This window comes from Mycobacterium cajalii (genome assembly GCF_045809005.2).
Lineage (GTDB): Bacteria > Actinomycetota > Actinomycetes > Mycobacteriales > Mycobacteriaceae > Mycobacterium.
Window position 1 is genome coordinate 4,398,739 of sequence record NZ_CM141436.1, and the last position, 57,671, is coordinate 4,456,409.

The window sequence follows — 57,671 nt, forward strand, 5'->3', positions numbered from 1 at the left end:
GGGCAGGCAGCGTCAACGTGATCGACCTGCACGGCACCTACGCGCGGGTGGTCTGCCTGGGCTGCGGCCACACCATGAGCCGCGCCGCGCTGGCCGACGCACTCGAGGCACTCAACCCCGGCTTCCTGGCGCGCGCCGGGGCGCTCGGCGGCCTGGCGGTGGCTCCCGACGCCGACGCCGTCGTCGCCGACACGACGACGTTCCGGTACCTGGACTGCCCGCGCTGCGCCGGCATGCTCAAACCCGACATCGTCTACTTCGGCGAGAGCGTGCCCAAACACGTCGTTTCCCAAGCCTTTTCACTGGTTGAGCGGGCCGATGCCCTGCTCGTCGCCGGTTCGTCGCTGACCGTGTTCTCCGGCTACCGGTTCGTGCGGCGCGCCGCCGCGCTCGGCATTCCGGTCGCCATCGTCAACCGGGGCCGCACCCGCGGTGACGACCTGGCCGACGTCAAGGTCGAGGGCGGATGCTCGGAGTTGCTGACCCTGCTGGCGTGCGAACTGGGCGGGGCGGTGGCGCCACTGCCGAACTCCTAGAAGTCGCAGGGCATGCTGCGGATGGCGTGGATGAAATTGCCCGGCACGTACGAGGGCTCCCCCGCCTGGATGTCGGGCAGCTGACGCAGCAGTTCCCCGAAGATGGCGCGCAGCTGCGCCCGGGCCACATGGGCGCCCAGGCAGAAATGCACACCGCCGCCACCGAAACCGACGTGCGGATTGGGGTCGCGGCCGAGGTCGAAACGGTCCGGACGGTCGAACACGTCGGTGTCCCAGTTGCCCGACGGGTAGAACATCACCACCTTCTCCCCCGCCTCGATCTGCTGGCCGGCCAGTTCGAAATCCGTTGCGGCCGTGCGGCGGAAGCTCATCACCGGGGACGCCCAGCGGATGAACTCCTCGACCGCGGTGCCGATGCGGTCCTCGAACGCCACGCGCAGCCATTCGCGCTGGGCGGGAAAGTCGGTGAGCGCCTTCATCGCGTGGCTGGTGGTCTGGCGGGTGGTGTCGTTGGCGGCCACCGAGAGCAGTACGAAAAACGCCGAGACGTCCGCGTCGGTCAGCCGGTCGCCGTCGACCTCGGCGTTCACCAGCGCGCTGAACAGGTCGTCGCCGGGCCGGGCGCGGCGCTCGGCGGCCAGTGCGCCGGCGACCTGGTGCAGGTACACCTGGTTCTCGACCAGCACCTGCATCGGGTCACGGCCGTCGAGGTAGACGGGGTCGGCCCACGACACCAGCGCGTCGGCGGCCTGCGCGACCCGCTCGCGCTCCGACTCCGGGATACCCACCATGTCCGACAGCGTGCGGATGGGCAGTTGCTTGGCGCAGTGCTCGACGAAATCGACGCCACCCCCGGCGGCGCGCAGCTCGCCGACGATGGCGTGGGCGTTCGTCCGGATCGAGTCCTCGATACGACGAACCTGCCGCGGGGTGAACGCGGCGCTGACCAGTTTGCGCAGCTTGGTGTGCCGCGGCGGGTCCATCGCCAGGAAGGACTGCGAGGCCTCGAGCAGGTCCACGGGGATGTTCTCGAACATCACCCCCTTGCCGGACAGGAACACCTCGTTGCCGCGGCTGACCGTGACGATGTCGGCGCGCCGGGTGACCGCCCAATAGCCCCGGTCGTCGGGGTCGTGCATCAGCGCGTCCTGGACCGGGGGATGCCAGCTCACCGGGCGTTCGGCGCGCAGCACGGCGAACGAGCGTTCCCGCTCGGCGGCGGTCTTCGACCAGAACGCGCGCGAGGACAGATCGATCGGGTCGTAGGCGCGGTTCGTGCCGGGCTTCCCTGCCATCACCGTCATCGTCGAGACCCTTCCCATGACGCCAGTCACACCGTAACGCCGACACTATGCCTAGACACTATGTCTAGTCAAGGTGTCGATCGGGTGGCTATGCTGGGCGAATGCCGTCGGTGACCCGCAAGCCGCAGGGCCGCCGCGAGGAGGGCCGCGAGCAGCGGCGGGAGCGGATGGAGCGCCGCCTGCTCGACGCCACCGACCGGCTGATGCGCGCCGGCGCCAGCTTCACCGAACTCAGCGTCGACCGGCTGTCGACCGAGGCCGGCATCTCGCGCGCGAGTTTCTACGTCTACTTCGAGGACAAGGGCCACCTGCTTCGCCGCCTCGCCGGCCAGGTGTTCGCCGACCTGGCCACCGGCGCCGAACGCTGGTGGGACGTGGCCTGGCGGCACAATCCGGAGGACGTGCGCGCCGGAATGGCCGGCATCATCGACGCCTATCGGCGCCACCAGCCGGTGCTGGTCGCGCTCAACGAGATGGCCGGCTACGACCCGTTGACGGCCCAGACCTACCGCGAATTGCTGACGGCCGTCTCACAGCGACTCACCGGTGTCATCGAGGAGGGACAGGCCGACGGCTCGATCCGCCGGGAACTTCCCGCGGCCACCACCGCCAACGCGCTCACCTGGATGGTCGAGCGGGCCTGCCAGCAGAACCTGCCCGACCAGCCCCCGGACTACGACGCGGAGCTGGCCAGCACGCTCGCCGAAATAGTCTGGGGAGCTTTGTATCTCAAGCCGACTGGGGCGCCATGACCGGCCCCGTGTGACCAGCGCAACTTGGTTAGCACACTAACTATTAGCGTACGATGTGTATGTGGCCCAGCCCGCGCCGGAAATCGACCCGCTCGCCCTCGAACAGCAGGTCTGCTTCGCGCTGAGCATCACCAACCGGGCCGTCCTGGCCGTCTACCGGCCCCTGCTGGAGCCGTTGGGGCTCACCCACCCGCAGTACCTGGTGATGCTCGCACTCTGGGATCATCGCAAGGCATCGCCGGGCCAGCGGAAACCGTTGGCGGTCAAGGAGATCGCCGCCATGTTGCAGATGGACTCGGCCACGCTGTCGCCGATGCTCAAACGCCTGGACGCGCTCGGCCTGATCACCCGCAGCCGCAACCCGGCCGACGAGCGTTCCACCGCGGTGCACCTCACCGACCGCGGCGTGGCCCTGCGTCGACGCGCGCAGGACGTCCCGTCCGCCGTCGTCGCGCGCCTGGGCGTCGACCTGGCCGAACTTCAGCACCTGCACCAGGTGCTGACCCGGATCAACTCCGCGGCCCTGGCCGCCGGCGCTCTGCAGTCCTCAAACCCCCGCCCCTAGGAGCCACGATGGCCAGCGACAAACCCAACCTGTTCCAATACATCGCCTACTCGTACGGCCGGTGCCTTCCGGATTCGATGCGCGCCTGGGTCGCCGACGACCTGGCGGGTCCGGGCGCCGTGCGCAGGCACATGATCCGGTGGTCGATACCACCGCTTTTCGTCCTCGCCCCGTTCTGGCTGCTGCCCGCGTCGCTGTACGTGCACACCGAGATGACCGTGCCGGTCTACATCTGGGCGCTGCTGGTGTCGCTGGCCCTGAACAAGGTCTGGCGGCGGCACCGGCTGGCGCAGCACGGGCTCGACCCGAACCTGGTCGATGCGCTCAAGCACGAGAAACAAGCGCAGATGCACGAGGACTACGCGCGCCGTTACGGGCCGCGACCCGAATCGGCGGCCTGGCAGGCCAACAGCAACCCCTTCAACTGACCAGTCCCACGGGGCCGTTCACCGCGACGAGGTCGTCGGCGTGCACCGGTGGGCGGCGCAGTTCGTCGGGCAGCGCCGAGGTCGAGCGGCCCATCATCGTGGCCAGTTCGGAGGCGTCGTAGGCGACGACACCGCGGGCCACCATCACCGCGTCGGGGCCCCGCAGTTCGACCACGTCGCCGGCGTAGAACCGGCCCGACACCGCGATGACACCGGCGGCCAGCAGAGATCGGCGCTGGCCCACCACCGCCCGCACCGCGCCCTCGTCGAGGGTCAGCGCGCCGGCGGCCTCGGCGGCGTAGCGCACCCAGAACCGGCGGGCCGACATGCGATTGGGCCGGGCGGCGAACACCGTGCCGGCCGAGGCGTCGGTGAGCGCGGTCGCGGCGTCGGACGCGGCGGCCAGCAGCACCGGGACCCCGGCATCGGCGGCCAGCAGCGCCGACGACATCTTCGACACCATTCCGCCGGTGCCCAGGTGGCTGCCCGGGCCGGCGACCACGCCGTCCAGGTCCGCCGCGCCGGATACCTCCGGGATGAACCGTGCGCCCTCGGTCGTGCGGGGGTCGGCGTCGTAGAGGCCGTCGATGTCGGACAGCAGCACCAGCGCCTCGGCGCCGACCAGGTGGGCCACCAGGGCCGACAGCCGGTCGTTGTCGCCGAACCGGATCTCGTTGGTGGCCACCGTGTCGTTCTCGTTGACGATGGCCACCGCGTGCAAGGCCCGCAGCCGGTCCAGGGTGCGCTGGGCGTTGGTGTGCTGGGCCCGCATCGAGATGTCGTGCGCGCTCAGCAGCACCTGCCCGACCGTGCGGCCGTACCGGGCGAACGCCGCGCTCCACGAACTCACCAACGCGACCTGCCCCACGCTGGCCGCCGCCTGCCTCGTCGCCAAATCCTTTGGGCGCCTAGACAGGCCGAGCGGATCGATGCCCGCGGCGATGGCTCCCGAAGACACGATGACGACGTCGGTGCCGGCCTTCATGCGCGCCTCGATGGCATCGGCCAGTCCGGCCAGCCGGCCGGCGTCGAACACACCGGACGACGTGGTCAAAGCGTTGGTCCCGATCTTGACCACCAGGCTGCGGGCGGACCGGATGGCCTCGCGGTGCTCGCTCACGAGTCGTCACCGCGTTCGCGCCTGCGGCGCCGGGCGGCCTTGCGCTCGTCGGCGCCGATGCGCTCGGTGCGCTCCAGCCGCGCGTCGGTCCCTCTCCCGGACATGGGAACTTGGCGCCCGGCGGGCGTTTGCGGCTCCCAGTCGAACGTCATCTCGCCGATCGTCACCGCGCACCCCGGCCGGGCGCCCAGCCGCAGCAGTTCGTCTTCGACGCCCAAGCGCGCCAGGCGGTCGGCGAGATAACCCACGGCCTCGTCGTTGTCGAAGTTGGTCTGGCCGATCCAGCGCTCGGGCCGCGCGCCGGTGACGACGAAACCGCCCTGTCCGTCGGGTTCGACGGTGAAGCCGCCGTCGTCGACGGGGACCGGCCGGATCACCGGCCGGCGCGTCACGGCGGGCGGCTGGGCGGCGCGGTAGGCCGAGATCATCTGCCACAGCCCGAAGATCAACGGCTGCAGGCCTTCGCGGGTGACCGTGGACACCGGGAACACCGGCCAGCCCCGCTCGGCGATCTCGTCGCGGACGAACTCGGCCAGCTCACGGGCCTCCGGGACGTCGATCTTGTTGAGCACCACCGCGCGGGGTCGTTCGGCGAGGTCACCCAGCGCAGCGTCGCCCTGCAACGTCGGCGTGTAGGCGGCGAGTTCGGCTTCCAGCGCGTCGATGTCGGAGATGGGGTCGCGACCCGGTTCGGCGGTGGCGCAGTCCACCACGTGCACCAGCACCGCGCACCGCTCGATGTGGCGCAGGAAGTCCAGGCCCAGACCGCGGCCCTGGGACGCGCCGGGGATCAGGCCGGGCACGTCGGCGACGGTGAACGCATGCTCACCGGCCGAGACCACACCGAGGTTGGGGACCAGGGTGGTGAACGGATAGTCGGCGACCTTCGGTTTGGCCGCCGAGATCACCGACACCAGCGAGGACTTCCCCGCCGACGGGAACCCGACCAACCCGGCGTCGGCGACGGTCTTGAGCTCCAGTGTCAGGTCGCGGGATTGGCCGGGCTCACCGAGCAGCGCGAAGCCGGGTGCCTTACGGGCGCGCGATGCCAGCGCGGCATTGCCCAGACCGCCGCGGCCGCCGGCGGCCGCCTCGAAGCGGGTGCCGACGCCGACCAAATCGGCCAGCAGCCGGCCGTTCTCGTCCAGCACGACGGTGCCGTCGGGAACCTTGACCTCCAGATCCTGGCCCGCGGCGCCATCGCGGTTGTTGCCCATCCCCTGCTTGCCGGACGGCGCGGTGATGTGCGGCCGGAAATGAAAGTCCAGCAGCGTGTGCACCTGGGGATCGACGACGAACACGACGCTGCCGCCGCGGCCGCCGTTACCGCCGTCGGGACCGCCCAGCGGCTTGAATTTCTCGCGGTGGACCGACGCGCAGCCGTTACCGCCGGAGCCGGCCCGCGTGTGGACGACGACGCGATCGACGAACCGGGGCATCGAAGATCCTCTCACCTACCCCGGCAACCAGTTGACCCGAGATCGACGTTTCGCGGCTGCAGGCTGCCCGGGAAAGCCAGGCGTCCGCCCGTCAGGCCTCCGCGACGATGCTGACCGTCTTGCGGCCCCGCTTGATCCCGAACTCGACCGCGCCGGCCTCCTTGGCGAACAGCGTGTCGTCGCCGCCACGCCCGACGTTGACGCCGGGGTGGAACTTGGTGCCGCGCTGACGGACCAGGATCTCGCCGGCCTGGACGACCTGGCCGCCGAACCGCTTGACGCCCAGCCGCTGAGCATTTGAGTCGCGGCCGTTGCGCGAGCTCGAAGCACCCTTCTTGTGTGCCATGTCTGCCGCCTTCGCTACTTGATTCCGGTGACCTTGAGGACCGTCAGCTGCTGACGGTGGCCCTGGCGCTTGTGGTAGCCGGTCTTGTTCTTGAACTTGTGGATACGGATCTTGGGGCCCTTGGTGTGTTCGAGCACCTCGCCGGTCACCGCGACCTTGGCCAGCGCCGCGGCGTCGGTGGTGACGGTGGCGCCGTCGACCACGAGCGCGACCGGCAGCGACACCTGGGCGCCGGGCTCGGACTCGAGTTTCTCGACTTTGACCACATCCCCGACGGCGACCTTGTACTGCTTGCCGCCCGTCTTGACGATTGCGTAGGTCGCCATCGTTGCTCCTGCCTCTTTCTCGCCTCTGTTTTGCCGCGCTTCGCGCGCATGCCACCGGCGGTGTGCGTGGTGGGTCTGGGTGCGGGTCCGTGCCGATCGCCCGGAAATCCCGCTCTAGCCGGGCCGGTCTGCTCGCCCCGCCCGGCGACAACTGACCAAGGGTACGTGACCAGCGGCTACAGGGTCAAACCGGACGCACTCCCCGATCAGTCCAGCTGGATCGGCGGGCCGGCCGGCCGGCCGGCCGCGCGTCGCCGCCGCGGACGACGGGCAGCCCACGCGGTGTCGTCGTCGCCGTCCTCGTCGTCGGAGTCGTCCTCGTCGTCGTCGGAGTCGTCGGAGTCGTCCTCGTCGGAGTCGTCCAGATCCTCGTCTTCGTCCTCCATGTCGAGGTCCTCGTCGTCGCCGAGGTCTTCCTCCTCGTCGTCGAGGTCCTCCTCGTCGTCGCCCTCGTCGAAGTCCTCGCGGTCCACGTCGTCCGCGCCGGCCGCGCGCCGCTCCTCCGTCGGGCCGCCGCCCTCGCCGTTGAGCTCCTCGCCCGACTCGTCGGATTCGTCGTCGTCGCGCCCGGCGCCGGCCGACGACCCCGCCGCCATCGCCTTGAACATCGGATGCTCACCGGGAGCGTGCACGGGCACCTTGGCCACCGCGGGCTGGCCGGCGGGCTCCTCGGACCGGTTCTTCCTCGATCGCTTGCCTCGCCGACCGCCGGATTCGGATTTGCGCCCGTTGGCCGGCGCCGAGTCCACCGGGTCGGCGTGCAGCACGATCCCGCGGCCACCGCAGTGCGGGCACGAGCTGGAGAACGCCTCGACGAGGCCCGTTCCCAACCGCTTGCGGGTCAACTGCACCAGCCCCAAAGAGGTCACCTCGGACACCTGGTGGCGGGTGCGGTCGCGGGCCAGCGCCTCGGTCAGCCGGCGCAGCACCAGGTCACGGTTGGACTCCAGCACCATGTCGATGAAGTCGATCACCACGATGCCGCCGACGTCGCGCAGCCGCAGCTGGCGAACGATCTCCTCGGCCGCCTCCAGGTTGTTCTTGGTGACCGTCTGCTCGAGGTTGCCCCCGGACCCGGTGAACTTCCCGGTGTTGACATCGATGACCGTCATCGCCTCGGTGCGGTCGATCACCAGGGTGCCGCCCGAGGGCAGCCACACCTTCCGGTCCATCGCCTTGGCCAGCTGTTCGTCGATGCGGTGCACCGCGAACAAGTCCGGACCCTCGGCGCTGGCGGGCTCGTATTTGGTCAGCTTCGAAACCAGCTCGGGCGCAACGGAATCGACGTAATCGTTAATCGTCTTCCACGCCTCGTCGCCGGAGACGACGAGGCCGGAGAAGTCCTCGTTGAACAGGTCGCGGATGACCTTGACCAACACGTCGGGCTCTTCGTAGAGCGCGATCGCGGCGCCGGCGGCCTTCTGCTTGGTCTCGGCCGCCTTGGCTTCGATCTGCTTCCAGCGCTCCTGAAGACGCGTGACGTCCTTGCGGATCTCCTCCTCTTTGACGCCCTCGGACGCGGTGCGGATGATCACCCCGGCGTCCGACGGCACCACCTCGCGCAGGATGTCCTTGAGTCGCTGACGCTCGGTGTCGGGCAGTTTGCGGCTGATCCCGGTCGACGACGCGCCCGGCACGTAGACCAGGAAGCGACCCGCCAGCGACACCTGCGTGGTCAGCCGCGCGCCCTTGTGCCCGACCGGGTCCTTGCTGACCTGGACCATGACGTAGTCGCCGGGCTTGAGGGCCTGTTCGATCCTGCGGTCCGACCCGCCGAGTCCGGCCGCCTCCCAGTTGACCTCACCGGCGTAGAGCACGCCGTTGCGACCGCGACCGATGTCGACGAAGGCCGCCTCCATCGACGGCAGCACGTTCTGCACGATCCCGAGGTAGATGTTGCCCACCAGCGACGCCGAGGCGGCCGACGTCACGAAATGCTCGACGACGATGCCGTCTTCGAGCACCGCGATCTGGGTGTAACGCGCACCGGGGTGCGGTGGTTCGGTGCGGACCCGGTCGCGCACCACCATGACGCGCTCGACGGCCTCACGGCGCGCCAGGAACTCGGCCTCGGTCAGCACCGGTGGGCGGCGCCGCCCCGCGTCGCGTCCGTCACGGCGCCGTTGCCGTTTGGCCTCCAGCCGGGTCGAGCCGTCGATACCCTTGATCTCGGCCCCGCCACTGCTGTTACCGGAACCGTCGGAGCCCTTGCCGCCGCGCGAGGCACGCTCGTGCACAACCGTGTTCGGCGGGTCGTCGGGCGAGGCGGACTCGTCGTTGTCGTCGCCGGAACCCGATTTGCGGCGGCGCCGCCGGCGCCGCCGGCGGCTGCCACCCTCCGACGAACCGTTCTCGTCGTCTCCGGAGTCGCCGTCGTCGGAGTCGTCCGAGTCGTCGGAGTCGTCGGAATCCGGGGAACCGTCGGTGTCGCCGTCGTCACCGGTGTCGCCCTGGCCGTCGGGTCCGCCCTGCTCACCGCGGCCGCGGCCCCGGCCGCGGCGGCCACGACGACGGCGGCGGTTGGCCGGTCGATCGCCCTGCTCGTCGTCGTTGTCGTCGGAGTCGGAGTCGGAGTCGTCGGTGTCGTCGGAGTCGTCGTCCTCGCCGACGGCTCGCTGCCCGGTCTCCACCGGTTGCGGCGCGACGAACAGCGGCATGTAATGCGGACGGTCAGCGGCGGTTTCGGCGCTCTCGGTGCCTTGTGCGGGCTCGGCCTCCCCCGACGGCGGTTCGTCGACGACGTCCACCGCGGGCTTGGCGAACAGCAGGTCGCGCACCCGCAGCGCGTCCTCGCGGTCCACGCCGGACTGGACGTTGCGCATCTGCCCGTCGAGGGTGACGAGCGCCTCCAGCACCTCTTTGTTGGTGCTGCCCAGCGCTCGCGCCAGCTGATGAACCCTCAGGCGGTTCGGCAGGTCCTCCGGCGGCGTCGGCTCGCGAGATGTGTCTGAAGTTGGGGCACCGTCTACCACGTAATCTCCTCAAGCCCCCGGGCGCGTCGTTGCGACGCGGCCACGCGAGGGCTGCGCTATGTGCCCGGGTCACTTCTCCCGGACTTGTCAATGGCCTCGCCCCGAGCGGCTCGTGTCGAACCCACTCGGCGCCGTGCTGAATGACGGCCTGACATGCTGCGCCATATCACGTGACGGCGATTGTCGCGCTTGTCCAAGTCTTCATCCGAGTGTCCGACGCCGGTCCGGCGACGTTCACCCGCTGCCAGTATCCCACATCACGCCGCGGACCCGACGACCCCCGAGCTTTGGGACCGCTACGCGTCGGGAAACCACAGCGCGATCTCGCGCTTGGCCGAATCGGCCGAATCCGAGCCGTGCACCAGATTGAACTGCGTCTCCAGCCCGAAATCGCCCCGGATCGTGCCGGGCGTGGCCTTGTCCACCGGGTCCGTGCCCCCGGCGAGCTGCCGAAACGCGGCGACGGCCCGCGGTCCCTCCACGATCGCGGCCACCACCGGGCCCGAGGTGATGAATTCCAGCAGGGACCCGAAGAACGGCTTGTCTTCGTGTTCGGCGTAGTGCCGGGCGGCCAGTTCCTGGTCGACGGAGCGGAGTTCGAGCGCCGCGATGGCGAGGCCCTTACGCTCGATGCGGTTGACGATCTCGCCCACCAACCGGCGCTCGACGCCGTCGGGCTTGATCAGTACGAGAGTCCGTTCGGTCACTTTCCAGAGCGTACAGAACGAGGCACCGCTCACTCCGGCGGCGGTCGCCGCGGCAGATCCTGAGCCTGCCGCCGCCGCACCTCGGCGCGAAAGTAGGCGATCAGCGCCCACACTCCGGCGAACACCACCCCGATGAACCCGATCCCCGGATAGACGAAGACACCCGCGAGCAGCACCACCTGCACGCCGAGATTGAGCCAGATCGCCCAGGGCCGGCGCTGTAGCCCGGCCAGCAGGATCAACAGCGTCGCCAGCCCGACCAGGTATCCCAGCGACACCGCGGTGAAGCCGGCGCCGACCATGCCGACGACCGGTATCGCCAGCAGCACCACGATCGCCTCCAGGATCAGCGTGGCGGCCATCACCGCGCTGAAGCCCTTCCACGGGTCGGGCTGTGCGTTCTGGGGAGCCTGCCCGGTCATTCGGGATCACGCCCGAACAGGGTCCGCGCGGCCCCGGCCGTCACCACCGAGCCGGTGACGACGATCCCCGTGCCGGAGAACGCCTCGCTTTCGCCCTGCGCTTCTCCGCGCAATGAGGCCTCGTCGACCAGCGCGGTCGCGACGTCGATGGCGTCGCGCAGGTTCTCGGCGGTCGTCACCCGATCCGGCCCGAACAGCTGGCGCGCCGCCAGCGCCAGCGACTCGACATCGAGCGCGCGCGGCGACCCGTTGTGGGTCACGACGACGGAGTCGAACGCCGGCTCCAGCGCGGCCAGGATGCCGTCGACGTCCTTGTCGGCCAGCACGCTGAGCACACCGACCAGGTAGCGGAAGTCGAACTCGCCGGACAGCGTCTGCGCCAGCGCGGCGGCACCGGCCGGATTGTGCGCGGCGTCGACGAACACCGTCGGCGCGCTGCGCAGGCGTTCCAGCCGGCCCGGGCTGGCGACGGCGGCAAAACCGGCGCGGACGGCGTCGACGTCGAGTTGGCGCTGCGCGCCCGCCCCGAAGAAGGCCTCCACCGCCGCGAGGGCCACCGCGGCGTTGTGCGCCTGGTGCTCACCGTGCAGGGGCAGGTAGATGTCGGAATACACCCCGCCCAGACCCTGCAGCTGCAGCATCTGCCCCCCGATGGCGACCTGGCGGCCCAGCACCGCGAACTCGGAGTCCTCGCGGGCCACGGCGGCGTCGGCCCGTACGGTCTCGGCCAGCAGCACCTCCATCGCCTCGGGGGCCTGGCGGGCGATGATCGCGACGGTGTCCGGCGCGCCCTCGGGGGCTTTCGTGATGATGCCGGCCTTCTCCCCGGCGATCGCGGCGATGTCGTCGCCGAGGTATTCGACGTGGTCGATGCCGATCGGGGTGATGACGGCGACCGGCGCGTTGATCACGTTGGTGGCGTCCCATCGACCCCCCATGCCGACCTCGATGACCGCGACCTCGACCGGCGCGTCCGCGAACGCGGCGAACGCCATGGCGGTGAGGACCTCGAACTTGCTCATGGCCGGCCCGCCGGCGGCCTGGGACTGCGCGTCGACCATCTGGACGTACGGCTCGATCTCCCGGTAGGTCGACACGTATTGCGCCGGGCTGATCGGCTTGCCGTCGATGGCGATGCGCTCGACCGCCGACTGCAGGTGGGGACTTGTGGTCCGGCCGGTGCGACCGTGCAGCGCGGTCAGCAGGGCGTCGACCATCCGCGCCACCGAGGTCTTGCCGTTGGTCCCCGTGATATGGATCGACGGGTAGCTCTTCTGGGGTGAGCCCAGCAGGTCCAGCAGCGCGTTGATCCGGGTCAGGCTCGGCTCGATCTTCGTCTCGGGCCAGCGCTGGTCGAGCAGGTGCTCGACCTGCCACAGGGACGCTATTTCGTCCGGGGTGGGTGCCGCGTCGCCCCCCGACCCCCACTCGGGCTGCTCGCTCATCGCAGCCCGGCCAGCCTCGCGGTGATCCGCTCGGTTTCCTCGCGGGCCACCCGCTGGCGGTCCCGGATCTTGTCGACCACATGCTGGGGGGCCTTGGCCAGAAAATCGGCGTTGTCGAGTTTCGCGGCGGTCGAGGCGAGCTCCTTTTGCGCTACGGCCAAATCCTTTTCGAGGCGCCGGCGCTCGGCGGCCACATCGATGGTGCCGGAGGTGTCCAGTTCGACGACGTGGACGTCTCCCATGCCCGGACCCAGAGAAACCTCCAGTGACGCCGAGGGGCTGAACCCGGGACCGGGTGCGGTCAGCGAGGTCAAGGCCCGCACTTCCGCGCTCAGCTCTCCGCCACCGGCCAAACGGGCCGGCACCTTCTGCCGATCCGCCAGACCCTGATCGCTGCGGAACCGCCGGATTTCGGTGACGAGCTTCTGCCTGTCGCTGATACGTTGCGCCGCAACCGGATCCAGGGCGATACCCGAGGGTTGCGGCCACTCGGCGATCACCAGTGACTCCCGGTGGGTCAGGGCCTGCCACAGCGCCTCGGTGACGAACGGGATCACCGGATGCAGCAGTCGCAGCAGCGTATCGAGCACCGCGGCCAGCACGGCGGTGGTGTGCGTGAGGCCGTTGGCAAGCTGCACCTTGGCCCATTCGACGTACCAGTCGCAGAATTCGTCCCACGTGAAGTGGTAGAGCGCCTCGCATGCCCGCCCGAACTCGTAGCCGTCGAACGCCGAATCCACCTCGGCGCGAACCTCCTCCAGCCGTCCCAGGATCCAGCGGTCGGTGTCGGTGAGGTCGGCCGGGTCCGGCAGCGGGGCCGGACTGGCGCCGTTGAGCAGCGCGAAGCGGGTGGCGTTGAACAGTTTGGTGACGAAGCTGCGCGACGCCCGTACGGCGTCTTCCCCGACGGCCAGGTCGCTGCCGGGACTGGCGCCGCGGGCCAGCGTGAACCGCAGCGCGTCGGCCCCGAACTCCTCCACCCAGTCCAGCGGGTCGATCACGTTGCCCTTGGACTTGCTCATCTTGCGCCCGGATTCGTCGCGGATCAGGCCGTGCAGGAAGACGTCGGTGAACGGCACCTGCGGACCGCGGCGGCCGCCGAGGGTGAGGACGTCGTCGCCGCCGACGAAGGTGCCGAACATCATCATCCGGGCCACCCAGAAGAACAGGATGTCGTAGCCGGTCACCAGAACGCTTGTCGGATAGAACTTTTCCAGCTCCGGGGTCCTCTCCGGCCAGCCCAGCGTGGAGAACGGCCACAGCGCCGACGAGAACCAGGTATCCAGCACGTCGGGATCCTGTTGCCAGCCCTCCGGGGGCGTCTCGTCCGGGCCGACGCACACCTGCTCGCCGTCGGGCCCGTACCAGATCGGGATGCGGTGACCCCACCACAGCTGCCGCGAGATGCACCAGTCGTGCATGTCGTCGACCCAGGCGAACCAGCGCGGCTCGAGGCTGGCCGGATGAATCACCGTGTCGCCGTTTCGGACCGCATCCCCGGCGGCCTTGGCCAGCGATTCGACCCGGACCCACCACTGCAGCGACAGCCGCGGTTCGATCGGCTCGCCGCTGCGCTCGGAATGCCCGACGCTGTGCAGGTAGGGACGCTTTTCCTCGACGACCCGGCCCTGGGCCGCCAGCGCTTCGCGCACCGCGACACGCGCTTCGAAGCGGTCCATGCCGTCGAATTGTGTTCCGGTGCCGGTGATCCGGCCGCTGGTGTCCAGGATGGAGATCATCGGCAACTCGTGCCGCAGCCCGATCTCGAAGTCGTTTGGGTCGTGTGCGGGCGTGACTTTGACCGCGCCGGTGCCGAATTCGGGGTCGACATGTTCGTCGGCGACGACGATGAGCCGGCGGTCCACGAAGGGGTGCGGCAGGTGGGTGCCGACCAGGTGCCGGTAGCGCTCGTCGTCGGGATGGACCGCGATCGCGGTGTCACCCAGCATCGTCTCGACCCGGGTGGTGGCGACCACGATGTGGGGCTGCGAGTCGTCGAGCGAGCCGTACCGGAACGACACCAGCTCGCCCTCGACGTCGAGATAGTTGACCTCGAGGTCCGAGATCGCGGTCTGCAGCACCGGCGACCAGTTGACCAGCCGTTCGGCCCGGTAGATCAGCCCCGCGTCGTAGAGCCGCTTGAAGATGGTCCGCACCGCGCGCGAAAGGACCTCGTCCATGGTGAACCGGTCGCGGCTCCAGTCCACGCCGTCGCCGAGGCGACGCATCTGGGTGCCGATGGCGCCGCCAGATTCGCGCTTCCAGTCCCAGACCTTCTCGACGAACAGTTCGCGGCCGAGGTCCTCCTTGGTCTTGCCGTCGACCGCGAGCTGCCTTTCCACCACGCTCTGGGTCGCGATGCCCGCGTGGTCCATGCCCGGCTGCCACAGCACCTCATACCCCTGCATGCGCTTGCGGCGGGTCAAGGCGTCCATCATGGTGTGTTCCAGGGCATGGCCCATGTGCAGGCTGCCGGTCACGTTCGGCGGGGGCAACACGATCGAGTACCCGGGCCGGCCGCTGGTCGGGTCCGCCACGAAGTAGCCGGCATCCAGCCACTTCTGGTAGATCAGGCTCTCCGCCGCACCGGGATCCCACGATTTGGGCAGGTCGGTGTCGGAGCTGGGGCTGGCGGTCACCCGTCAATTCTAGGAAGCGCCGCGCGCCGGCCTGTAAGCGCCCGAATCGGGGGTCCGGCCCGCCGGGCCGTGGATCTACCCGAGTCGATCGGTCTGCAGCGACACCCCGGCGGCCGGGAAGCGCGCCAGCAGTGCCTCACCCATCGCGGCCGCGGGCGTCAGGACGCCGCGCAGCTCGGAGAGCTTGTCGCGGTCCATCGCCAGGGCGAGACCGCACTCGCCCAGCAACACCGAGGTCGCCTTGTAACCCGGATCGCCGTGCTGCTCCATGCGTGCCACATATCTGGCTCCGGTGCTGGTGGTGGTGTACGTCTCGATGCGGTAGTAGCCGCGCTCACGCGCGGCGGGGCTGGGCCCGGTGCCGGGTTTGGGCGCGATGCGCTCCAGCAGCGGGCGAGGCAGTAGCCGGAAGTAGCGGCCGCCCAATCCGAACGTCGCGCCGGCGATCCCGGTGACGACGCCGGACGCCAGGGGTGCGACGACCGGGGCCGATCCCACGCTCATGCTTTCGGTGTAGCGGAACCGGTGGCCGTATCCCCAGTCCAGGAGCGCGTTGCTACGGCGGACGATCCGCGTGTTGTAGGGCGCCATGACAAAGCCAGCGGTCCACAAACCGGCCAGTTCCGGCGCGATCTGGCGACCACGGCGCCAGGGCAGGTCGGGCTGCGGACCGAGCTCCGGTTCGGCGCCGCGGTCGGGGGTCAGCGTGTAGGGGTCGGCGAGCTGGCGGCGTGCCTCGGGGTCGCGGGAGGCGGTGTCGAGCAACTCCATCATCGAGGCGATCGTGCCACCCGAGAATCCCCCGGAGAACGACTTCACCACCAGATCGGTGTCGGTGAGCTCGCCCGCGCCCGCGTCACGAACCGCCCGGTACAGCGCGTACACGGTCAGGTCGGAGGGTACGGAATCGAACCCGCAGGCGTGCACGATGCGGGCGCCGGTGTCGGCGGCCTGCTTGTGGTGGAGGTCGATGCTGTCGCGGACGAACATCGCCTCCCCGGTGAGGTCGGCGTAGTCGGTGCCCGCCGCGGCGCAGGCGGCCACGAGCGGCAACCCGTAGCGGGTGTAAGGCCCGACCGTGGTGACGACCACCTGAGTGCGCGCGGCCATCTCGTCGAGCGTCGACGGCGCGGAGGCATCGGCGGCCAGCAGCGCCCAGGACTGCGCGGATTCACCCAGGGTGTCGCGCACCGCGCGCAGGCGCTCGGTTGACCTGCCGGCGAGCGCTATGCGGGCCTGCCCGCCCGCCCGCGCCAGGTATTCGGCGGTCAGCTTCCCGACGAAGCCGGTCGCCCCATATAAGACGATGTCGAATTCGCGCGGCGATGCGGTCACGGATCCCGACGCTACCCGACCGGCGACCGCTGCGGCGGCCCCGCCGACAAGGAATGCCGGGCCGTGCGGCCCGGCATTCCTTGTCACGGTTGCGACGGCTATCCAGACTCGGGCCGCCGCCGGCCGCGGCCCTCGTCAGCCGCGCCGCCCGCAGACCGGCCAGGCTCTGATGCCCTGCGAGTGCAGCACGTTCTCGGCGACGCGGATCTGCTCCTCGCGGCTGGCGCTGGCCGCGGAGCCACTGCCGCCGTTGGCGTGCCAGGTACCCGGGGTGAACTGCAAGCCGCCGGAGTAGCCGTTACCGGTGTTGATCGCCCAGTTTCCGCCGGACTCACACTGCGCGATGGCGTCCCAGTCCACGCTGTACGCCCGCTGCGGAGGCGGCGGCGGGGCGTCGGGGCCCGGAGGGGCGTCCGGCGGCGGTGGGGCGTCGGGGCCCGGAGGGGCGTCCGGCGGCGGCGGCAGGTTCGGGTCGAAGTCGGCGGGCGGCGGGGCGTCCGGAGCCGGCGGCGCGTCCGGAGCCGGCGGCGCGTCCGGAGCCGGCGGCGCGTCCGGCGGCGGGGGAACGTTCGGGTCGAAGCCCACGGGAGCGGGGGGAGACCCGTTCGAGTCCAGGCCGGCCGGTTCCGCGGTGGCGGTGGCGGCGGACGGCATGCTCGCGAGCGTCCCGCTGATCGCGGCAGCGATGAGCGTCTTGCGGACGTTCTTCAAAAGGTGTTCCTTTCGCGATTTGCGCGCGCCAAAGCAAGCCCATCGGTGTGGGCTTGGGTGCCATGTCTGTGCGGAAGTGGCTCTCTGGGGCGTGCCGTCTCGTTTCGGCCCGACAGCGGGGGTTCGCAACTGCCAGGCGGACTGTCAGCCGCCGGCCGGGGCGGCTCGCGCCGCTCCCACCCCCCGCTCACACGCGGGGCCGTGGATTCAGTTTTCGTTTGCCCGTCTCGGGCCAACAGGGACGCTACGAGAACCGCCCATGTTTTTCATCTTCAGGAAATGGATATCTCATTCCTATAACGAACCGATCACAGAGCGGTCGGAGAAATATTTCCGCAGGTCAAGCTTGGATTTCGCGCTCCCGTCATCCGCCGTACACTGCGGGGCGAGAGTGACCCTAATCACGCGTAAATTGTGACTCAGGCCACGGTGTCGGACGTTTGGCACCGCACGTTACGGCGGCGGGACCGCGATCCGGCACTGCAGTCACCCCCAGCCGGACCACATCGCGCGACCGGATCGACGCAGCATCAGCAAATCGCCTCCACAACTGAATCTTTCGCTGCGACGTATTGCCAAAGGCTGAAACCACATCCGAATCGGGCAGCCGAATTATGTTCCTGGGCAACGCTTTCAGAGCAGATTTTTTCGGGCTCGCTGCGCGATCGCCCGACCACGCGGCGTTCCCGACGAGGGCGAGTCGCGAAAAACAGCGCCGCGCTGCCGGTGGCCCCCGTTTTGCCGTAAATCCGTGGACCGCTTGCGGGAGCCGCACGTAACGGCCCCGCCAGACCAATCAAGCTCTCCCCCAATCGCCGTCGCGCCAACGGACTACGATATGGGCGCGGCCCGGCAGGTTATTGTCGTTCCAATGGATTTCCGAAGATAATGGCACCCACCGCAGCCCGAACGGATTGCTGCCGGAATGATAATGCGAATTCGCTGGACGCCAATAAACCGGGAAAGATGCGAAGTGCCGGCGAGCGATGATCGAAGCGCCGCGGGTGAATGGGCCCCGGCCCGCGGCCGACCGCGCGGCCGAGGGGGTCCCCGATGTGGCAGAAGACGGTCCATAACGACCAATTGCGCCGCCGCCGAGACGAGTCGCTCAGCGCGAGGTGCGGGCCGGGCGGGGGTTGAGCAGCCTGCCGTGGGCCACCAGCGATCCGTGTTGCTTGAGGCGCTGAGTGCGGATGTTGACCTCGTAGCCGAGGATCGCCTCGATCTGCCCGAGTTGCTCGCTGAGGTATCGGTACAGATCGTCGGTGTCTCGACAGATGGCGATCGCCATCAGGTTCTTGGTCCCGCTGACGGCGCCGGCGAAGGCGATGCGGTCGTGTGCCGCGATCAGCTCGCCGACGCGGTGTAGGTCGCGGGGGGCCACCGTCAGCCAGAGCATGGCGCTGAGCTGGTGGCCGAGCCGCTCGGGCAGCACGTCGACGTCGTAGATCAGCGCGCCGCAGGCTTCCAGCGCCGCGATCCGCCTGCCCACTCGCGAGACCGACCAACCAGTGCGTGCGGCAAGCCGCGACTGCGGTGTGCGGCCGTCTTCGGCAAGCGCCTCGAGGATGTGGCGGTCGTCTGCGGTGGGCGAGAACCGCTGAACGCAGGACACCGGGCCGGTCCGCTCGGCCAGGATCTCTTCGGCTTGCCGGTCGGACAGCGTGTGCCCATAGCCGGTCCACGGCGCGGTTGCGGGGTGGCCGAACGAATGCAGCAGCAGATCGATGGTGATGTCGGTGACCGAAGTTGTTCGTGGCAGTAGCCGGGGCAGGAGGTCCTCGCGCGTATCGCCCAGCGGCGCCCGGACGACGCAGACCAGGTCGGTCCATCCGGCCAGCACGTTGGCGTGAGACACGTCTCGGCGGCGCACCAGCGCGTCGGCCAGCTGCGATATACGGTCGGGTGCGGCGCGCATGCGGCACACCCAGCTCGCTTCGCCGTCCGCCCACCGGTTCTCCAATCCGACAACGCGCACCACGCCGTCGCGGCGCAGCCGGTGATAGCGCCGGGCGACCGTTTGCTCAGTGGCCTCGACCACGGCGGCGATCCGGCGGAACGAAACCCGGGGGGCCAACTGAAGAGCATGCAGGATCTGCGCGTCCAGATCGTCGATCACGAGGAAAAGTATCCATCCCGATTGGCTCAGACGAGGACTTCTGCATGATTCGACCGCAGCGGTCGTGGTTTCGGCGCTACCGCTGTCAGCCTGGACTTCATGAACCTGACGGGCAACACCATCCTGATCACCGGCGGCGGCAGCGGAATCGGCCGCGGCCTGGCCGAAGCGTTGCATCGAGCGGGCAACCGGGTGGTGATCGCCGGGCGCCGTCGCGAGGCGCTGCGGGCCGTCGCCGAGGCGAACCCGGGTATCGAATACCTCCGGCTGGACCTGGCGGAGCCGGATGGCATCGGCCGGTTGGCCGCCGAACTGCCCGGCCGCCACCCCGGCCTGAATGTCCTGGTCAACAACGCAGGCATCATGCAGACCGAGGACCTGGTGGCCGGCGATCCCGCCCTGGCCGAGATCGCCGACATGACTGTGGCTGTCAACCTGCTGGGGCCGATGCGGCTCACCGCGGCACTACTACCGACCCTGCTCGGGCAGCCGCACGCCGCGATCGTCAACGTCACCTCCGCTCTGGCGTTCGTGCCCAAAGCGGTCGCGCCGACCTACTCGGCGACCAAGGCGGGCCTGCACGCCTACACCCAGTCGCTGCGTCGCCAACTGCGCCACACCCCGGTCCAGGTGATCGAGATCATCCCGCCGCAGGTCGAAACCGACATGCTCGCCGGCCACCCGAGCGGTCCCCACGCGATGTCGCTGGATGCCTTTGTCGTCGAGGCGATGTCGCTGCTGCGCAGCCAACCCGACGCCGGCGAGATCGTGGTGGAAGCCGCCAGACGGGTGCGATTCGCCGCCCGCGACGGCCACTACGACGACGTCTTCGATGCGGTGAACCCCTGAAAGGAACGATCCCCATGCACATCGGAATAGGACTGCCCAGCCATGTAGCGCACGTGCCCGGCCCGCTGACCGCCCGGTGGGCCCGCCGAGCCGAGCAGCGCGGCTTCGCCCACTTGGCCGCGATCGACCGGCTGGTCTATGAAAGCCTCGACTCGATCGTCGCGCTGTCGGTGGCCGCTGGCGCGACCACCGAGATCGGCTTGATGACCAACGTGCTGCTGGCGCCGCTGTACCCCGCGGTACTGCTCGCCAAGCACGTCACCAGCCTGGCCGACGCGTCCGGCGGCCGGCTCACCCTTGGCCTGGGCATCGGTAGCCGCCCCGACGACTACACCGCGGCCGGCGTGGACTATCGGCGGCGGGGACGCATCCTCGACCAGACCGTCGCCGTGCTGCGCGACACCTGTGACGCCAAAACCGTTACGGGCGACAAGGCGCTCGGCCCTGCGCCGGTGCGGATTCCGATCCTGTTCGGTGGACGCGCGGACGCGACGATCCGCCGCGCCGTGACGATCGGTGACGGCTGGACCGCCGGAGCGCTGCGTGACTACGCCAACCAATCGGTGCTCGCCGACCGGGTACGTGCGGCGTGGAGGGAGGCGGATCGCCCGGGACGCCCCCGGCTCCAGGCCAGCGTCAACTTCGCCTTCGGTGACGCCGGCACCGTCGCGTCCGGTCGTGCCCACCTGCAGCGCTACTACGGCTTCAAGCCGGACTACGCCAGGCTCAACGTCGCCGACATGCTCACCTCACTGCGGGATGCGGCGCAGACCGTGGTCGCCTACCGCGACCTGGGCTTCGACGGGCTCGTGTTCCATCCGTGCGTGGCCGATATCGACCAGATCGACCGCCTGGCCGACGCGGTGCTGTGATGCCAACTTGTTTACGACCACCCGGACAAGGTGTGGCGGCGTGGATCAAACGGGCGCGGCGGCGGCCGGTGTCGGGGTTGCTAGGCCAAGGCCCGCAGGTCGGCGTCCGTGTTGACGTTGGTCAGCGACCGCGCATCCACCATCACCACCCGCTGGGCGTCCGAGGCATCGACCAGGGCGCTCATCCTGCGGGCACCGCCGGCCACCAGCGCGTCAGCCCGGTCGGCCAGGTTAGTCCGGTACACGGCCGCGAGGTAGTGGTCCTGTCCGTCCCACGGCAGCACCACCTCGGCGTTGGTCTCGGTGGCACGGCGGACGAGATCGTCGATGAGGTCGACGGCCAGCAGGGGCATGTCGACGGCGCACACGAAGGCCAGCCGGGCGCCCGCATCCGCCGCCGCGCGCAGTCCGCGCGCAGTCGCCGGCAAGGGTCCCAGGCCGCGGAGTTCGTCGCGCACGATGTGAGCCCGCAGCGCGGGCAACGGCTGGCCCTGCGCGGCCATGACGAACACCGGCTCGCAGCGCTGTCCGATGACGCCGACGACGTGCTCGATCATGGTGGGCGCGCCGGAGGCCCCCGCGCCCGCCGGGACGGGCAGGTTGGCCTTGTCGCGGCCCATGCGCTGCGATGCCCCGCCGGCGAGTACCACCCCGGCAAGCGACACTGCGTCCGGCATCCGCTCTGCCACCTCTACTCGACGGTCCAGGTGTCGCGCCCGCGCAGCAGCGACTGCAGCGCGACGCGGTCGGACGGGGTCGCGTCCCGGGCGGCGCGGACCTGCGCCCGGGCCGCGTCGTCGTAGGTGGGCCGGCTGATGTCGCGGAAGATGCCCAGCACGGTGTGGTCGAGGTTCTGGTCGGACAGCCGCGACAGGGCGAAGGCGTACGCGGAGTCGTCGGCGTGCGCGTCGTGCACGACGATCTCCTCAGCCGCCACGTCGGCGGTCTTGGCGACGTCGAGGCCGAATCCCGACCGCACCACGCAGTATTCGCCGTTCGCGCCGAACACGATCGGCTCGCCGTGGTGGACGTTGATCACCCGCTCCTCGGCGCCCTCCTTGCGCAGCGCGTCGAACGAACCGTCGTTGAAGATCGGGCAGTCCTGCAGGATTTCGACCACGGCGGCGCCGCGGTGCTCGGCGGCGGCGCGCAGCACCTCGGTCAGCCCGGTGCGGTCGGAGTCCAGCGCGCGACCGACGAAAGTCGCCTCGGCACCCAGCGCCAGGGACACCGGGTTGAACGGCTGGTCCAGCGATCCCATCGGGGTCGACTTGGTGATCTTGCCGACCTCGGAGGTGGGCGAATACTGGCCCTTCGTCAGCCCGTAGATCCGGTTGTTGAACAGCAGAATGGTGATGTTGACGTTGCGGCGCAGCGCATGGATCAGGTGGTTCCCGCCGATCGACAACGCGTCGCCGTCCCCGGTGACCACCCACACCGAGAGATCCTCGCGGGCGAGTGCCAGACCCGTGGCGATGGCCGGCGCGCGCCCGTGAATCGAGTGGAAGCCGTAGGTTTCCAGGTAGTACGGGAACCGGCTGGAGCAGCCGATGCCGCTGATGAACACGATGTTCTCGCGACGCAGCCCGAGGTCCGGTAGGAAGTTGCGGATGGTGTTGAGGATGACGTAGTCACCACAGCCCGGACACCACCGGACTTCCTGGTCGCTGGTGTAGTCCTTGGCCTTTTGCGGCTGATCAGTGGTGGGCACGCCCGTGTTCTTGGTCGGCCTCGGCGTCACCCCGAGGTCCGCGCCTACCAGATTGTCGATCACGTCAGTCACGAGCGCCGCTCCTCCTCATCGCTTCGCTCTGCATCGTCTCATCGCTTCGCTCTGCATCGTGCCCGGCGCGGGTCATGCGCTCGCTCCCGCCCCAACCGTCGCCGCCGCCATTCTGGCGACCATCGTCTTGTCTTGCTCGATCTCGGCCAACGTTCCACCCAGCGCGGCGTTGATGAGCCGACTCACCTCGTCGGCCAGGAACGCGACGCCCTGAACCTTGGTGACCGACTGCACGTCCACCAGATACTTGCCGCGCAGTACCAACGCCAGCTGGCCCAAGTTCATTTCCGGCGCCACCACCTTCGGGTAGCGCCGCAGCACCTCGCCCAGGTTCGCCGGGAACGGGCTGAGGTAGCGCAGGTGGGCGTGGGCGACCTTGACGCCCCTGCGCCGCGCGCGCCGGCAGGCTTCCCCGATCGGGCCGTAGGAACTGCCCCACCCGATCAGCAGCAACTCCGCGTCGCCGGTCGGATCGTCGACCTCGAGGTCGGGCACGGAGATCCCGTCGATCTTGGCCTGGCGCAACCGGACCATCAGGTCGTGGTTGACCGGCTCGTAGGAGATGTTGCCCGAACCGTTCGCCGCCTCCAGACCGCCGATGCGGTGCTCCAGGCCGGGGGTGCCCGGAATGGCGAACTGGCGAGCGAGCGTCTCGGGGTCGCGAGCGTAGGGCTGGAAGGGCTCGCCGGCCTTGGCGTAGGTGTGCGTGATCGGTTGCAGCTCGTCGACGTCGGGAATCCGCCAGGGCTCCGAGCCGTTGGCGATCGCGCCGTCGGACAGCACGATCACCGGCGTGTGGTAGGAAACCGCGATGCGCACCGCCTCGAGCGCCGTCGCAAAGCAGTCGGACGGAGTCCGCGGGGCGAGTACCGCCACCGGCGACTCTCCGTTGCGGCCGTACAACGCCTGCAGCAGGTCGGCCTGCTCGGTCTTGGTCGGCAGGCCGGTGGAGGGACCGCCCCGCTGCACGTCGACGACGATCAGCGGGAGTTCGGTCATCACGGCGAGGCCGAGCGCCTCCGACTTCAGCGAGAGGCCCGGCCCGGACGTGCTGGTGACCCCGAGCGCACCGCCGTAGGCGGCGCCGATCGCCGCGCAGATGCCGCCGATCTCGTCTTCGGCCTGGAAGGTGACGACGTCGAAGTTCTTGTGCTTGGACAGCTCGTGCAGGATGTCCGACGCCGGCGTGATCGGGTAGCTGCCGAGCACGACGGGGATGTCGGCCAGCCGTCCCGCGGTGACGATGCCGTAGGCCAGCGCGGTGTTACCCGAGATCTGGCGGTATTCGCCGGCCGGCAGGCTCGCCCGGGAAACCTCGTAGGTGGTGCCGAAGGCCTCGGTGGTCTCGCCGTAGTTCCAGCCGGCCTTCAGGGCCAGCACGTTGGCCTCCGCCACATCGGGCTTGCGGACGAACTTCTCCCGGATGAAGTTTTCGCTGGCCTGGATCGGACGCCCGTACATCCACGACAGCAGGCCCAGCGCGAACATGTTCTTGGCGCGCTGGCCGTCCTTCTTGGAGGCCCCGATCGTCTCGACGGCACCGAGGGTCAGCGTCGTCATCGGAACGGGATGCACCACGTATTCGGACAACTCGCCGGACTCGAGCGGGTTGCTGACGTAGCCCACCTTGGTGAGGTTGCGCTTGGTGAACTCGTCGGTATTGACGATCACCATGCCGCCGCGCGGCAGGTCGCCGATGTTGGCCTTGAGCGCCGCCGGGTTCATCGCGACCAGGACGTCGGGCCGGTCACCGGCGGTCAGGATGTCGTGATCGGCGATCTGGATCTGGAAGGAGGACACTCCGGGCAGGGTGCCTGCGGGGGCCCGGATCTCGGCCGGGTAGTTCGGCTGGGTGGCCAGGTCGTTGCCGAATAGCGCGGCTTCCGAGGTGAATCGGTCGCCGGTCAGCTGCATCCCGTCGCCGGAGTCGCCGGCGAACCGGATGACGACCTGCTCCAGACGCTGGCGGTCACTCCCAGGCTGAGACGCCGCGCCATGAGAATCTGATCCGGCTCCGCTGCCGTTCGGATCCACGTCCACGCCTCCCATTTGTTAACCGGACAGGCACTCCGCCGCAGCCATAGGTTACGCGCAGTCGGAGCGATTACCGCGTGCTCGCGCTTTTATGTCACTCGTAGTACCAATTATGGCACCGGATTTCAGCCCGCATGACCGTGTTCGACGACTTCGTCGGGTCCGTTTCCCCACGAAAAGCCCTAGTACGCGGGGCATTGCAATGCCGGCTTGACAAAACTGTGGTATTGGTCACGTACGCCGGGTAAAGCCACGCGCACCACTGCCGAAAGCCTTATTCGGGACGCCGGATTCGGTGGGCGCCGTTTCGGGCATCGCGACCAGATACAGCACAAAGCCCGCGGCGGCGAGAGCACCGAGGGAGGCGAAGGCCGCGGGATAGCCCGCCGCCACCACGATCGACCCGGCGGCCAGATTCGACACCGCGGCCCCGATCCCCGTCGCGGCCGTCACCGCGCCCAAACTGACGTTGAACCGGCCGGTGCCGTGCGTCACGTCCTGGACGACGAGCGGAAACAGCGCACCGAACACGCCGGCTCCCACACCGTCGAGCATTTGCACGCCGACCAGCCAATAGGAGTTGTCCGACACCGTGTAGAGAAAGCCCCGGACGGCCAGGACCGCGAAACCTGCCAGGAAGATCGGCTTGCGCCCCCACGAGTCGGCCTTCGCCCCGGTCACGTAGGCCACCGGAACCATGACGACCTGCGCGGCCACGATGCAGACCGCCATCAGTGCGGTCCCGACGTCTTTGTTGTGCAGCGCCAGGAGCTGGCCGACCAACGGGAGCATGGCGGCGTTGGCGAAATGGAAGGTGATCACCGTCGCGGCGAAGATCATCAGCCTGCGGTTGTGCAGCAGCACAGTCATCCCGGACGGCCGCTGGTGCGGCTCTCCGCGCGCGTGGTCCATGCCGCGGGCGACGTCGTGATCGATCGCGTCGCCCGGAATCCGCAGCGTGGCCGCCACACTTCCGACGGCGACCGCCGCGAGCACCCAGAACGCTGCGGCCGGTCCGAAGAAGTAGGCCAGCCCGCCGGTAACGGCTGCGGCCGAAGCGTTTCCGGCGTGGTTGAAGGATTCGTTGCGTCCGATGCGCCGGGAGAACAAGCGTGGACCGGTGATGCCCAGGGTGATCGCGGCCAGCCCCGGCGCGAAGAGGGAGCCGGCGAGCCCGGTGAGCACCTGCAGCGCTGAGATCGGGTACAGACCCGGGAAGAACGGCATCGCCAACGATCCGGCGGTGACGGTCAGCGCGCCGCCGACGAGCAGCGCCCGCTTGGCCGTCGTCCGGTCCACCCACGCACCGGCCGGCGCCTGCGCGACGATCGCCGAGATACCCCCGACCGCCATGACGAGCCCGATCGACGCCTGGTCCCAGTGGTGGGTCAGCAACAGGTAGATCGAGAGGTACGGGCCCAGCCCGTCGCGGACATCGGCCAGCAGGAAGTTCAGTAGGTCCAGCGCCTGCGCCAGCGGACCCGGAACCTGGTCGACCGAATCACCATCGTCGGGCACGCGCGCTTACAGCCTCACGGGTGCGCCGCCCGGTGGATCAGATCAGGCGCTCTTGTCGCGGCGCTCGCTGCGCGACGGCTTGCGCGGCACGATCGTCGGCAGCACGTTGTCCTGCACGGTCTCCTTGGTCACCACGACCTTGGCGACGTCGTCACGACTCGGGATGTCGTACATGACCGGCAGCAGGACCTCTTCCATGATGGCCCGCAGGCCCCGGGCACCGGTGCCGCGGTGGATCGCCTGGTCGGCGATCGCTTCCAGCGCGTCGTCGGTGAGCTCCAGTTCCACGTTGTCCATCTCGAAGAGCCGGGTGTACTGCTTGACCAATGCGTTCTTCGGCTCGGACAGGATCTTGACCAGCGACTCGCGGTCCAGGTTGGTCACCGAGGCGACCACCGGCAGCCGCCCGATGAACTCCGGGATCAGGCCGAACTTGATCAAGTCCTCGGGCATCACTTCGGCGAAGTGGTCGGTGGTGTCGATCTCGGCCTTGGAACGGACCTCGGCGCCGAAGCCCAGACCGCGCTTGCCGACCCGCTCGTAGATGATCTTCTCCAGCCCGGCGAACGCACCCGCAACGATGAACAGCACGTTGGTGGTGTCGATCTGGATGAACTCCTGGTGCGGGTGCTTGCGGCCACCCTGCGGGGGAACCGACGCCTGGGTGCCCTCGAGGATCTTCAGCAGCGCCTGTTGCACGCCCTCACCGGAGACGTCGCGGGTGATCGACGGGTTCTCGCTCTTGCGGGCGATCTTGTCGACCTCATCGATATAGATGATGCCGGTTTCGGCGCGCTTGACGTCGTAGTCGGCGGCCTGGATCAGCTTGAGCAGAATGTTCTCGACGTCCTCACCGACGTAGCCGGCCTCGGTCAGCGCGGTGGCGTCGGCGATGGCGAACGGGACGTTGAGCATCTTGGCCAGCGTTTGGGCCAGGTAGGTCTTGCCGCAGCCGGTGGGTCCCAGCATCAAGATGTTGGACTTGGTCAGCTCGACCGGCTCCACCCGCGAGTCGCGGCTCTTCTCGCCGGCCTGGATCCGCTTGTAGTGGTTATAGACCGCAACGGCCAAAGTCCGCTTGGCGGTGTCCTGGCCGACGACGTATCCCTCGAGGAAGTCGCGGATCTCGGCCGGCTTGGGCAGTTCGTCGAGCTTGACGTCGTCGGCGTCGGCGAGCTCCTCTTCGATGATCTCGTTGCACAGGTCGATGCACTCATCACAGATGTACACGCCGGGACCAGCAATGAGTTTCTTGACCTGCTTTTGGCTCTTCCCGCAGAACGAGCACTTCAGCAGGTCACCGCCGTCTCCGATGCGCGCCATGGGCTAAAGGCCTACTTCCTGTTCGCCGTTCGTCTTGCTGTCCCGCATGTAATCCCCGACGCTACCCGCTTGCTCGGGCCTGCCGCGACAATTACCGCCGAATCGCGTCAGTGGTATTCAAGTCGTGTCCGCCTGAAAGGAACATATAGGCAAACGGGGCCCTCCACTGCCGAGACGCGCAGCGCATGCCTTGGCGTGTCGCGGTCGTTACCCGACCGTGGCTCGGGCACGTACCGAACCCTGGGTGCGGGTAGCCACCACCCTACAGCGACCATGCGGCGGCCGGCGGTGTAAAAACCCGGCGCCGCCGCCAAGGCGGGCGTGTTGGGGCCGCGAAAACCCCGCCGTCGGTGCAGGTTCGGCGCAGGGGGTAACCGCCGACCGGAACTACGAGTTCTGCGCGGAGAGCTTCCGGTACTCGAGGACGGTGTCGATGATCCCGTAGTCCTTGGCGTCTTCGGCGGTCAGGATCTTGTCCCGGTCGGTGTCCTTGCGGATCACCGCGGGGTCCTTGCCGGTGTGGCGGGCCAGCGTGGTCTCCATCAGCGTGCGCATCCGCTCGATCTCGGCGGCCTGGATCTCCAGGTCGGAGAACTGGCCCTGGATCACACCCTGAAGCGACGGCTGGTGGATCAGCACCCGCGCGTTGGGCAGCGCCATCCGCTTGCCGGGCGTCCCCGCCGCCAGCAGCACCGCCGCGGCCGACGCGGCCTGGCCCAGGCAGACCGTCTGGATGTCGGCGCGCACGTACTGCATGGTGTCGTAGATCGCCATCAGCGAGGTGAACCCGCCGCCGGGTGAGTTGATGTACATCGTGATGTCGCGGTCGGGGTCCAGCGATTCCAGCACCAGCAGCTGCGCCATGATGTCGTTCGCCGACGCGTCGTCCACCTGCACGCCGAGGAAGATGATGCGCTCCTCGAACAACTTGTTGTAGGGGTTGGACTCCTTGACACCGAAGCTGGAGTGCTCGATGAACGACGGCAGGATGTACCGCGCCTGAGGTTGGGTCTGAGGGTTCACTGGGCTTCTCCGTTGACGTGGGCGGCGCGGGTGATGATGTGGTCGACGAAACCGTATTCGAGGGCTTCCTGAGCGGTGAACCAGCGGTCCCGGTCGGAGTCCGCCTCGATCCGCTCGATCGGCTGCCCGGTGAACTCGGCGTTCAGCCGGAACATCTCCTTCTTGATGACGTGGAACTGCTCGGCCTGGATGGCGATGTCGGCCGCGCTGCCGGTCACCCCGCCCAGCGGCTGGTGCATCAGGATCCGGGCGTGCGGCAGCGCGTAGCGCTTGCCCTTGGTGCCCGCCGCCAACAGGAACTCGCCCATCGAGGCGGCCATGCCCATCGCGTAGGTGGCGATGTCACAGGGCGCCAGGACCATGGTGTCGTAGATCGCCATCCCCGCGCTGATCGATCCGCCCGGGGAGTTGATGTACAGCGAGATGTCCTTCGTGGCGTCCTCGGCGGCGAGCAGCAGGATCTGCGCGCACAGCCGGTTGGCGATTTCGTCGTTCACCTCCGAACCCAGGAAAATGATGCGCTCGGACAGCAAGCGCTCATAGACCGAGTCCGTGAGGTTGAGACCCTGCGAGTTCGAACGCATGTCAGTCACGACTGGGTTACCTGCTTTCTCGAGTTACGTATGATCCGACCCTAACCAACGGAGCCCGCCGCGTGGCGGCCGCGCGCCCCCTCAACCGGGCACGTTCGCTCAGAGCGTCATGCGCCGGGTCATTCCTGCGCGTCGGCGGCGACCACCGGCTCGGCCTCCGGGCCCGCTTCGCCGGCGGCCTCGGCCGGCTCGCCGTCCCCGGCCTCGTCGCCCCGCGGGCGCTTGCCGAAGAAGTCGCTGGTGTCGATCGTGTTGCCGTCGGTGTCGGTGACCGTCGCGGCCTCGACCACCGCGGCGACGGCCAGACCGCGCCGCACGTCGGCGAACATGGCCGGCAGCTGGTTGTTCTCCTGCATGTAGGCGAGCAGTTGCTGGGGCTCGATGCCGTACTGGCGGGACGTGGCGACCAGCCGTTCGGTCAGGTCGTCCTGACCAACCTGAATCTCCAGGTCGTCGGCCAGCGTATCCAGCAGCAGCTGCCGTTTGACGTCCTTCTCCGCGGCCTCGCGAGCCTCGGCCTCGAACTCGTCGCGCGACTTGCCCTGCTGGGCGAGGGCCTCGGCGAGCTTGGCGTCGTCGTGGCCGAGGCTGCTCAGCGCGTTGTGCACGGCGCTCTCGTACTGGGACTGCACGACCGCCTCCGGCAGCGGCACGTCGACCTGCTCGAGGAGCGCGTCCATCGTCGCGTCGCGAATCTGCTCGGCCTGCTGGGCCCGCTTGGCCCGCTGGACCTGCTCGCGCAGATTCGAACGCAGCTCCTCGATGGTGTCGAACTCGCTGGCCAGCTGCGCGAACTCGTCGTCGGGCTCGGGCAGTTCGCGTTGCTTGACCGACCGCACGGTGACGGTGACCTGGGCGTCCTGCCCGGCGTGCTCGCCGGCGGCCAGCTTGGCGGTGAATTCCCGGGACTCGTCGACGGACAGGCCCACCAGCGCGTCGTCGAGTCCGGCGATGAGCCGGCCCGAGCCCACCTCGTGGGAGAGGCCCTCCGCGGTGGCGTTCGGAACCTCTTCGCCGTCGACGGTGGCCGACAGGTCGATCGAGACGAAGTCGCCCGTGGCCACCGGCCGGTCCACACCGGTGAGGGTGCCGAACCGGGCCCGCAACGACTGCAGTTCGGCGTCGACGTCGTCGTCGCCGACCTCGACCGGGTCCACGGACACCGTCAGCGAACTCAGGTCCGGAAGGGTGATCTCGGGCCGGACGTCGACCTCGGCGGTGAAGGTCAGATCCTGGCCGTATTCCTTCCGGGTGACCTCGATGTCGGGCTGGCCGAGCGGCTGCACCTCCGACTCCATGACGGCCTGTCCGTACCGGGCGGGCAGCGCCTCGCTGACCACCTGATCGAGCATCGCCTCCCGTCCGAAACGGGCCTCGAGCAACTTCGCCGGCGCCTTGCCGGGCCGGAAGCCGGGCAGCCTTATCTGCTTGGCCAGCTCCTTGTAAGCCCGCTGGAAGTCGGGCTCGAGTTCTGTGAAAGGCACCTGCACGTTGATGCGCACCCGGGTGGGGCTCAACTGCTCGACGCTGCTCTTCACGGGTGTGCTCCTCGGTGTTTGTTTCTGGCTGTCGGTGGCTCGCTGATGGTGGCTTGGCGTGCCGGCGCAGCTGCGGCACGGGGCCGGTCGCGCTGGTCGGGGTGACAGGATTTGAACCTGCGGCCTTCCGCTCCCAAAGCGGATGCGCTACCAAGCTGCGCTACACCCCGCACTGACCAGGCGATCCTACGGCCCGACCGTGCCGGCTGCGCAGCCGCCCACAGCCTCACGGAACGATCACAAAACCGCGTCGATTAGATTTGATCTCGGCGGGCGGATACAGTCTCGCTCGACTAAAACATGCGGGCGTAGCTCAATGGTAGAGCCCTAGTCTTCCAAACTAGCTACGCGGGTTCGATTCCCGTCGCCCGCTCGGGCTAAGTATCTGCTCGATAGAAAGGCGCCATGAACGACGCCGGAACAGACACTGCCATCCACGGCTTCTGCGCGCCGGACTTCGTCCGGGTGCGCGAGGCGTTCGCACGCAACTTCGCGTCGCGCAACGAGGTCGGCGCGGCCGTCGCGGCCTGGGTGGACGGCGACCTCGTCGTCAACCTGTGGGGCGGCTCGGCCGACGCGGCCGGCACCCGGCCCTGGCGGCAGGACACCCTGACCACCGTGCTGTCGGGCACCAAGGGTCTGTCGGCGACCTGCGTCCACCAACTGGCCGACCGCGGCGAGCTGGACCTGCAGGCCCCGGTGGCGCGCTACTGGCCCGAGTTCGGGCAAGCCGGCAAACAGGACATCACGCTGGCGATGGTGATGAGCCACCGCTCCGGGGTGATCGGTCCGCGTCACCCGATGCTCTGGGAGGAAGTCGCCGACTGGGATCACGTCTGCGAGCAACTGGCCGCCGCCGAACCCTGGTGGGAACCGGGCACCGCCCAGGGCTACCACATGACCACCTTCGGTTTCATCCTCGGCGAGGTGTTCCGCCGGGTCACCGGCCGCACCATCGGCCAGTATCTGCGCACCGAGATCGCCGAGCCGATCGGCGCCGACGTCCACATCGGCCTGTCCCCGGCCGAGCAGCGCCGGTGCGCCGAGCGCGTCAACAAGCCGCACGCGCGCAACCTGCTGGCCGACGCCCACGCCCCGGGCTACCCGACCAGTCTCGTCGAGCACCCCAAGGCCGGGTTGTCGGTCTCGATGGGCTTCGTCCCGGACGACGAACTGGGCTCACACGATTTGCAGCTGTGGCGACAACTCGAGTTCCCCGGCACCAACGGTCAGGTCTCGGCGCTGGGACTGGCGACCTTCTACAACGCGCTGGCCCAGGAGAAACTGCTCAGCCACGAGCACATGGACCTGGTCCGGGTCTGCCAGGGCGGCGCCGACACCGATCTGGTGCTCGGGCCGCGCGTCGCCGACCACGGGTGGGGCCTGGGCTACATGCTCAACCAGCGCCGCGTCAACGGGCCCAACCCGGGGATCTTCGGCCACGGCGGGCTGGGCGGGTCATTCGGTTTCGTCGACCTCGAGCACCGCATCGGCTACGCCTATGTGATGAACCGTTTCGACGCCACCAAGGCCAACGCCGATCCGCGCAGCGTGTCCCTCAGCAACGAGGTGTACGCGGCTCTGGGGGTCGGGCTACCGGCCTAGCGGCCGGCGTCAGCGTTCGTCAGTGCGGGCCACCGGGACCACCCGGGCCACCGGGACCGGCCGGGCCACCCGGACCACCGGGTCCGGCCGGACCACCCGGACCACCGGGGCCACCGGGGCCGCCGGGACCGCCCAGTCCACCGGGTCCGGGGTACGGGTTGGGACCGGGTCCGCGCCAGTTGTCGTGGCAGTTGGCGCCGTCCCAGTTCGGTCCCCAGCCCGGGTCCCAGTAGTCCCCCGGGCACCATTGCGGGAAAGGTCCCGGCTGCGCGTGCGCCTCCGCGGTGATCCCCAGGCCCGCCAACCCGAGGCCGCCGATCGCGACGGCCGCTGCAGCGAATTGTGAAATTTTGTTCACGAGAGCCTGAGTACCCCGCGACCGCGGCCACGCAAACGTACGGCGTCGTTCACGTCTGGCAGGTCGGGCACCAGAACACGTTGCGGCCCTCGAGTACAGCGGTGCGGACCGGTTCCCCGCACACCCGGCACGGCTCCCCGGCGCGGCGGTACACGTAGGTCCGGGGCCGTCCGGGCCGGTACGACGGTGCGCCGCGGTCGTGTTCGCGACGCACCACGACGATCTTGCCGCGCGACAACCCGACCTTCATCAGCGCCACCAGATCGGTCCACGCCTCCCCGAACTCCGCCTCGCCGACGTCACGGCCGGGCCGGAACGGGTCGATGCCGTGGCGGAACAGCAACTCGCTGCGGTAGACGTTGCCCACGCCGGCGATGACGGTCTGGTCCATCAACAGCGCACCGATCGGCCTGCGGGACTTGGCAATTCGCACCCAAGCCCACGATGAGTCAGCGTCGCCGCGCAACGGGTCGGGCCCGAGCTTGGCTACGACGTCGGCGACCTGACCCTCGTCGATCACCTCGCACACCGTCGGGCCGCGCAGGTCGGTGCCGAAATCGGCGCCCACCATGCGCATCCGCACCTGTCCGACCGCTTCCGGGAGTGCATCGTCGGGACCCGCGGGCACCGGCCATTCGGTGAACGTGCCGTACAGCCCGAGATGCACGTGCACGATCGGGCCGCCGGCGTAGTGGTGGAACAGGTGCTTGCCCCAGGCGTCGGCGCGTCGCAACACCCGGCCGTGCACCAGGGCCGCCGAGTCGGCGAAGCGGCCTTGCGGGCTCGACACCGCGACCGGCGCCCGGCCGAAACGCCGCTGGTGCAGCCGGGCCAGCCGGTGCAGCGTATGCCCTTCGGGCACCCGCGGCGCTCAGGCCCCGGCGCCGGGCACCGGCGGCGCCTGGTGGGTACGTTCGTATTCGCTGAGGATGTCGATACGCCGTTGGTGGCGTTCGGCTTTCGACCACGGCGTGCTGACGAAGGCGTCCACCATGGCCAGCGCCTCCGCCTCGGTGTGCATGCGGCCGCCGATGCCGATCAGCTGCGCGTTGTTGTGTTCGCGCGCCAGCTTGGCGATTTCGACGTTCCACGCCAGCGCGCAGCGGGCCCCGGGGACCTTGTTCGCCGCGATCTGCTCGCCGTTGCCCGATCCGCCCAACACGATGCCCAGACTCTCGGGGTCGGCGACCGTGCGCGTTGCGGCGGCGATGCAGAACGCCGGGTAGTCGTCCTCGGCGTCGTAGCCGTACGCGCCGCAGTCGATCGGCTCGTGGCCGGATTGCTCGAGGTGCTCGATGATTTTCTGCTTGAGCTCGAATCCGGCGTGGTCAGAACCGAGGTAGACGCGCATGCCCGACATTGTGCCCGACCCGGTCGCGCCACCCCCCGGGGGCTAGTCGAACTCGGGCTTCTCGGTGCGGGTCCGCTTGAGCTCGAAAAAGTGGGGGTAGGCGCTGAAGGTGACCGAGGCGTCCCACAGCTTGCCGGCTTCCGCGCCGCGCGGAATTCGCGAGAGCACCGGCCCGAAGAACGCCACGCCGTCGACGTGGATGGTGGGCGTGCCGACGTCGTCACCGACCGCGTCCATCCCGGCGTGGTGGCTCTTGCGCAGGGCTTCGTCGTAGGCGTCGCTGTCCGCGGCCTCGGCGAGTTCGGCCGGCAGGCCGGCGTCGGCGAGCGACGCCTTGATGACCTCGGGCAGGTCCTTGTTGTCCTCGTTGTGGATCCGGGTGCCCATCGCCGTGTACAGCGGACCCAGCACGCCGGTACCATGGGCCTGCTCGGCGGCGATCGCCACCCGCACCGGGCCCCACGCGTGCTTCATCATCTCGCGGTACTTGTCGGAGAGCCCTTCGCGGTTCTCGTTGAGGATCGCCAGGCTCATCACACGGAAGTTCACGGTGATGTCGCGAACCTTCTCGACCTCGAGGATCCAGCGGGAGGTGATCCACGCCCACGGGCACAACGGGTCGAACCAGAAGTCGGCCTGGGATTTGACGGGGGCCTCTGCGGGCATGGCGCAGTCCTCTCCTCGAAAGCGGATGACGCTGGCGAACACCGTCCAGCACAACCGTAGTCGCCGCGGGTGTGTTCCCGTCCCCTCCTGCACGTAAGTTGGACGCGTGGCCCTTCCTAATCTCACCCGGGACCAGGCGGTCGAACGTGCCGCGTTGATCACCGTCGACAGCTACCAGATCAGCCTCGACCTCACCGACGGCTCCGGCGCGCCCGGCGACCGCGCTTTCCGGTCCACCACCACCGTGGTGTTCGACGCGCTCGCCGGCGCCGACACCGTCCTCGACATCGCCGCCGACACGATCCGCAGCGCCACCCTCAACGGTCGCGACCTCGACGTGTCCGGCTATGACGAGTCGACCGGCATCCCGCTGCGCGGGCTGGCCGACCGCAACGTGGTCGTCGTCGACGCCGACTGCCGCTACTCCAACACCGGCGAGGGACTGCACCGGTTCGTCGACCCGGTGGACGACGAGACCTACCTGTATTCGCAATTCGAAACCGCCGACGCCAAACGCATGTTCGCCTGCTTCGACCAGCCGGACCTCAAGGCGACGTTCGACCTTAAAGTGACCGCGCCCAAGCACTGGAAGGTCGTCTCCAACGGCGCGACCGTATCGGTTGACGAGACGGACGGGGCCGGCGTGCACACCTTCGCCACCACCCCCCGGATGAGCACCTACCTGGTGGCCCTGATCGCCGGCCCCTACGCCGAATGGACGGACCGCTACACCGACGAACACGGCGAGATCCCGCTGGGCATCTACTGCCGCGCCTCGCTGGCGCAGTACATGGACGCCGAGCGGTTGTTCACCCAGACCAAGCAGGGATTCGGCTTCTACCACAAGAACTTCGGCATGCCCTACGCCTTCGGCAAGTACGACCAGCTGTTCGTGCCCGAATTCAATGCCGGCGCAATGGAAAACGCCGGCGCGGTGACGTTCCTCGAGGACTACGTGTTCCGCAGCAAGGTCACCCGCGCCTCCTACGAGCGGCGCGCCGAGACGGTGTTGCACGAGATGGCGCACATGTGGTTCGGCGACCTGGTGACCATGACGTGGTGGGACGACCTGTGGCTCAACGAGTCGTTCGCGACGTTCGCCTCGGTGCTGTGCCAGGCCGAGGCCACCGAGTTCACCGAGGCCTGGACGACGTTCGCCACCGTCGAGAAGTCGTGGGCCTACCGCCAGGACCAGTTGCCCTCGACGCACCCGATCGCCGCCGAGATCCCCGACCTGGCCGCCGTGGAGGTCAACTTCGACGGCATCACCTACGCCAAGGGCGCGTCGGTGCTCAAGCAGCTGGTGGCCTACGTGGGGCTGGAGCACTTCCTGGCCGGACTGCGCGACTACTTCCGCGCCCACGCGTTCGGCAACGCCACGTTCGGCGACCTGATCTCCGCGCTGGAGCAGGCCTCCGGCCGGGACCTGTCGGACTGGGGACGGCAGTGGCTGAAAACCACCGGCCTGAACACGCTGCGGCCGGAGTTCGACGTCGACGGCCCGGGCGCTGAGGGCAGGTTCACCCGGTTCGCGGTCACGCAGAGCGGCGCCGCGCCGGGCGCCGGGGAGACCCGGGTGCACCGGCTGGCGATCGGCATCTACGACGAAGACCGGTCCGGCAAGCTGGTCCGGGTGCACCGGGAGGAACTCGACGTCGAGGGTCCGCAGACGGAGGTGCCCGCGCTGGTGGGTGTTTCGCGCGGCAAGCTCGTCCTGGTCAACGACGACGACCTGACGTACTGCTCGCTGCGCCTCGATGCCGAGTCACTTCGCACCGCGCTGGAGCGGATCGCCGACATCGCCGAACCGCTGCCCCGCTCGCTGGTGTGGTCGGCGGCGTGGGAGATGACGCGCGAGGCCGAGATGCGGGCCCGGGACTTCGTGGCGCTGGTGTCCGGCGGGGTGCAGGCCGAGACCGAGGTCGGCGTCGCGCAGCGGCTGCTGATGCAGGCGCAGACGGCGCTGGCCTCCTATGCCGAGCCGGGCTGGGCGCGCGAACTGGGCTGGCCGGCGTTCGCCGACCGGCTGCTGGAGCTGGCGCGCGGCGCAGCGTCCGGCTCCGACCACCAGCTCGCGTTCGTCAACACGCTGTGCTCCTCGGTGCTGTCGACCCGCCACGTCGAGACGCTGACCGCCCTGCTCGACGGGGATCCGGCCGAGCAGGGTCTGGCCGGCCTGGAGATCGACACCGACCTGCGCTGGCGCATCGTCACCGCGCTGGCCACCGCCGGCGCGATCGACGCCGACGGGCCCGCGACCCCGTTCATCGATGCCGAGGCCCGGCGCGACGCGACGGCCGCCGGCCGGCGGAACGCCGCCCAGGCCGCGGCGGCTCGGCCGCAGCCGCGGGTCAAGGAGGAGGCCTGGACCAAGGTGGTCGAGGACGACACCCTGGCCAACATCACGGCCCGGTCGATGATCGCCGGCATCGCGGCGCCCGGACAGGGCGAGCTGCTCGAACCGTTCGCGGCGCGCTACTTCGAGGCGATCCCCGGGGTGTGGGCGCGCCGCTCCAGCGAGGTCGCCCAGACCGTGGTGATCGGCCTGTACCCGCACTGGGACATCAGCGACGCCGGTATCGCCGCCGCCGACGAGTTCCTGCGCGCCCCGGAGTCGGAGGTGCCGCCAGCCCTGCGCAGGCTGGTGCTGGAAGGCCAGGCCGGGGTCAAGCGGGCCCTGAAGGCCCGCAAACTCGACGCGGCCGGCTGAGGGCGCGGCGAGTCGCGAGCGTGCATGTTTGTACGCCGGTGACCGGCGTGCCGCGCACAAGTGCGCACGCTCGCGACACCCCCGGACGCCGAGGGGGCGATCAGGCCGGGGAGATCCCGGCGCTGAGCACGCGGATCGCGCTGACCAGCCCGTCGACCAGGTCGCCCTGCTCGAACGCCGATGCGGCCGCGGCAACCCCCAGGGGTGCGGCCGACTCCGCGCCGCGGCCCCGGACCTGAGAGCCGTAGACGACCTCGATGGCGCACTGGTCGGGCGAGACGGCGAGCAGCACCGCGTTGTCCGGCGTCGGCACCTTGGCCAGGATCTCGCGCGCCCGGGCGGCGGTGTCGCTGCCCAGGTCGCCCAGGTAGATGGCGAACCGCGCCCTCGACGCCCGCGAGCCGTATTTGAGCGCGTCGTCGATGGCGACGAGGTCCTTGATCGGGAACGGATACTTCACCGACAGTTCGCCGGGCTCGGTGACCGCCGAGATCCGTCCGCTGCTGGTGATGACGGCGCCCTCGGGCAGGTCGCCCTGATCGATCGTCGCTAGCTCACCATGTGCCACTGGCGCCACCTCCCACTGAGAACTTCGCTGCGTCGTGCCCACCGTGCGCGTGGCCGACGGCTTCGTCCGTGGCCGCCCACAGGATCGGCGGATGTGTCCAGGGCTCGGAGAGCTTGTAGGTCGCGGGGTGCGGCCCCTTGCGCGAGAAGATCGGCACCGCCAGCAGGATCACCAGCAGCAGCGGGATTCCGATAAAGAACAGGTGGATCTGCATAAGGCTCACGACGCAAACCGTATCCCACCGGGGCGCCTTGCGGGGCACCCGGATGGGCCTGGCATGAGCCCCGGACGACCCCGGACCGGCTAAGCCGCGCCTTCACCGAGATAGCGGGTCCACGCCGGGTCCAGCTCCTTGACCGTGGACAGCAGCCGCCAGTGTTGGCCCGTCGGCGGCATCGGCGCCCGGCGCAGCGTCCAGCCGAGTTCGGCGAGCAGCTTGTCGCCCTTGCGGTGGTTGCACGTCGAGCAGCACGCGACGCAGTTCTCCCAGGAGTGGTCGCCGCCGCGGCTGCGCGGCACCACGTGGTCCACGGTGTCGGCTTTCGCGCCGCAGTAGGCGCAGCAGAAGCGGTCGCGGTGCATCAGCGCGGCGCGGGTCATCGGCACGCGGGCGCGGTAGGGCACCCGCACGAATGCCCGCAGCTGGATCACCGAGGGCACCACGATCGAACTGGTCGCCGAGTGGATGACCGGTCCGGCCGGGTCGTGGTGCACCACGTCGGCCTTGCCGCAGATGACCATCACGATGGCGCGCCGCATCGGCAGCGCCGTGAGCGGCTCGTAGGTGGAGTTGAGCAGCAGCACCCGCCGCCGGCTCCAGATCGACGAGCCGTCCGGGCGAGGGGGAGGGTAACTCTCAACACTGTGCAGGCATGACGCGGTCGCTGGCTCGGTCGACCCTGCCGCGGCACCGGAACTGCGGTGGCTGCGGCGTCTCTTGCCCTGCGCCATAGATCCTCCGCGGATAGTCCACCATGATTCGCCGCGGATCGCACCCCTATTCCCGGGGTGAGCCGTGTCCATCCGGTGAACAGCAGGCAAGTCTTGGCGCAGGTTTGCGCCCGGCGCGCCTCGCCCGCCGCCCCATGCACCACAATGGAGGAGATGGATCAGGTCAGCTTTTACGACGCCGTCGGCGGTGCCGAAACCTTCAACGCGATCGTCTCGCGGTTCTACGAGCAGGTTCCCGAGGACGAGGTCCTGCGCGAGCTGTACCCCGCCGACGACCTGGCGGGCGCCGAGGAAAGGTTGCGGATGTTTCTCGAGCAGTACTGGGGCGGCCCGCGCACGTACTCCGACCAGCGCGGCCACCCGCGGCTGCGGATGCGCCACGCCCGATTCCGGATCACGCCCATCGAGCGGGATGCGTGGTTGCGCTGCATGCACACCGCCGTCGCGTCCATCGACTCGCAGACGCTTGACGACGAGCACCGCAAAGAGTTGCTGGACTACCTCGAGATGGCCGCCCACTCGCTCGTGAACTCGACCATCTGATGGCGGGCGCGACGGACACGCCGTGGTGGTCGAACGCGGTCTTCTACCAGGTTTATCCGCGGTCGTTCGCCGACAGCAATGACGACGGGGTCGGCGACCTGGACGGGCTGACGGCCCGGCTGGGCCACCTGCAAGAGCTCGGTGTCGACGCGATCTGGCTCAACCCCGTCACCGTGTCCCCGATGGCCGATCACGGCTACGACGTGGCGGACCCGCGCGACATCGATCCGTTGTTCGGCGGGCTGGCGGCGTTCGAGCGGCTGGTCACGGCCGCACACCAGCGGGGCATCAAGGTCACCATGGACGTCGTCCCCAACCACACCAGCTCCCAGCACCCGTGGTTTCGGGCCGCGCTGGCCGCGGGTCCGCGCACCGAGGCGCGGGATCGGTATTTCTTCCGCGACGGGCAAGGCCCCGACGGGGCGGTGCCGCCGAACAATTGGGAGTCGGTGTTCGGCGGCCCGGCCTGGACGCGGGTGGTCGAGCCCGACGGCGAGCCCGGCCAGTGGTACCTGCACCTTTTCGACGCCGAGCAGCCGGACCTCAACTGGGACAATCCCGAGGTCTTCGACGACTTCGAGAAGACGCTGCGGTTCTGGCTGGAGCGCGGCGTGGACGGCTTCCGCATCGACGTGGCGCACGGCATGGCCAAGCCCGAGGGCCTGCCGGACGCCAAGGACAACAGCACGGTGTTGCGCCACACCGACGACGACCCGCGCTTCAACAACCCGAACGTGCACGCCATCCACCGCGACATCCGCACGGTGGTCGACGACTACCCCGGGGCGATGACCGTCGGCGAGGTGTGGGTCACCGACAATCGCCGCTGGGCGGAATATCTGCGGCCCGACGAGCTGCACCTCGGCTTCAACTTCCGGCTCACCCGAACCGAGTTCGACGTTACCGAGATCCACGACGCGATCCAGAACTCGCTGGCGGCCGCGGCGCTCGTCGACGCCACCCCGACCTGGACGCTGTCCAACCACGACGTCGGCCGGGAGGTCACCCGCTACGGCGGCGGGGAGGCCGGGCTGCGCCGGGCGCGCGCCATGGCCATGGTGACGCTGGCCCTGCCCGGTGCGGTGTTCGTCTACAACGGCGAGGAACTGGGCCTGCCCGACGTCGACCTGCCCGACGAGGTGCTGCAGGATCCCACGTGGGAACGCTCCGGACACACCGAGCGGGGCCGCGACGGCTGCCGGGTCCCGATGCCGTGGTCGGGTGACACTCCCCCGTTCGGTTTCTCCGGCTCCGCCGACACCTGGCTGCCGATGCCGGAGGACTGGGCGGCGCTGACGGTCGAGAAGCAGCGCGCCGACGCCGGGTCGACGTTGTCGTTCTTCCGGCAGGCGATCGAGTTGCGCAGGGCCCGTGCGGAATTCGAAGGCACCGCGATCGACTGGCTGACGGCGCCGGCCGACGCGCTGATTTTCCGCCGCCGCGCGGGCGGGTTGCGTTGCGTCCTCAACGCGGGCAGCCGGCCGATCCCGCTGCCGCAGGGGGAGGTCATCCTGGCCAGCGTGCCGCCGGCCGGCGGCGCCTTGCCGCCCGACGCCGCGGCGTGGCTCGTCTAGTCCCGCTGCGTGCATCGGACCTCAGGCGTGGACGGTGAGCCAACCGGAATCGCCGCGACTGCGTTCCGCCCTTGTGGACGGCCCAGGGAACCTGATCCTCAGCGCAGCACCAGCGCCGGGTCGCCGCGACGCCGGTACACCGAGCCGAACCTGGCGTCGATGCGCAGCCAGTTCGGCATGGCGCGGACCCGGATGATCTCTTCGGCGGGAATGGCATCCGCCTGCTGTGGCAGGAATCCCATTGCGGTCAAAGCGAACACACAACGCATGGGCACACCTATCTCGACCTCGGCCGAACTGGCCCGGATGACCTCCTGGTCGAGCAGTGAGACGGGCGGGCCGTGGGAACTGCTGTGTTCCTTGGCAAGTCGCGCGCCGCGCTCGGCTAGGTCCAGCATCACCCGGGCCGGTACGTCGTCGACGTGGATGAAGCCGGATTCCGGGGGCAGTGCACCCCGCCAGGCCGAGTCCATCGAAAAGCCCGGATCCACGTAGCCCGAGGCGTCCATCGCGGCCAGGCCGCGCGCCAATCCGTCCGCGGCCACCGACAGGTCGCCGGGCCGCACGGTGCCCCCCACCACGCGACAGACCAGTACGTCGAAACCCGTTGCCACCCATGCGGTCACCAGCCCACCGGCCCGAGCACGCAACCGGATCACCGCCGTGTCGTCGAGTCGCAACGCGCGATCGACGAACGTGGCGAGGTCCGCTCGCTGGGCGGCACCGCCTTGCGGCCCCAGCCACAGTCCTCGCTCGGCTCCGCCTCCTGTCACCGCAGCCACCGTTGCAAGTACTCCCGTTGGTGTGGTGAGAGCCGCACCAGTCGCTGCTCCTCGATGTGGACCGCGGCCAGCTGCGACTCGGCGATGACAGCCGGCTTGGACTCGGGCGCGGCCCCGACCGAACGCACCTCGTAGCCCAGCGTGAAGTCGACCGTCCGCAACTGCTTGGTCCAGATGGTCACCTGCAGAGGCGAATCGGCGAGGCGCAGCTGCGCCTTGTAGGTGACCCGGACGTCGGCGATCAGCAACCCGACCGTGGCGATGTCGAGGGCGAACGGCTCGGCGAGGAACGGCACCCGCGCTTCTTCCAGGATCGTGACCATGGTGGCGTGGTTGATGTGCTGGTACATGTCGATGTCCGACCAGCGCACCGGCACGGGTGCGACGTAACCAACGCTCAACTCGACGAGCCCCTGCCGCTGGTGCGGGTCATGCGCCGGATCTGCCGCGCGGCCACCGACAGCGTCGCCAGATCCTTTGCCCCGCTCTCCTGGATCTCGGCCAGCGTCCGGCGGGCCCGTTCCACCCGCGAGGCGCTGAGGTGCTCCCACTCCGCGATCTTCTCCTCGCCGGTCTCGTCGGGCTCCCCGACGGCGAGCACATCGAAGCACAGCGAGCGCAGCGATGCGTAGATGTCGTCGCGAATGGCCAAGCGCGCCAACGAATGCCAGCGATCGTTGCGGGGCAGCTCGGATACCGCCGTGAGCAGCCCGTCGGTGCCGAGCCGGTCCATCAGGGCGAAGTAGGTGTCGGCGACCTCGGCGGCGTCGATTTCGTTGATGTCGGCGATGTCGATGATGTCGAGCAGGCTGAACCGGTACAGGCCGGCGGCGACCAGGTAGGCCAGATCCTCGGGCGTGCCCTGCGAGGAGTATTCGGCGGCTTCCTTTTCCACGATCGCCTTGTCGTCACCGCGCAGCCACTCCGACATGCGCGGGGTCAGCTCCTTGACCTTCGCGGCGAAGCGGTTGATCTCGGCGCCGACGGCAAGCGGCTGCGGGCGGTAGTTGAGCAGCCAGCGCCCGGATCGGTCGATCAGGCGCCTGGTGTCCAGCGTGAGCCGGTCCGACAGGGCCACCGGTATGTCCGACGCGCGGATCTGCCGCCAGAGGTCGCCCACCCCGAAGATGGCGTCGGTGGCCACGTAGGTGCGCACCGCGTCGACGGGCTGGACGCCGACGTCCTCGGCGATCCGGAAGGCGTAGCTGATGCCCCCGGTGTCCACCAGGTCGTTGATCAACATGGTGGTGACGAGCTCGCGGCGCAGCTGGTGGGCACGGATCTCCGGGGTGAACCGTTCCCGCAGCGGCGTCGGGAAGTAGAGCGGCAACCGGGAGCTGAACACGTCCTGCTCGGGCAGTTCGGTGCCCAGCATGTCCTCCTTGAGACCGAGCTTGACGTGCGCCATCAGCGTGCACAGCTCGGGCGAGGTGAGCCCGATGCCCGCCTCGGAGCGGCGGCGGATCTCCTTTTCCGACGGCAGCGCCTCCAGTTCGCGGTTGAGGCCGCGTTCTTCGACCAGGAACTTGATCTGGCGTTCGTGCACCGGCAGCAGGCTGGCCGCGTTGGAGCGGCTGGTGCCGATCAGGTCGTTCTGGTCCTCGTTGTCGGTGAGCACCAGCCGTGCCACCTCGTCGGTCATGGACTCCAGCAGCTCTTTGCGCTCGTCGGGGTCCACCTTGCCGGCGGTGACCAGCGCGTCGATCAGGATCTTGATGTTGACCTCGTGGTCCGAGCAGTCCACACCGGCGGAGTTGTCCATCGCGTCGGTGTTGATGCGCCCGCCCGACAGGTCGAACTCGACGCGACCCAGCGCCGTCACACCGAGGTTGCCTCCTTCGCCGATCACCTTGGCGCGCACCTGGTTTCCGTTGACGCGGACCGGGTCGTTGGCGCGGTCGCCCACGTCGGAGTCGGACTCGGATTCGGCCTTGATGTAGGTGCCGATCCCGCCGTTGAACAGCAGATCCACCGGCGCCTGCAGGATCGCCTTGATCAGGTTGGGCGGGGCCATCTCCTCGGAGTCGCCGTCGATGCCCAGCGCGGCGCGGACCTGCTCGCTGACCGGGATCGCCTTCTGCTCGCGGGCATACACGCCGCCACCCTCGCTGATCAGCGACTTGTCGTAGTCGTCCCAGCTGGAGCGCGCCTGGTCGAACAGCCGTCGGCGTTCCTCCCAGGACGCCTCGGGGTCGGGGTCCGGGTCGAGGAAGACGTGCCGGTGGTCGAAGGCGGCGATCAGCTTGATGTGCTTGCTCAGCAGCATGCCGTTGCCGAACACGTCGCCGCTCATGTCGCCGATGCCGACGACGGTGAAGTCCTCGGCCTGGGTGTCGACCCCCATCTCCCGGAAGTGCCGTCGGACCGCCTCCCACGCACCCTTGGCGGTGATGCCCATGGCCTTGTGGTCGTAGCCGACCGACCCGCCGGAGGCGAACGCGTCGCCCAGCCAGAACCCATAGGACTTGGCGACGTCGTTGGCGATGTCGGAGAACGTGGCGGTGCCTTTGTCCGCGGCCACCACCAGGTAGGCGTCGTCGCCATCGCGCCGCACCACCTCGGGCGGGGGGTTGACCTTCCCGGTGGAGTGGTCGACGTTGTCGGTGACCTCCAGCAGCCCGGAGATGAACAGCTGGTAGCAGGCCACACCTTCGGCGCGGGTGGCGTCCCGGTCGGCGGCGGGATCACCGGTGGGCAGCGGCGGGCCCTTGACGATGAACCCGCCCTTGGCGCCGACCGGCACGATCACGGCGTTCTTCACCGCCTGCGCCTTGACCAGGCCCAGGATCTCGGTGCGGAAGTCGTCGCGGCGGTCCGACCAGCGCAACCCGCCGCGGGCCACCGGGCCGAACCTCAGGTGCACACCCTCGACGCGGGGGGAATACACGAAGATCTCGTATTTGGGCCGCGGCAGCGGCAACTCGTCGATCAGTTGCGCGTCCAGCTTGAGCGCCAGCACGTTCTGGGCGCGGGCCGAACCCTCTTTCGTCACAAAGTAATTGGTGCGCAGCGTGGCCTGGACCAGCGACGCGAAGGCGCGCAGGATGCGGTCGGTGTCCAGGCTGCGCAGCGCGTCGATGTCCGCGGCGACCGCGTTGGCCGCCGATTGCGCGTCGCGGCTCCCGGAAGATCCCTGGGGGTTGAACAGCGCCTCGAACAGTGCGACGAGCGACCGCGCCGTCGACGGGTGGTCGTTGAGCACCGCCTCGATGTGGGACTGGCTGTAGGGAAACCCGGCCTGCCGCAGGTATTTCGTGTAGGCGCGCAGCAGCACGACCTGCTGCCAGGCCAGGCCCGCGCGCATCACCAACTCGTTGAATCGGTCGATCTCGACGCGGCCCTGCCAGATCGCGGTGACCGCGTCGGCGAACCGTTGTGCCGTCGCGTCGCGCTCTTCGGTCGACGACGCCTGCGGGATGGTCGGGTGCGGTGAGATCTTGAACTGGTAGATCCACACCGGCAGCTCGTCGGCCCGGGTGACGGTGAACGGCCGCTCCTCGAGCACGTCGACCCCCATGCTCTGCAGCATCGGGAGCAGCTGACTCAGCGACGCGGTGTGCCCTCCCAGGAACCAGGTGAGCTGGGCGAGCCCCTCTTCGCCGCTGTCGGAGAACACCAGCTTGACCGAGTCGTCGCTCAGCTCGTTGATGATGCGGATGTGGTCGATGGCGTCGGCGGGCGCGACGGCCTGCTTGTAGGCCTCGGGGAAGGCGGCCGCGTAGTGCTCGGCGTCCGCCTGTGCGACGGTGTCGTCGGCCGCGGCGCCATGCAGCCGGTCGGACCAGGTTTGGGCGGCTTCGCTCAGCATCGCCTGGATCCGGACCCGGTTCTCTTCGGAGGTGTCGACCGGAGCGACGGCGACACCTTCCTGTTTCGGAGGCAGCCGCACCATGAAATGCATCAGTGCCCATGGGGATTCGCTGACACGCGCGGTGAATTCGAGTCGTGTCCCGCCGAATTCGCGCACCAGGATGTCCTCGATCTGGCGCCGCACCGGTGTGGTGTAGCGGTCGCGGGCCACATAGACCAGGCAGGAGACGAAGTACTGGAGCCGGTCGGCGCGCAGGAACAACAATGCGCGCCGCTGGGATCCCAGGTCGACCACGGCTTTGGCCATCGCTAACAGCCGTTCGGCGCTCAGGGTGAACAATTCCGACCGCGGGACGGTCTGGATGACGTCGAGAAGGAGCTGCCCGGGATAGGCGGGGTCGCTGTCGGCCATCGTGAGCACCTCGCGGACCCGGTGCGAGACCATCGGGATCTCCAGCACGTCCGCGTTCATGGCTGTGATGGTGAAGAGCCCGACGAAGCGGTGCTCGACGATGCCGTCGTCGACGTACTCGCGGACCCCGATGGCGTACGGGTAGGCACCGTAGCGCAGATAGCTGCCGACCACGGACTGGGCCAGGACCAGCAGTTGGTCGTCGTCGGTCAACCGGGGCCGGGAACCGGTGCGTGTCCGCAGCACGCCGAGGCCCCTCGACCCGTCGCCGGAGACCTCGCTGTCGTGCACCTGGCAGCGCTGATAGCCCAGCAGCAGGAAGTTCCCGTCGGCCAGCCAGCGCAGCAGTGCGGCCACTTCGTCGCGGTCCGGTGCGGCGAAATGGTCGTCGGAGTTGGCTTCGACGGCGGCGGTCACCTGCTCGAGCGCGGCGATCAGATCCGTTGCGTCGCTGGCGACCTGCTGGACGTCGGCCAGCACCTTGGACAGCAGCCGCTCGAGTTCGGCGAGGGCCTTGGTGTCGACGGCCGGGGACAGCTGCACGTGTATCCACGCCTCGCCGTCATACGGTGACGCGCCGGCGGGCTTCGGCCCGATGCCGCGCAGGTCCCCCTCGGGGCTGCGCCGCACCTCGAACACCGGGGTCATGATGGCCGCGTAGGCGACACCGAGGCGGTGCAGCAGCACCGTGACGGAGTCCATCAGCATCCCGCCGTGGTCGGTGACGACCTGCAGCGCAGGCCCGAACCCCGCGGGATCGTCCAGGGGGTATACGGCCACGCAGCTTTCGCCGGCCGGGCGGTGCTCGCCGAGCCGATAGTGCGCACCGAGCATCGCCGGGGTCACGATGGCGGCGGGCAGGCTCGGATCGATCGGCCCGGCTTCCCCGAGCTCGTCGGTGTGCGGACCGCGATAGCTCTCGAGGTAGGCCGTCGAGATCCACTCGGGAATGTCCTCGTCCTCGGAGAACGTGGTCCACGGCTGAATGTCCTGCTTAGCCCCGGGATCGATCGTCATGCCGATTGCTCCCAACTTGCGACGGATGTCAGCGCGGGCCGACGTCAGCCGCGCGTCAACTTGCGGTGGGTCACTCTGTGCGGACGCGCGGCCTCGGCGCCCAGCCGGTCAATCTTGTTTTCCTCGTAGGCCCCGAAGTTGCCCTCGAACCAGAACCACTTGGCCTCGTTGTCCTCGTCGCCCTCCCACGCCAGGATGTGCGTGCAGGTGCGGTCGAGAAACCAGCGATCGTGGGAGATCACCACCGCGCAGCCGGGGAAGTTCTCCAGGGCGTTCTCCAGCGAGCTCAGCGTTTCGACGTCCAGGTCGTTGGTCGGCTCGTCGAGCAGGATCAGGTTGCCGCCCTGCTTGAGCGTCAGCGCGAGGTTGAGCCTGTTGCGCTCGCCACCGGAGAGCACCCCCGCCGGCTTCTGCTGGTCGGGTCCCTTGAACCCGAACGCCGACACGTAGGCCCGAGACGGCACCTCGCTCTGGCCGACCTCGATGTAGTCGAGCCCGTCCGAGACGACTTCCCACACGGTCATTTTGGGGTCGATGCCGGCGCGGTCCTGGTCGACGTAGCTGAGCTTGACCGTTTCGCCGACCTTGACGGTGCCGCTGTCCGGCTCCTCGAGACCCACGATGGTTTTGAACAGCGTGGTCTTGCCGACACCATTGGGGCCGATGACGCCGACGATGCCGTTGCGCGGCAGGGTGAACGAGAGGTCCTTGATCAGGGTGCGTCCGCCGAAGCCCTTGTCGAGGTGGGCCACCTCGACCACCACGTTGCCCAGTCGCGGCCCGACCGGAATCTGGATCTCCTCGAAGTCGAGCTTCCGCGTCTTTTCGGCCTCGGCGACCATTTCCTCGTAGCGCTGCAGTCGCGCCTTGCCTTTGGCCTGACGCGCCTTGGTGCCGGACCGGACCCACGCCAGCTCGTCGGCCAGCCGTTTCTGCAGCTTGGCGTCTTTGCGGCCCTGCACCGACAGCCGCTCGGCCTTCTTCTCCAGGTAGGTCGAGTAGTTGCCTTCGTAGGGGTAGGCGCGGCCGCGGTCCAGCTCGAGGATCCACTGGGCGACGTTGTCGAGGAAGTAGCGGTCGTGGGTCACCGCCAGCACCGCCCCCGCATAGGAGGCCAGGTGCTGCTCGAGCCACTGCACGCTCTCGGCGTCCAGGTGGTTGGTCGGTTCGTCCAGTAACAGCAGGTCGGGCTTGGACAACAGCAGCTTGCACAACGCCACCCGGCGACGCTCACCGCCGGACAGATTGGTCACCGGCTCGTCGGGCGGCGGGCAGCGCAGCGCGTCCATGGCCTGCTCGAGCTGCGAGTCGAGGTCCCACGCGTCGGCGTGGTCGAGGTCCTCCTGCAGCCGCCCCATTTCCTCCATCAACTCGTCGGAGTAGTCGGTGGCCATGAGTTCGGCGACCTCGTTGAAACGGTCCAGCTTGACTTTGATGTCGCCCAGGCCCTCTTCGACGTTGCCGCGAACCGTCTTCTCCTCGTTCAGCGGCGGCTCCTGCTGCAGGATGCCGACGGTGGCGCCGGCGGCCAGGAACGCGTCACCGTTGTTGGGTTTGTCCAGTCCGGCCATGATCCGCAAGACGCTCGACTTGCCGGCGCCGTTGGGGCCGACGACACCGATCTTGGCGCCCGGGTAGAAGCTCAGCGTGACGTCGTCCAAGATGACCTTGTCGCCGTGCGCCTTGCGGACCTTCTTCATCGTGTAGATGAACTCAGCCATGCCGCGGTTTTGCCTTTCTGGTCTTGCAAAATGATCTCGCGGACCATCCTAGGCATCGCCCGACGGCGCCGGGCCGGCCGCTAGGCCGACAGCGGCAGCGGGTTGCCGCCCGCGGCGTCGTCGTCGGCGGCGGCGGCGTCCTCGGCCGGTTTGCCGTCGGCGGCGGCCTCCGCCGGGGCAGGAGCCGGTTCCGGACCGGTGTACCCGGGCTTTTCGATGCGCACCAGGGCGCGCGACAGGTCCGGCCCGACCGCGATGGCCCGCATCTCCAGCGAGGAACGGCGGTTGCCGTCGCGGTCCTCGTACTCGCTGGTGTACACGTGTCCGGTCGCAATCACCGGCGCTCCCTTGCCCAGCGCGGCACCCACGCCGGTCACCAGCTTGCCCCAGCAGTTGACCGTGATGAACAGCGAGTTGCCCGGCTCCCAGCCACCGTCACCGGTGCGGCGACGGGAATTGCTGGCCACCCGGAACTTGATGAGCTCCTGGTCACCGACCCGGCGGCGCTGGGGGTCGTTGACGATGTGACCGACTACGGTAAGCGGAGTTTCGAACATTGGCTGATCCCTTTCTCGATTTCTCTGTCATGGCTTGGTGAACAGGTCACCGCCCTATACGACCGCCATTCAGCTCGGGACCACCGACGGACTCGGTCGCCGACGGGGCCCGCGCGCCGGCACTGTGGATAAAACGGTGACTGTGGATCAGTCCGTCGGTGAGTCAGATCGATACTTTTGCCGCGGCTTTCGAGAAACACACAGCACTGGCGGGACGGCGTCGCTGCAGGCCCCTCGGACCGACCTATGTGGTACCATATCTTGTACCACTAGCAAGGAGGCCCTCGGTGGCAATCACCGCAAGCGAGGCGCGCAAGAACCTGTTCCCCCTGATCGAGAGGGTCAACGCCGACCGGACGCCGGTCGAGATCACATCGAAGGCTGGTCGCGCCGTGCTGATGTCCGCCGAGGACTGGGAAGCATGGCAGGAGACGGCATACCTGTTCAGCTCTCCGGCCAATGCCCGCCGGCTCCTCGATGCTGCTGACGCCCTGGACCAGGGCCGCGGGATCCGGGCCGAACCCGCCGAGTGAACATCGTCTTCTCACCACAGGCGTGGGAGGACTACCAGCATTGGCAGACCGTCGACCGTGCGGTGCTCAAGCGGATCAACAAGCTCATCGCGGACACCTGTCGGTCGCCGCAGGAAGGCATCGGTAAGCCGGAGCCGTTGAGATACGGGCTCGCCGGCGCCTGGTCTCGGCGGATAACCCAGGAGCATCGGCTCGTCTACCGCGTCGTCGGCGATGATCTGCAGATTCTCCAGGCCCGGTATCACTACCTCTAGCGCAGTTCTGTCGTCTCATGCCGCGCGAGCCGGGCCAGCATCGCGTTGTAGGCGGTCAGGCCCGCGTCGTCGTCGCGTTCGGCCGCCCGGTCCAACCGCCGGGCCATGCGGTCGTCGCTGCGCGCCCACTGGATCAGCAACGCCAGCATCACGATCACCAGGGGGCCTTCGCCGGCCGCCCAGGCGATGGCGCCGCCCAACCGCTGATCGCCAAACAGGTCGGTGTGCCAGCCCAGCCCCAGTGACCGGTAGTAGTCGGCGCCGAGGACTCGTCGGGTGCCCATCAGCACCACCCCGAAGAACGCGTGCAGCGGCAACAACGCGAACACCACGCCGACCTTGGCCAGCGGCGGGATCGGGCGCGGCGTGGGGTCCACCCCGATGACGATCCAGTAGAACAGGTAGCCGCTGAGCAGGAAATGCACGTTCATCGCCAGATGCCCGGCGTGACTGCTCACCGCGGTGTCGAACAGGCTCGAGAAGTACAACCCGTAGAAACCGGCGACGAAGAGGACCGTGGCCACGACCGGGTTGGTGAGGAACCGGGAACAGCGGCTGTGCAGTGCGGCCAACAACCATTCCCGCACACCCGGGGGATCGTCACGACCGGCGGCCGGCAGCGCGCGCAGCGCCAGGCTGACCGGGGCGCCCAGCACGAGCAGGATCGGGACCAGCATCGACAACCCCATGTGGGCGACCATGTGCATGCTGAACATCGCCGGCATGTACCGGCCGACGCCCGAGGACGTCATGAACAACAGGGTCAGGCACCCGAGCAGCCACGCCAGCGTCCGGCCCGCCGGCCACCGGTCGCCGCGCCGGCGCAGCCGCACCACCGCCGCCACGTACACCGCGGCGAAGACGATCGCGGCCGTGCCGAAGATCAGGTCGAAACGCCAGTCGAACAGGACGCGCGCCGTGGTCGGCGGCCCGTCGAAGTTGTAGCCGACCTCGGCTTCCGCCGGCGAGGGCAGCCGGATCGGCGGCGGCGGGGGCGGTGTGCGGCCCAACCCGACGGCGATGCCGAAGGTCAGACCGAACACCGCGGCTTCCATCAGCGCGAGCCGAATCAGGGCCCGGCGCGCGTGCGGCGGGCTCGCGTCGTCGCGCAGCGCGGCGACCCCCGAGCGGCGCTGACGCCAGCCGAGGACGCCCAGCAGGCACAGCGCCAGGAATTTGCCGACGACCAGTCGCCCGTAGGAGGTGGTCAGCAGGTCCGACGGCAGCAACCGCACCAGGGCGTTCATCACCCCGCTCACGCCCATGGCCATCCAGCACCACAGCGCGATCGCCGAGAACCGCCGCGCTGCCAGGCCCAGGTGGTCACCTCCACGCAGGGCGTGGGCCAGCAACGCGAGCAGGCCGCCGGCCCACAGGCCGGCAGCGACCAGGTGGATCAGCAGGCTGTTGGTCGCCAGATCGTGCGAGCCGCCGGCCGAGGAGTGTCCGGTCAGCGCCAGCGGGATCAGGGTCAGCAGCGACGCGCCCAACAGCGGCGCCGTCCACGACCAGCGCAGCACCGACACGCTGGCCAGCGTGACCAGCGCGGCCAGGATCGCCGTCCAGCGCCACGCGGAGGCGGTGGTGACCAGGCCGGCCGACGACCACAGCGTGAGCGGGTTGAGGCGCTCGCTCAACGGTTGGCCCGACACGTCGGAGATGGTCAGCGGGACCAGCAACGCGGCGCACACCGCCCACACCCCGGACGCCCACGTCCCCGTGCGGAGCGCACGGTAGCCGCCGGCGTCCAGCACGCCGCTCTTCTGCGGGGGCACCAGGAAGGCGGCGAACAGGAAGGAACCGACGGCCAGGACCGTGGCAACCTCGCCCGCCGCGCGGACGAACGGCAGCCCCAGCGTGGTGGCCGGCCCCGGATCGGGCAGGCCGGTGTCGAGCAGCGCATCGGCCAGCGCCAACGCCCCGATGCCGGCCGCCGTGCATCCCGCCAGCACCGCGACACCGACCAGCAGCGGCCACACCTGCGCAGGGTGCTTGGCGGCGCCCCTCGTCGCGCGGGTGCCGGGGGCGTTGCCGGCGGGCGGGGCGACCGTCATGGGTCCAGCGTATGGACGGCGCGCTGCGGTCAGTCGGTTCGGCTGTCCCGGCGGTCCTGGCGCGCCTTGAACTCGCGGGCGACGAACTGCTCGCGCGCGAGCCGACCGATGTGGTCGGAATCCCGCAGCACGTTCCGCAACTCGCGCCGGAAGGCGACCCGCCGTTCGGTCAGGTCGGCTCCGGGGCCGATCAAGCCCTGGTCCTCGACGACCTGGCGCGCGGTGGCGAACAGCAGCGTCGAGACCGATTCGCTGCTGCGGATGCGGGTCTGCGCCACGTACTGGCGCCCCACCCCGAGAGCCAGCTCCGTCAGATCCTTCTGGTTGATGTCCGGCGGCGCGTCGCGCAGCACGTCGGCGACGATCTCGTAGGCCTCGAAGAACACCCGCAGCATGGCGTCGGCCATCAGCGGATGCTTGGCGAACAGCATCGCGTCGATCTCGTCTCCCCCGGCGGCGACGTGGGACTCCCAGTCGTCGTGCCACGCCATCTCTTCGGCGATGTTTTGCCGGAACGTCGCCGAGTCGGCGAAATAGAAGTCGAACTTGAGCAGGTCCCGCAGCCGCATCGCCTGCGCCCAGAACGCCTCCATGCGGTCGCCGCCGGCGTGGCGCGCGTGCGCGAGCGCGAGTTCGACGATGGAGGTTTCCAGGAAGGCGTGGATCACCGAGTTCCGGTAGAACGCGGCGGCGTGTTCGTCCTCGGGCGCGATCTGCCACACCGGCTCCCGGCCGCCGTCGACCCGGGTGATCGGGTGACCGTTGGACAGCGCGTCGACCGCGGCGCGCACGCCCGCCCGGGTGCGCAGCCGCAGCGCGCTCGTCGAGACCGGGGTGTGCTTGCGTTCCAGGTAGTCCAGGGAGGCCTGCAGGGTGTGGTGCAGCTGGCCGAGCGTGAGCGCCGCGCCGCGGGTGGTCAGCAGCAGCGCGCACACCAACCCCGTCGCGGTGACGGGGGTGGCCTGCAGGATTCGCCATGCGACCTCGAACGACATCTTCTGCAGGGCAAGTTTTTTGGCGTCCCGGTCGTGGTTGAGCGGACCTTGCTGCGGGCCGAGGTACTGGCGCATCGACACGGCCTCGGGGAAGCGGACGTAGATCTTGCCGTAGTTGCGTTCGCCCTGCGCCCTGATGAAGTTGTACAGCCAGCCGATCCCCTCGGGGGTCTTCTCCCCGCCGCGGGCGTAAGCGGCGTACTCGGCCGTCTCGTGCAGCTGGTCGAAGCTGATCGACACCGGCTGCAGCAGGATGTCCTCGCTGCGGCCGTCGAGGTAGGCGTCGGCCACGTAGGCCAGCAGGCCGAGCTTGGGCGGCAGCATCTTGCCCGTCCGCGAGCGGGTGCCCTCGATGGACCAGCTCAGGTTGAACCGCTTCTCGACGATGTAGCCGACGTACTCGCGCAGGACGTACTTGTAGAGCGGATTGTCGGCGATGTTGCGGCGGATGAAGATGACCCCGGACCGGCGCAGCAGCGGGCCCATCAACCCGAACGACAGGTTGATGCCGGCGAACACGTGCACCGGCGGCAGCCGGTTCTCCTGCATCGCCACCGGCACCACCGCGCCGTCGATGTAGGACCGGTGCGAGAACAGCAGCACCGCCGGGTGCGCTTCCAGCCCGGAGCGCATGGCCGCCACCTGGTACTCGTCGTAGTCGAGCTCGGGATCGAATCCGCGGCTGATCGCCCGGCCGAGCACGGACACCAGGTCGACCGACACCCTGCTCCACCCGGTGGCGAGTTCGTCGAGCATCTTCCCGGCTTCCTCGACGGTGGCGCCCGGGATCTTCTGCAGGCCGGCACGAAACCGCGCCGACGCCAGGATCTCCGGCTTGAGCAGCCGCGGAGACTTGTACTGCGGCCCGAGGATGCGGTACTCGACGCGCTCGATCGCCAGGATCGCGCGGCGGACGACGAACCCGGCGAAATCGCGCGGATCCTCCCCCACCGTGGTGTCGCGCCACTGCTGGCGCAGCTCGGAAACCTTGGCAGGCTCGCCGGCCACCACCCGCGCACGGCCGGGAGCGTCGCGCCGGATACGGCGTTGCCGGCGCTGGTTGGGGTGGTAGGGATCCAGGCCGGGCAGCAGGCCCGCCACCTTGGCGAGCCGGCCGCGATCCGGGGGCGGCAACCAGAACACCTGAACCGGCACGATCGAACGGTCGTCACCGGATTCGAGCTGCTGCGCCAGCGCGGTCAGCTCCGACGGCGGTGCGTCGGGTTCGGGCAGCCGCAGCACGTCGACCCGGGTCCCCGGGTGGTCGGCGCGCTGCCGTTCCACCCAGGTCGTGATCAGCTCCATCTCGACCGGCGAGGCCATGGACGCCAACACCAGCGAATCCTGAGCGCTGAGGACTGCGCTGGTGTCTGCGGCCGGTTCGCTCACGCGCGCCCTCGGGGCCCGGATTCGGGTGTATCCTCGCCGGGGCCGGGGGCCTTCGGCTGGGCTTTCGCCGCGGCCTTCTGAGCCGGAGCCTTCTTCGCCGGAGCCTTCTTCGCCGGAGCCTTCTTGGCCGCAGCTTTCTTGGCTGGGGCCTTCTTGGCCGGGGCCTTCTTCGCTGGGGCTTTCTTGGCCGGGGCCTTCTTGGCCGCTTTCGTCTTGTACAGATCGGATTCGGGCAGCTCGTCGGCGGGCCAGTCGGCCAGCGTGTCCAGATACAGCCGGCGCACCGCAGCGATGCGCTCGGGCAGCGTCTCGACCGTCCAGTCGTCCACCGGGATCGGCGGGAACACCGCCACGTCGACCGTGCCCGGGTTGATGGTGGTGGAGTTGCGCGCGGCGACGACCTCGGCGTTGCGGATCACGATCGGCACGATCGGGATGCCGACGGACATCGCGATGCGGAACGCGCCCTTCTTGAAGGGTCCGACCTCGGTGGTGTCCACGCGGGTGCCCTCGGGGGCGATCACGACCGAGAGTCCTTTTCTGGCGAGCTCTTCGATCTGGTGCAGCGACTCCACGGCGGCGCTCGGATCGTCGCGGTCGATGAACGCGGCGTCCATCGCCTTGCCGATCGTGCCCATGATCGGGTCCTTGGCCAGTTCCTTCTTGCCCACGGCGGTCCAGTTGTCGCGCACCAGCGCGCCGACCATGACGGGGTCGACCTGGTTGCGGTGGTTGAAGATGAACACCGCCGGGCGCTGCGCGGTCAGGTTCTCCCGGCCGATGACGTTCATCTGGACACCGGTGGTGGCGAGCAGCACCTGGGAGAAGGTGGAGGTGAAGAAGTTGACCCCGCGCCGCCGGCTGCGGGTGAGCATCCCGATCCCCACCGCGCCGGTGGCGATCGGGAACAGCGAACCGAAACCGGCCAGCGTGCGCAGTTGCCGGCGGAGGCCGACCGGTCCGCGACTGTTGAACCGCAGGATCGGCCAGCCGCGCCGCTTGGCCACCGCGGCCATCTTGCCCTCGGGGTTGGTCGGCCGCGGATTGCCGACCAGGTACATCAGGGCGACGTCCTCGTCGCCGTCGGCGTAGAAGTAGCTGTCCTTGAGGTCGATGCCGTTCTCGGCGGCGAACCGCTGCACCGCGGCGGCCTTGCCGGGCCCCCACAGGATGGGCTTCTGAACGCCGCCGGTGAGCATGCCGTCCTCGGTGGTCTCGAACTTGTTGGTGAGCATGTTGGTGATGCCGAGGAATCGGGCCACCGGGTTGACCTGGATGGTCAGCGCCGACGAGCTGAGCACCACGGTGTGTCCACGCGCCACGTGCGCCCGCACCAGTTCGCGCATCTCGGGGTAGATGCGGCCCTCGATCCGCTGCACGAACAGGCGCTCGCCGATCTCCTCGAGGTCGTCGATCAGCCGCCCGGCCAGCGCGGAGGCAGCCTTGCCGATGAGGTCCTCGAACTCGATGCGCCCGAGCGTGTGGTTCAGACCCGCCTGCACCATGCTGAGCAGCTCCCCCACCCCCATGTCGCGGCGCAGCAGACGCTCCTGGGTGAGGATGACCGCGGTGAAGCCGGCGACCAGGGTCCCGTCCAGGTCGAAGAACGCCCCGATCTTGGGCCCCGGTGGGCTGGCCATGATCTCGGCAACCGATCCGGGCAGTCGCATGTCCGTCGCCGGTTTCTGCATGTCGCGTTCGGTCCCCTGCTCCTCGGATGCGCTCATGATCCCGCCACCGATCGCGACGCCGCCGCGGCCGGCTCGCCGAACGAGGCGGGCACCGCGCGGGGCGCCGGGTCGCCGGCCAGCGCCAGGATCTCGTCGAAACCCTCCAGCAGGCACTGGGCGAACAACGGCTCGTCGCGGATCGCCGCCCTGTCGTAGCGGACGGTGATCGTGCACCACCCGCCCCGAGAGATCAGCACCGCCATCATCGCCACGCCGGGCAGCGGGCCGATGCCGTACTGGCGCAGGACTTTCGCGCCGGCGAGGTAGGTGTCCCCCGGGTAGACCGGGAGGTTGCTGGCCTGGACGTCGGAGCCGATCACCGAGCCGGTGATCCCCTGCAGCACGGCGGTCGGCAGCACGCTGAGCACCGGCGCGAGGGAGCCGACGATGTTCATCGCGGGCTCGTCGCGGCGCTGGGTCATCTGGGCGCGGATCTTGCGCATCCGGGAAACCGGGTCGGCGGTGCCCAGCGGCGCCGCCAGGTTGACTCCGGTGAACCGGTTGCCCCCGGCCGCGTCGGCGTCGGCTCGCAGGTTCACCGGTACCGCCATCGGCAGCGTGCTGACCGGCACGCCGAGGGCCTCGTGGTAGCGACGCAGGGCCCCGGACAGACCGGCGAGGTAGGCGTCGTTGATCGATCCCCCGCCGGCCTTGGCGGCTTTGTGCAGGTCGGCGAGCAGAATGTCGATCGCCTCGGTGCGGGTGGCCAGGCTGCGCCGGCGCAGCAGCGGCGACGGCTCGGCGGCCCGGTTGAGCACCCGCATCCCCGACATGGCGTAGCCCACGATCCCCGAGACCGTCGACGTCGGCTCCAGCACCACCCGCCCGGCCGTCGAGACGGCACCGGACACCGCGCCCAGGACGCCACCGAGCACCGACAGGGGAATCCGGTTGATGCCCTGCCGCATCAACTCGTTGGGCGTCAGGTCCTGCGGAACGGGCAGCGGCGGCGTCGGCCTGGGCGGGGGGTTGCGTTCGAGGTCGTAGATCTCGGCGAACATCGCCACGCCACCGACGCCGTCGGTGACGGCGTGGCTGACGTGCAGCAGCGTCGCGGCCCTCCCGTCAGGCAGGCCCTCCACCAGGGTGGCCGTCCACAGCGGCCGGGAGATGTCCATCGGTGACTGCAGGATCACCTCGGCGAGGTCGAACACCTCGCGCAGCGTGCCCGGCCCGGACACCCGCACGCGGCGCACGTGGAAGTCCAGGTTGAAATCGGGATCGACGACCCAGCGCGGCGCCGCCGTCGGCAAGGTCGGGACGACCACCTTCTGCCGCAGCCGCAGCACCCGGCGCGAGGCATTCTCGAAGCGGGTGCGAAAGGTGTCCCAGTCCGGTGTCGCGTCAAGGAATTCCAGGGCCATGATGCCCGAGCGGGTCCGGGGATTGGCCTCGCCCCGATGCATCAGGTAGTCGACCGGTCCAAGCTCG

49 protein-coding genes and 2 tRNA genes (2 of these 51 only partly in view) are annotated in these 57,671 nt (G+C 69.2%); 13 read left to right on the top strand and 38 right to left on the bottom strand.

Annotation, left to right across the window (positions count from 1 at the left end; all coding sequences use genetic code 11):
* A protein-coding gene (locus tag ACJ512_RS20830) for an NAD-dependent protein deacetylase (RefSeq protein ID WP_407685803.1) crosses the window boundary here: on the top strand, positions 1-536 show its 3' portion. 394 nt of this gene lie to the left of the window's left edge; the window shows 536 of its 930 coding nt (coding positions 395-930); the start codon falls outside the window, past its left edge; it ends in the stop codon at positions 534-536.
* Here ACJ512_RS20830 and ACJ512_RS20835 read toward each other — a convergent pair.
* Positions 533-1,801 carry a cytochrome P450 gene (locus ACJ512_RS20835; protein ID WP_407685806.1) on the bottom strand — a complete coding sequence of 423 codons (1,269 nt, stop codon included), beginning with the start codon at positions 1,799-1,801 and terminating at the stop codon, positions 533-535. The genes ACJ512_RS20830 and ACJ512_RS20835 overlap by 4 nt on opposite strands.
* Before the next feature lie 101 nt (positions 1,802-1,902).
* Here ACJ512_RS20835 and ACJ512_RS20840 point away from each other — a divergent pair, with 101 nt between their 5' ends.
* The 3 genes from ACJ512_RS20840 to ACJ512_RS20850 all read left to right on the top strand — a co-directional run bounded on the left by ACJ512_RS20840 (position 1,903) and on the right by ACJ512_RS20850 (position 3,546).
* Positions 1,903-2,553, top strand: coding sequence for a TetR/AcrR family transcriptional regulator (locus ACJ512_RS20840; RefSeq protein ID WP_369737910.1), 651 nt, complete (start codon positions 1,903-1,905; stop codon positions 2,551-2,553).
* A gap of 61 nt (positions 2,554-2,614) precedes the next feature.
* Positions 2,615-3,118 (top strand): MarR family winged helix-turn-helix transcriptional regulator, encoded by a 504-nt coding sequence (locus ACJ512_RS20845; RefSeq protein ID WP_369737908.1) that lies wholly within the window; start codon positions 2,615-2,617, stop codon positions 3,116-3,118.
* A gap of 8 nt (positions 3,119-3,126) precedes the next feature.
* Entirely contained in the window at positions 3,127-3,546 is a 420-nt protein-coding gene (locus tag ACJ512_RS20850) for a DUF5313 domain-containing protein (RefSeq protein WP_369737906.1), read from the top strand.
* On the opposite strand, the gene proB is transcribed toward ACJ512_RS20850, so the two are convergent.
* The 12 genes from proB to ACJ512_RS20910 all read right to left on the bottom strand — a co-directional run bounded on the left by proB (position 3,539) and on the right by ACJ512_RS20910 (position 19,127).
* Positions 3,539-4,666 (bottom strand): glutamate 5-kinase, encoded by a 1,128-nt coding sequence (gene proB / locus ACJ512_RS20855; protein WP_407685802.1) that lies wholly within the window; start codon positions 4,664-4,666, stop codon positions 3,539-3,541. The two genes, ACJ512_RS20850 and proB, sit on opposite strands and share 8 nt — an antisense overlap.
* Complete coding sequence (gene obgE / locus ACJ512_RS20860) at positions 4,663-6,105, bottom strand: GTPase ObgE (RefSeq protein WP_407685801.1); 1,443 nt, start codon at positions 6,103-6,105, stop codon at positions 4,663-4,665. The genes proB and obgE overlap by 4 nt, the downstream gene beginning before the upstream one ends.
* A gap of 91 nt (positions 6,106-6,196) precedes the next feature.
* A complete protein-coding gene (gene rpmA / locus ACJ512_RS20865; protein ID WP_369737901.1) occupies positions 6,197-6,451 on the bottom strand; it encodes a 50S ribosomal protein L27 in 255 nt (84 codons plus the stop codon).
* A gap of 14 nt (positions 6,452-6,465) precedes the next feature.
* The gene (gene rplU / locus ACJ512_RS20870; protein ID WP_144955348.1) at positions 6,466-6,777 is read right to left on the bottom strand and encodes a 50S ribosomal protein L21; all 312 of its coding nucleotides are present in this window, start codon (positions 6,775-6,777) and stop codon (positions 6,466-6,468) included.
* 206 nt (positions 6,778-6,983) lie between these two features.
* A complete protein-coding gene (rne, locus tag ACJ512_RS20875) occupies positions 6,984-9,749 on the bottom strand; it encodes a ribonuclease E (RefSeq protein WP_369737898.1) in 2,766 nt (921 codons plus the stop codon).
* Positions 9,750-10,045: 296 nt separating this feature from the next.
* Positions 10,046-10,456, bottom strand: a complete 411-nt coding sequence (gene ndk / locus ACJ512_RS20880; protein ID WP_369737897.1) for a nucleoside-diphosphate kinase — start codon at positions 10,454-10,456, stop codon at positions 10,046-10,048.
* A gap of 29 nt (positions 10,457-10,485) precedes the next feature.
* Positions 10,486-10,878 carry a DUF4233 domain-containing protein gene (locus ACJ512_RS20885; protein WP_369737895.1) on the bottom strand — a complete coding sequence of 131 codons (393 nt, stop codon included), beginning with the start codon at positions 10,876-10,878 and terminating at the stop codon, positions 10,486-10,488.
* Positions 10,875-12,323, bottom strand: coding sequence for a bifunctional tetrahydrofolate synthase/dihydrofolate synthase (gene folC / locus ACJ512_RS20890; protein ID WP_369737893.1), 1,449 nt, complete (start codon positions 12,321-12,323; stop codon positions 10,875-10,877). Before folC ends, ACJ512_RS20885 begins: the two co-directional genes overlap by 4 nt.
* Entirely contained in the window at positions 12,320-14,962 is a 2,643-nt protein-coding gene (locus tag ACJ512_RS20895) for a valine--tRNA ligase (RefSeq protein ID WP_369737892.1), read from the bottom strand. Before ACJ512_RS20895 ends, folC begins: the two co-directional genes overlap by 4 nt.
* Positions 14,963-15,037: 75 nt before the next feature.
* Positions 15,038-16,297, bottom strand: coding sequence for a saccharopine dehydrogenase family protein (locus ACJ512_RS20900; protein ID WP_369737891.1), 1,260 nt, complete (start codon positions 16,295-16,297; stop codon positions 15,038-15,040).
* A gap of 135 nt (positions 16,298-16,432) precedes the next feature.
* Positions 16,433-17,008 carry a transglycosylase family protein gene (locus ACJ512_RS20905; protein WP_369737890.1) on the bottom strand — a complete coding sequence of 192 codons (576 nt, stop codon included), beginning with the start codon at positions 17,006-17,008 and terminating at the stop codon, positions 16,433-16,435.
* A gap of 1,108 nt (positions 17,009-18,116) precedes the next feature.
* Positions 18,117-19,127 (bottom strand): Lrp/AsnC family transcriptional regulator, encoded by a 1,011-nt coding sequence (locus ACJ512_RS20910; RefSeq protein ID WP_369737889.1) that lies wholly within the window; start codon positions 19,125-19,127, stop codon positions 18,117-18,119.
* Between the two features lie 99 nt (positions 19,128-19,226).
* Here ACJ512_RS20910 and ACJ512_RS20915 point away from each other — a divergent pair, with 99 nt between their 5' ends.
* Together ACJ512_RS20915 and ACJ512_RS20920 are read left to right on the top strand one after the other, a co-directional pair.
* Positions 19,227-19,976, top strand: coding sequence for an SDR family oxidoreductase (locus ACJ512_RS20915; RefSeq protein ID WP_369737888.1), 750 nt, complete (start codon positions 19,227-19,229; stop codon positions 19,974-19,976).
* A 14-nt stretch (positions 19,977-19,990) separates the two neighbouring features.
* The gene (locus ACJ512_RS20920) at positions 19,991-20,848 is read left to right on the top strand and encodes an LLM class flavin-dependent oxidoreductase (protein WP_369737886.1); all 858 of its coding nucleotides are present in this window, start codon (positions 19,991-19,993) and stop codon (positions 20,846-20,848) included.
* A gap of 80 nt (positions 20,849-20,928) precedes the next feature.
* On the opposite strand, the gene mobA is transcribed toward ACJ512_RS20920, so the two are convergent.
* From mobA to ACJ512_RS20965, 9 genes are all read right to left on the bottom strand, one after another.
* Positions 20,929-21,537: a molybdenum cofactor guanylyltransferase gene (gene mobA, locus ACJ512_RS20925; RefSeq protein ID WP_369737885.1), complete on the bottom strand. Its 609-nt coding sequence runs from the start codon at positions 21,535-21,537 to the stop codon at positions 20,929-20,931.
* A gap of 2 nt (positions 21,538-21,539) precedes the next feature.
* Positions 21,540-22,631 (bottom strand): 2-oxoacid:ferredoxin oxidoreductase subunit beta, encoded by a 1,092-nt coding sequence (locus ACJ512_RS20930; RefSeq protein ID WP_369737883.1) that lies wholly within the window; start codon positions 22,629-22,631, stop codon positions 21,540-21,542.
* Positions 22,632-22,703: 72 nt separating this feature from the next.
* Complete coding sequence (locus ACJ512_RS20935) at positions 22,704-24,665, bottom strand: 2-oxoacid:acceptor oxidoreductase subunit alpha (RefSeq protein ID WP_369741512.1); 1,962 nt, start codon at positions 24,663-24,665, stop codon at positions 22,704-22,706.
* Positions 24,666-24,896: 231 nt separating this feature from the next.
* Positions 24,897-26,183 carry an MFS transporter gene (locus ACJ512_RS20940; RefSeq protein WP_407685800.1) on the bottom strand — a complete coding sequence of 429 codons (1,287 nt, stop codon included), beginning with the start codon at positions 26,181-26,183 and terminating at the stop codon, positions 24,897-24,899.
* Between the two features lie 42 nt (positions 26,184-26,225).
* Positions 26,226-27,506 carry an ATP-dependent Clp protease ATP-binding subunit ClpX gene (gene clpX, locus ACJ512_RS20945; RefSeq protein ID WP_369737881.1) on the bottom strand — a complete coding sequence of 427 codons (1,281 nt, stop codon included), beginning with the start codon at positions 27,504-27,506 and terminating at the stop codon, positions 26,226-26,228.
* A gap of 387 nt (positions 27,507-27,893) precedes the next feature.
* Entirely contained in the window at positions 27,894-28,529 is a 636-nt protein-coding gene (gene clpP2, locus ACJ512_RS20950; protein ID WP_369737880.1) for an ATP-dependent CLP protease proteolytic subunit ClpP2, read from the bottom strand.
* Positions 28,526-29,113: an ATP-dependent CLP protease proteolytic subunit ClpP1 gene (clpP1, locus tag ACJ512_RS20955; RefSeq protein WP_369741511.1), complete on the bottom strand. Its 588-nt coding sequence runs from the start codon at positions 29,111-29,113 to the stop codon at positions 28,526-28,528. Before clpP1 ends, clpP2 begins: the two co-directional genes overlap by 4 nt.
* A 128-nt stretch (positions 29,114-29,241) precedes the next feature.
* A complete protein-coding gene (gene tig / locus ACJ512_RS20960) occupies positions 29,242-30,660 on the bottom strand; it encodes a trigger factor (RefSeq protein WP_407685799.1) in 1,419 nt (472 codons plus the stop codon).
* Positions 30,661-30,753: 93 nt separating this feature from the next.
* Positions 30,754-30,830: transfer RNA gene (locus tag ACJ512_RS20965), tRNA-Pro, on the bottom strand.
* Positions 30,831-30,962: 132 nt separating this feature from the next.
* Here ACJ512_RS20965 and ACJ512_RS20970 point away from each other — a divergent pair.
* Positions 30,963-31,033, top strand: a tRNA-Gly gene (locus ACJ512_RS20970).
* Between the two features lie 32 nt (positions 31,034-31,065).
* Entirely contained in the window at positions 31,066-32,265 is a 1,200-nt protein-coding gene (locus ACJ512_RS20975) for a serine hydrolase domain-containing protein (protein ID WP_369737878.1), read from the top strand.
* 9 nt (positions 32,266-32,274) lie between these two features.
* On the opposite strand, the gene ACJ512_RS20980 is transcribed toward ACJ512_RS20975, so the two are convergent.
* The 4 genes from ACJ512_RS20980 to ACJ512_RS20995 all read right to left on the bottom strand — a co-directional run bounded on the left by ACJ512_RS20980 (position 32,275) and on the right by ACJ512_RS20995 (position 34,640).
* Entirely contained in the window at positions 32,275-32,406 is a 132-nt protein-coding gene (locus ACJ512_RS20980) for a hypothetical protein (RefSeq protein WP_407685798.1), read from the bottom strand.
* 266 nt (positions 32,407-32,672) lie between these two features.
* Positions 32,673-33,485, bottom strand: coding sequence for an Fpg/Nei family DNA glycosylase (locus tag ACJ512_RS20985; RefSeq protein WP_407685797.1), 813 nt, complete (start codon positions 33,483-33,485; stop codon positions 32,673-32,675).
* Positions 33,486-33,494: 9 nt separating this feature from the next.
* Positions 33,495-33,974, bottom strand: a complete 480-nt coding sequence (locus tag ACJ512_RS20990) for a ribose-5-phosphate isomerase (protein WP_369737875.1) — start codon at positions 33,972-33,974, stop codon at positions 33,495-33,497.
* A 42-nt stretch (positions 33,975-34,016) separates the two neighbouring features.
* Positions 34,017-34,640: a mycothiol-dependent nitroreductase Rv2466c family protein gene (locus tag ACJ512_RS20995; RefSeq protein ID WP_407685796.1), complete on the bottom strand. Its 624-nt coding sequence runs from the start codon at positions 34,638-34,640 to the stop codon at positions 34,017-34,019.
* 106 nt (positions 34,641-34,746) lie between these two features.
* On the opposite strand from ACJ512_RS20995, the gene pepN reads away from it, so the two are divergent.
* Positions 34,747-37,350, top strand: a complete 2,604-nt coding sequence (gene pepN / locus ACJ512_RS21000; protein WP_407685795.1) for an aminopeptidase N — start codon at positions 34,747-34,749, stop codon at positions 37,348-37,350.
* A 100-nt stretch (positions 37,351-37,450) separates the two neighbouring features.
* Here pepN and ACJ512_RS21005 read toward each other — a convergent pair whose 3' ends face one another.
* From ACJ512_RS21005 to ACJ512_RS21015, 3 genes are all read right to left on the bottom strand, one after another.
* Positions 37,451-37,918, bottom strand: coding sequence for a DUF5130 domain-containing protein (locus tag ACJ512_RS21005; protein ID WP_369737871.1), 468 nt, complete (start codon positions 37,916-37,918; stop codon positions 37,451-37,453).
* Complete coding sequence (gene ctaJ / locus ACJ512_RS21010; RefSeq protein ID WP_369741510.1) at positions 37,905-38,132, bottom strand: aa3-type cytochrome oxidase subunit CtaJ; 228 nt, start codon at positions 38,130-38,132, stop codon at positions 37,905-37,907. Before ctaJ ends, ACJ512_RS21005 begins: the two co-directional genes overlap by 14 nt.
* 89 nt (positions 38,133-38,221) lie before the next feature.
* Positions 38,222-38,869: an HNH endonuclease gene (locus ACJ512_RS21015; protein WP_369737869.1), complete on the bottom strand. Its 648-nt coding sequence runs from the start codon at positions 38,867-38,869 to the stop codon at positions 38,222-38,224.
* A 153-nt stretch (positions 38,870-39,022) separates the two neighbouring features.
* Here ACJ512_RS21015 and ACJ512_RS21020 point away from each other — a divergent pair, with 153 nt between their 5' ends.
* Together ACJ512_RS21020 and ACJ512_RS21025 are read left to right on the top strand one after the other, a co-directional pair.
* Positions 39,023-39,412: a globin gene (locus ACJ512_RS21020; RefSeq protein ID WP_369737868.1), complete on the top strand. Its 390-nt coding sequence runs from the start codon at positions 39,023-39,025 to the stop codon at positions 39,410-39,412.
* Positions 39,412-40,986, top strand: a complete 1,575-nt coding sequence (locus ACJ512_RS21025; RefSeq protein WP_369737867.1) for a glycoside hydrolase family 13 protein — start codon at positions 39,412-39,414, stop codon at positions 40,984-40,986. Before ACJ512_RS21020 ends, ACJ512_RS21025 begins: the two co-directional genes overlap by 1 nt.
* 98 nt (positions 40,987-41,084) lie before the next feature.
* On the opposite strand, the gene ACJ512_RS21030 is transcribed toward ACJ512_RS21025, so the two are convergent.
* The 5 genes from ACJ512_RS21030 to ACJ512_RS21050 all read right to left on the bottom strand — a co-directional run bounded on the left by ACJ512_RS21030 (position 41,085) and on the right by ACJ512_RS21050 (position 49,285).
* Complete coding sequence (locus tag ACJ512_RS21030) at positions 41,085-41,759, bottom strand: hypothetical protein (RefSeq protein ID WP_407685794.1); 675 nt, start codon at positions 41,757-41,759, stop codon at positions 41,085-41,087.
* Positions 41,756-42,169 (bottom strand): acyl-CoA thioesterase, encoded by a 414-nt coding sequence (locus tag ACJ512_RS21035; protein ID WP_407685793.1) that lies wholly within the window; start codon positions 42,167-42,169, stop codon positions 41,756-41,758. Before ACJ512_RS21035 ends, ACJ512_RS21030 begins: the two co-directional genes overlap by 4 nt.
* Entirely contained in the window at positions 42,166-47,007 is a 4,842-nt protein-coding gene (locus tag ACJ512_RS21040) for an NAD-glutamate dehydrogenase (protein WP_369737864.1), read from the bottom strand. Before ACJ512_RS21040 ends, ACJ512_RS21035 begins: the two co-directional genes overlap by 4 nt.
* A gap of 44 nt (positions 47,008-47,051) precedes the next feature.
* Entirely contained in the window at positions 47,052-48,728 is a 1,677-nt protein-coding gene (gene ettA, locus ACJ512_RS21045; RefSeq protein WP_407685792.1) for an energy-dependent translational throttle protein EttA, read from the bottom strand.
* Between the two features lie 80 nt (positions 48,729-48,808).
* Entirely contained in the window at positions 48,809-49,285 is a 477-nt protein-coding gene (locus ACJ512_RS21050; RefSeq protein WP_369737862.1) for a single-stranded DNA-binding protein, read from the bottom strand.
* 287 nt (positions 49,286-49,572) lie between these two features.
* Between ACJ512_RS21050 and ACJ512_RS21055 the strand changes: the two genes are divergently transcribed.
* Both ACJ512_RS21055 and ACJ512_RS21060 read left to right on the top strand, forming a co-directional pair.
* Positions 49,573-49,818: a type II toxin-antitoxin system Phd/YefM family antitoxin gene (locus tag ACJ512_RS21055; protein WP_407685791.1), complete on the top strand. Its 246-nt coding sequence runs from the start codon at positions 49,573-49,575 to the stop codon at positions 49,816-49,818.
* Positions 49,815-50,072: a Txe/YoeB family addiction module toxin gene (locus ACJ512_RS21060; RefSeq protein WP_407685790.1), complete on the top strand. Its 258-nt coding sequence runs from the start codon at positions 49,815-49,817 to the stop codon at positions 50,070-50,072. The genes ACJ512_RS21055 and ACJ512_RS21060 overlap by 4 nt, the downstream gene beginning before the upstream one ends.
* Here ACJ512_RS21060 and ACJ512_RS21065 read toward each other — a convergent pair.
* The 4 genes in view from ACJ512_RS21065 to ACJ512_RS21080 are tightly spaced (at most 29 nt apart) and all read right to left on the bottom strand, a layout consistent with a single transcriptional unit that may run on beyond the window.
* Positions 50,069-52,126: a cytochrome c oxidase assembly protein gene (locus ACJ512_RS21065; RefSeq protein ID WP_407685789.1), complete on the bottom strand. Its 2,058-nt coding sequence runs from the start codon at positions 52,124-52,126 to the stop codon at positions 50,069-50,071. The two genes, ACJ512_RS21060 and ACJ512_RS21065, sit on opposite strands and share 4 nt — an antisense overlap.
* A 29-nt stretch (positions 52,127-52,155) precedes the next feature.
* Entirely contained in the window at positions 52,156-54,510 is a 2,355-nt protein-coding gene (locus tag ACJ512_RS21070; RefSeq protein WP_407685788.1) for a glycerol-3-phosphate 1-O-acyltransferase, read from the bottom strand.
* Entirely contained in the window at positions 54,507-56,237 is a 1,731-nt protein-coding gene (locus ACJ512_RS21075; protein WP_407685787.1) for an HAD-IB family hydrolase, read from the bottom strand. Before ACJ512_RS21075 ends, ACJ512_RS21070 begins: the two co-directional genes overlap by 4 nt.
* Positions 56,234-57,671 carry the 3' portion of a WS/DGAT/MGAT family O-acyltransferase gene (locus tag ACJ512_RS21080; protein WP_407685786.1) on the bottom strand. Its footprint extends 44 nt past the window's final position, so the window shows 1,438 of its 1,482 coding nt (coding positions 45-1,482); its start codon lies beyond the right edge, outside the window; its stop codon occupies positions 56,234-56,236. The genes ACJ512_RS21075 and ACJ512_RS21080 overlap by 4 nt, the downstream gene beginning before the upstream one ends.

Excerpts from the sequence above, each read along its gene's own strand:
- ACJ512_RS20835 (WP_407685806.1), bottom strand. The coding sequence starts at position 1,801 with ATGACGGTGATGGCAGGGAAGCCCGGCACGAACCGCGCCTACGACCCG.
- ACJ512_RS20840 (WP_369737910.1), top strand. The coding sequence starts at position 1,903 with ATGCCGTCGGTGACCCGCAAGCCGCAGGGCCGCCGCGAGGAGGGCCGC.
- ACJ512_RS20850 (WP_369737906.1), top strand. The coding sequence starts at position 3,127 with ATGGCCAGCGACAAACCCAACCTGTTCCAATACATCGCCTACTCGTAC.
- obgE (WP_407685801.1), bottom strand. The coding sequence starts at position 6,105 with ATGCCCCGGTTCGTCGATCGCGTCGTCGTCCACACGCGGGCCGGCTCC.
- rpmA (WP_369737901.1), bottom strand. The coding sequence starts at position 6,451 with ATGGCACACAAGAAGGGTGCTTCGAGCTCGCGCAACGGCCGCGACTCA.
- rplU (WP_144955348.1), bottom strand. The coding sequence starts at position 6,777 with ATGGCGACCTACGCAATCGTCAAGACGGGCGGCAAGCAGTACAAGGTC.
- ACJ512_RS20885 (WP_369737895.1), bottom strand. The coding sequence starts at position 10,878 with ATGACCGGGCAGGCTCCCCAGAACGCACAGCCCGACCCGTGGAAGGGC.
- folC (WP_369737893.1), bottom strand. The coding sequence starts at position 12,323 with ATGAGCGAGCAGCCCGAGTGGGGGTCGGGGGGCGACGCGGCACCCACC.
- ACJ512_RS20915 (WP_369737888.1), top strand. The coding sequence starts at position 19,227 with ATGAACCTGACGGGCAACACCATCCTGATCACCGGCGGCGGCAGCGGA.
- ACJ512_RS20920 (WP_369737886.1), top strand. The coding sequence starts at position 19,991 with ATGCACATCGGAATAGGACTGCCCAGCCATGTAGCGCACGTGCCCGGC.
- clpX (WP_369737881.1), bottom strand. The coding sequence starts at position 27,506 with ATGGCGCGCATCGGAGACGGCGGTGACCTGCTGAAGTGCTCGTTCTGC.
- clpP1 (WP_369741511.1), bottom strand. The coding sequence starts at position 29,113 with ATGCGTTCGAACTCGCAGGGTCTCAACCTCACGGACTCGGTCTATGAG.
- ACJ512_RS20975 (WP_369737878.1), top strand. The coding sequence starts at position 31,066 with ATGAACGACGCCGGAACAGACACTGCCATCCACGGCTTCTGCGCGCCG.
- ACJ512_RS20990 (WP_369737875.1), bottom strand. The coding sequence starts at position 33,974 with ATGCGCGTCTACCTCGGTTCTGACCACGCCGGATTCGAGCTCAAGCAG.
- ACJ512_RS20995 (WP_407685796.1), bottom strand. The coding sequence starts at position 34,640 with ATGCCCGCAGAGGCCCCCGTCAAATCCCAGGCCGACTTCTGGTTCGAC.
- ctaJ (WP_369741510.1), bottom strand. The coding sequence starts at position 38,132 with ATGCAGATCCACCTGTTCTTTATCGGAATCCCGCTGCTGCTGGTGATC.
- ACJ512_RS21015 (WP_369737869.1), bottom strand. The coding sequence starts at position 38,869 with ATGGCGCAGGGCAAGAGACGCCGCAGCCACCGCAGTTCCGGTGCCGCG.
- ACJ512_RS21020 (WP_369737868.1), top strand. The coding sequence starts at position 39,023 with ATGGATCAGGTCAGCTTTTACGACGCCGTCGGCGGTGCCGAAACCTTC.
- ACJ512_RS21025 (WP_369737867.1), top strand. The coding sequence starts at position 39,412 with ATGGCGGGCGCGACGGACACGCCGTGGTGGTCGAACGCGGTCTTCTAC.
- ACJ512_RS21040 (WP_369737864.1), bottom strand. The coding sequence starts at position 47,007 with ATGACGATCGATCCCGGGGCTAAGCAGGACATTCAGCCGTGGACCACG.
- ettA (WP_407685792.1), bottom strand. The coding sequence starts at position 48,728 with ATGGCTGAGTTCATCTACACGATGAAGAAGGTCCGCAAGGCGCACGGC.
- ACJ512_RS21050 (WP_369737862.1), bottom strand. The coding sequence starts at position 49,285 with ATGTTCGAAACTCCGCTTACCGTAGTCGGTCACATCGTCAACGACCCC.
- ACJ512_RS21065 (WP_407685789.1), bottom strand. The coding sequence starts at position 52,126 with ATGACGGTCGCCCCGCCCGCCGGCAACGCCCCCGGCACCCGCGCGACG.
- ACJ512_RS21075 (WP_407685787.1), bottom strand. The coding sequence starts at position 56,237 with ATGAGCGCATCCGAGGAGCAGGGGACCGAACGCGACATGCAGAAACCG.